Source organism: Amycolatopsis sp. NPDC005232, from assembly GCF_040607795.1.
Lineage (GTDB): Bacteria > Actinomycetota > Actinomycetes > Mycobacteriales > Pseudonocardiaceae > Amycolatopsis.
Genome location: NZ_JBEXHL010000049.1, coordinates 1 through 54,337 on the forward strand (window position 1 = coordinate 1; position 54,337 = coordinate 54,337).

A 54,337-nucleotide genomic window follows, 5' to 3' on the forward strand; every position below is an offset into this window, starting at 1 on the left:
CGGCCCCTGGGCCGCGCGAAAACCGGGAGGGAAGAAGCCGGCTTGAAGCGATCTCGCACGCCTCGGCGAAGCCGGGGCAGACAACACAGCGATCTCGCACGCCTCGGCAAAGCCGGGGCAGACAACAGGGGACAGTCATGAGCGAGCAGCGCAACACCGAACTCGGGGACTTCCTGCGCGCCCGCAGGGCGGCGCTGACGCCCGCGGACACCGGGGTCCCGACCTACGGCACCCCGCGGCGCGTCCCCGGGCTGCGGCGCGAAGAGGTCGCGCAGCTCGCCGGCGTGAGTGTGAACTACTACACCCGCATCGAGCAGGGCGAGAGCCACCAGATGTCCGACTCGGTGATGGAGGCCATCGCCAACGCGCTGCGCCTCGACGAGAGCGAGCGGATGCACCTGCTGCGCCTGGCCTGGCCCGCCCAGGTGATGCGGCGGGAGGCCGGCCCGGAAATGGTGCGTGACTCGGTTCTCGCGCTGGTCGAGAGCAACATCGACCAGGCGGCGATCATCGTCGGCCGGCGGACCGACCTGCTCGGCGGCAACCGGCTCGGCTTCGCGTTGCTCGGCATCGACCGCGACGCGCGGCCCAACCTGACCAAGCACATGTTCCTCGAGCCCGCGATGCGCGACCTCGTCGTCGACTGGGAGCGCCAGGCACACAACGCGGCCTCCTACCTGCGGATGACCACCGGCGAGCAGACCGACGACCCGAAGATGGCGGAGCTGATCGGCGATCTGAGCATCCAGAGCCCCGAGTTCGCGCGGATCTGGGCCGCGCACCCCGTGGCGCAGTGCCTGCACTCGGTGCGCGAGTACGACCACCCGCTCGTCGGGCGGCTCACCCTCAACGAGGAGAGCCTGCGGATGCCCGACGACTCCGGTCAGCGCATCATCTTCTCCGGTGCCGAGCCCGGCTCGCCGTCGGCCGAGCGCCTGAAGCTGCTCGACTCGCTGGTCTCTTGAAGCCTTACAGCTCGTCGAAGACCAGCACAGTGTGCGTCGAAAGCACGTCCTTCATCGCCTGAAGCCGTTCGAAGACCAGGTCGCGCAGGCTGTCGGCGTCGCTCGTGCGCACGAACAGGATGAGGTCGTTGTCCCCCGAGACGAGCCCGCCGTGCTCGATCTCGGGGATGCTCTTGAGCGCCGCGCTCACGGTGCGCCACGAGTTCTGCGTGACCTTGAGGTAGACGTACGCCGCGAGCCCCTGCCCCATCCGGCGCGGGTCGGTCACTGCGGCGTACCCGGTGATCACGCCTTCGCGGTGCAGCCGCTCCACCCGCGTGTAACAGCCCGCTCGCGAAATGTGCACGCGCTCGGCCAGCGCGCGCATCGACGCGCGCCCGTCGGCCTTCAGCTCGGCGATGAGTTTCAGGTCGACCTCGTCCAGGACCGCCGCCATTCGTCCACCCGGCTCGGACATCCCCGCACCTCTCGACGCCAATAATCCGGCCCATCGCGGCCGGATGAGCCATTGTTCCACACTTGTCGTCGATCCCTGGATCCCTGATCGGTACGGAGCGAAGATCGGCGTTAGACGTCTTCCCCTGTTCCCCGTCGATCGGAGCTGCCGGTGACCACCACGGAACTCACCGCCGCGTCGTTCTTCCTCCCGAGCGACGAGCCCCTGGGCCTCATCACCGCCGCCGGCGCACCCGTCGCCGACGCCGCTCTGGAGATGCCTGCCGACGACGTGCTGCTGCGCCTGCACCGCGCGATGGTGTCGGGCCGCCGCTTCGACGCGCAGGCCACCGCCCTGACCAAGCAGGGCCGCCTCGCCGTGTACCCGTCCGCGCGTGGCCAGGAGGCCGGCGAGATCGGGTCGATCCTCGCGCTGCGTCCGCAGGACTGGCTCTTCCCGACTTACCGCGACTCGATGGCCGTGGTCGCGCGCGGCGTCGACCCGGTCGAGGTCCTCACGCTGCTGCGCGGCGACTGGCACTGCGGCTATGACCCGTACCGCGCCAACGTCGCGCCCCAGTGCACGCCTTTGGCCACGAACACGCTGCACGCTGTCGGGTTCGCGCACGCCGCCAAGACCAAAGGCGAGGACACCGTCGCGCTCGTGCTGCTCGGCGACGGCGCCACCAGCGAAGGCGACACCCACGAGGCGCTGAACTTCGCGGCCGTGTGGCAGTCGCCGGTGGTGTTCCTGGTGCAGAACAACGGTTACGCCATCAGCGTCCCGCTCTCGAAGCAGACCGCGGCGCCTTCGCTCGCGCACAAGGGCGTGGGCTACGGCATGCCGTCGGTGCTGGTGGACGGCAACGACGCGGCCGCCGTGCACGCCGTGGTGGAGCAGGCCGTCGCGCGCGCCGCCGCGGGTGGCGGGCCGACGTTGATCGAGGCCCTCACCTACCGCATCGAGTCGCACACCAACGCCGACGACGCCACCCGCTACCGCGACCGCGCCGAGGTCGAGGCCTGGCTCACCCGCGACCCGATCGCGCGGCTCGAGCGTTACCTCACCGACCGTGGCCTGCTCGACGACGTGGCGCGCGAGGAAATCGCCGCACGCGCCGAGGCCGAAGCGGCGTCGTTGCGCGAGCGCATGAACGTGGACACGGTGCTCGACCCGGCGGACCTGTTCCGCCATGTGTACGCCGAGCCGACGGCCGCATTGCGCCGCCAGGCCGAAGACCTCACCGCCGAACTCTCCTTCGGAGCCGAAGAATGACCGCGACCCTGGAGTCCACTTCGGACACTGTTGCCGAACCGGACACCGTCACCATGGCGGGCGCGCTCAACCGCGCCCTGGCCGACGCGCTGGCCGAGGACGAGCGCGTGCTCGTGTTCGGGGAGGACGTCGGCACGCTCGGCGGCGTCTTCCGCGTCACCGACGGGCTCGCCGCCCGCTTCGGCGAGACGCGCGTGTTCGATACCCCGCTCGCCGAGTCGGGCATCGTCGGCACGGCCATCGGCATGGCGATGAACGGCCTGCGGCCCGTGGTGGAGATGCAGTTCGACGCGTTCGCCTATCCCGCGTTCGAGCAGATCACCAGCCACCTCGCCAAGCTGCGCAACCGCACGCGCGGCGCCGTCGAGCTGCCCATCGTGATCCGGATCCCCTACGGCGGCGGCATCGGCGGCGTCGAGCACCACTGCGACTCCTCCGAGGTCTACTACACGCACACGGCGGGCCTGCGCGTCGTCACGCCGGCTTCACCTGCCGACGCGTACGCGCTGCTGCGCCAGGCGATCGACAGCCCGGACCCGGTGATCTTCCTGGAGCCCAAGCGGCGGTACTGGGAGAAGGAGACCGTGCGGCTCGACCACCGATCGTCCACTCTGGACCGCGCGGTCGTCCGGCGCCCGGGCACCGACGTCACGCTGATCTCCTACGGCGGCGCTCTCGGTACCACGCTGGAAGCCGCCGCGGCGGCCGAGGAAGAGGGCTACAGCGCCGAGGTGATCGACCTGCGCAGCCTCGCGCCGTTCGACCTCGAAACGGTTGCCGCTTCGGTCCGGCGCACCGGGCGTGCGGTCGTGGTGCACGAGGCGAGCCGCTTCTGCGGTTACGGCGCCGAGGTCGCGGCCCAGCTTTCGGAGACGTGCTTCCACTACCTGGAGGCGCCCGTGCTGCGCGTCGGCGGGTTCGACATCCCTTACCCCGCCCCGAACCTGGAGAAGCACCACCTGCCCAACGTCGACCGAGTGCTCGACGCGATCGAGCGGCTGCAGTGGGACGACGCCGCCCCGCTCGCGGGCGGAGGTGCGTGATGGCCGTCTTCAAGCTGCCCGACCTGGGCGAGGGCCTGACCGACGCCGAGATCGTCGCGTGGCACGTGACGGTGGGCGACACCGTGACCGTCGACCAGACGGTGGTGGAGGTCGAGACGGCCAAGGCGAGTGTCGAGGTGCCGGTGCCGTTCGCGGGCCGCGTCGCGACGCTGCACGGCGCGGCCGGCGACGTGCTGACCGTCGGCAGTCCGCTGATCACGGTGGAGGAGGCGCCGGCGTTTCTCGAGCCTGGAGTGGTGACGCCTACGCCTGTTTCTTCGGAGGGCAGTGGCAATGTCCTGATCGGGTACGGCACCGGCACGGCTCAGGCGCGGCGGACCCGTCGCGCTCGGGGCACGCGTCGGCCGGCGGCGGCTGCTCCTGCGCCACGGCCGGTGAACGAACGCGTGCGCGTGGTGTCACCGCTGGTGCGGCAGCTCGCCAAGCAGTCCGGTGTGGACATTCACGCGCTTGCCGGTTCGGGTACCGACGGGATCATCAGCCGAGCCGACGTCGAGCGAGCAATCGCGGCGACCGTCGAGCCTGTTGTTCCTGCCGCCGCCGACGAACGCCGGATCCCGTTGCGCGGCATCCGCAAAACCGTCGCCGACAAGCTCACCCGCTCGCGCCGCGAAATCCCCGAAGCCACGGTGTGGGTCGACGTCGATGCTACGGCCCTGCTCGAAACCCGCGCCGCCCTCAACGCCGACGCCGCGGCCCCGAAGATCAGCCTGCTCGCGCTGCTGGCCAAGTTCACCGTCGAAGGCCTGCGTCGCTTCCCCGAGCTCAACGCGCACCTCGACGGCGACGAGATCGTGATCCCCTCGGCCGTGCACCTCGGGTTCGCCGCGCAGACCGACCGCGGCCTCGTGGTCCCCGTCGTGCCCGGCGCGCACGATCTGTCCGTGGAACAGCTCTCCGGCGCTCTCGCCGAGCGCACCGAGCGGGCCCGCTCCGGCTCGCTCGCCCCCGCCGAGCTCACGGGCGGCACGTTCACCATCAACAACTACGGCGTGTTCGGCGTCGACGGTTCCGCCGCCATCATCAACCACCCCGAGGTCGCGATCCTCGGGATCGGCCGGATCATCGACCGCCCGTGGATCGTCGACGGCCAGGTCGTGCCGCGCAAGATCACCGAGCTGACGCTGGCGTTCGACCACCGCGTCTGCGACGGCGGCACGGCGGGCGGGTTCCTGCGCTTCATCGCGGACTGCGTGGAGTCACCGCTGCGGCTCCTGCGCGGCTTGTAGCGTTCCTCAGGCGAACGTGATCTCACTGAGGTCGATCGACACCAGCAGCGGTTCCGGGACCGGCCTGCCGTCCTCCCCGACGGGGTGGACGCGGCGCTTGGTCGGGACCACGATGCCGTCGACCTCGCGGTGCTCCGAGGAGTAGTGCGCCGCGAGGCCGCCGGCGACCACCTCGGCGTCGTAGTCGTGGCGGCGGATGAGGCCGTCGGCGTCGAAGTAGAACGTCTGCACCTTGTTGTGTGTGGTGAGGTCGTCGGGGAACTCCACGCGCAGGCGGCGCCACGTCTCGCCGTCCTCCTGCCACGGCTCGAGCTCCTCGGTGCGGAAGCCGGGGCGCGTGAGCGTGAACGGCGTGGTCAGGTAGGTCCACATCGCGTAGCCCGCGAAGTACGCCGTCTGCAGCCGATCCCACTGCGACTCCAACGTGTGGCCGGCGAAGGACGCGCGGGTGTTATCGCGCTCCTCCACGTCTTCGCCGGCCTCGTTCTCGATCGCCACGTGCTCACCGCGGAACGCCGTGCGCAGTCCGGGCCCGCCGAACGGCGCGTGGCTGGCGAACTGCCGGTGCAGATCGACGCGGACGGTGATGTCGTCGAGCAGCCCGGCCTGCCCCTTCAGCGGGAACACGACCCCGCCGTTGCTCAGGTGCGCGGTCACGCTGTTGAGCTCGTTCCAGCGCTTCAGCCCACCGTGCGCCTCGACGGCGATGTCCAGCAAGTCACGCATTGTCCGTTCACTCCGATCCAGTCCTTGGATGGCGCGGCTCCTGCGCCACTCAATGAATATGACCGGTCGTCTTAGATCTTGTCAACCCCCTCTGAACTGGAAGGGGTCGCTCTTTGCTACCGGCGACCGGCGAAGAACTCCCGGCCCGCCGGCACCCACAACAGGACCACGGAGGCAATCTGCAGCACCCCGACCACCGGGATAACCGCGTGGAACATCTCCGAGGACGACCACGAGAACACGCTGAACACCAACCCCAGCGGCTGCGAGACGGTGACCAGCCGGCGCACCCACGGCCGCCCGCCACCCAACTTCCACGCCGGCACCAGGCACAACACCAGCAGCACCGCGTGGAACACCACCGCCGACCCGACCGCGATGTCGGCCGAGCGCGCCACCTCGGCCGCACCGAACTCCGGATGCGCGGCCACGATCTCGTTGCGCAGCACCGCTTCCCGCGCCCACATCACCAGCGGCACCACGACGTGGCCCACCGCCACGATGACCAGCAGCACCCGCGAAACCTGAACGACGGTCGGCACTCGGGCCGGAGCTATCGCAGTCATTCCTGCCCTTCGATCGGTTGCCGCTTCCTCCGCCACCGCGGCCCAGCCCCACGCTGAGCAGTCGACGCCGCATCACCTCGCGTCGCCCAGGCCTGGTTCAGCCGGGTGATCAACTCCCGCGCTTTGGCGACGTCTTCGTCCGACCAGTCCGAGATCACGTCGGCAAACACCGCCGCCCCGGCGGCGACCGTGGCCTCGGCGTCGGCGCGGCCGCTTTCGGTCTGCCGCACCAGGAACGTCCGCGAGTCCACCGGGTCCGGCTCCACCGCGATCTGCCCGGCTTCCTCCAGCGCGGCCAGGTGCCGGCTGGTCGCCGACGCCGTCAGCCCCAGTTCGGCCGCGATCGCGTTCGGCCGCACGGGCTGGCGCGCCGCAACGGTGCCCAGCACGCGCACCCGGGTCAGGTCGAGATGCCGCGAGATCCGGCGGTGCCCGGCGTCGATGAGCTCCATGACCGCGCGGGCCAGGTCAGCTCGTTCATTTCGTTGCGGCATGAAACGACCCTAGCACGCGTCACCGATACCGGGCACGAAAGAGCCCGAACCCGCTGGTCAGCGGGCCCGGGCCGGCAGCTATCGGAGGGTCACTCGACGCCGAGCATGACCTCCGTCGACTTCACCAGCGCGGTCACCGGCTTGCCGACCTCGAGCTCCAGCTCCTCGGCGGCGTCCTTGGTGATCGAGGCGGTGACGGACTGGCCGCCGTCGAGCTGGACCGTGACCACGGTCATGACCGCGCCGGGCTTCACGGCCGACACGGTGCCGACGAGCTGGTTGCGGGTTGACAGGCGCATGTGGACAGTCCTTTGTGCGGTGTGTGTAAGTGCGACAACGCCGCCACAGTAACCCGTTTCCACCGGCTACGTCGCCGCGCCGATCACCCGCCGAACCGACCTGCGGCACCACTCATCCCGTTGGCCCCGCAGTTGCACGCCCAGCGCCTCCGCCGAGAAGCACCCGCGCTCCCGGTGATTTTCACCGCCCGCGTGTCGCGCTAGGTTTACCGGCGTGGAACTGCGCACCCGGGACGCCCGCCGCCTGGCCATCAGCAGCCAGCACCTCGACGGACCGGGAGCACCCGGCGTCGGTGAGGTCCTGAACACGCTGCGGTGCCTGCAACTCGACCCGATCACCGTGGTCGCGCACAGCCACCACCTGGTGCTGCGCAGCCGGTTGCGCACCTACGACCCCGCGGAGCTCGACACCCTGCTCTGGGACGAGCGCCGGCTGTTCGAGTACTGGGCGCACGCCGCGTCGATCGTGCTCACCGAGGACTACCCGCTACACCAGGCGCTGATGCGCATCTACCCGGCCGGGAAGTCGGCGTACGGGCGCCGGGTCGCGGAGTTCCTCCACGGCAACGGCGCCTTGCGCGAGCACATCCTCGACCGGCTCCGCGACTCCGGCCCTCTGCCGGCCGGCGCGTTCGAGGACCGCTCGACCGTCGGGTGGGTCTCGGGCGGCTGGACGACCGGGCACAACGTGGAGCGAATGCTTGACGTCCTGTGGTTCCGCGGCGAGATCATGGTCGCGTCGCGAACCGGCGGGAAACGCCTGTGGGACTTGGCTTCGCGCTGCCTGCCCGCCGGCCTCGATCGCGCACCCCTGGCCGAGGCCGAGATCGTCACGCGCTCCGCGGAACACGCGTTGCGCGCCCTCGGCGTCGCGCGGCGAGCGGACATCGAGCAGCACTTCGTCCGCGACCGCTACCCCGGTCTGACGGAGGTGCTGGCGATACTCGTCGAGGCCGGCCGCGTGGTGCCCGTGGCTCTGGAGAAGGACCCCACGCCGTGGTATGTCCACGCCGACCGGCTGCCGCTGCTGGCAGCCATCACCGCCGGCGACTGGACGCCGCGCACCACGTTGCTCTCGCCGTTCGACAACCTCATCTGCGACCGCGCCCGCGCACAACGGTTGTGGGACTTCGAGTTCCGCACGGAAATGTACGTGCCGAAAGCCAAGCGCCGCTACGGCTACTACGTGCTGCCCATCCTCCACGGCGACCGTCTGATCGGCCGCGTCGCCCCGCGGGTGGATCGCCGACGCGGGGTGCTCGAGTTCGAAGGCGTCTACGCCGAACCCGGCGCGCCGGCCCGCGCGGGTACCGCCGTCCGGCGCGCGATCGCGGAGCTGGCCAGGTTCACCGGCGCCGAACGTGTCGAGTATTCCGGTCCTATACCAGAACCGTGGCGGGCTGCGCTCATCCGGAATTGACGTTTTCCTTGCGCGACTTGATCATGCGCAAAACACCCGGTCCGTCGTACGGTAAAGCTTAGCTTTGACAAGCATTACCGCGAGAAAGGACCACCCGCCATGTGGGCGCCCCTCACCGTTGCGCTGCTGATCGGCTTCTTCGGGAACCTGACGCTGGACCGGACGGGGGCCGCGATCGTGTTCCTCGTGCTCGCGGCGGCCACGATCGCCACCACGGTGGCGCTGCGCAGGAACAAGGCCGCCTGAGTCAGGCGCGAACAGGCTTTCCCGGCAACGCGTCGGGCACAATGGAGCCGGCGCGGACCACCGGGGTGCCGTTCACGAGCACGTGCTCGATCCCCACCGAGGGCCGCGTTCCGTCCACATAGGACGCCTGGTCGGCGATCCGCGCGGGGTCGAACACCACCACGTCGGCATCGCTGCCGGCGCGCAGGCGGCCCTTGCGCCGCAGGGCAGGCACGGCTTCGTCAAGGACCTGCGCGGGCAGCAGCGAGCAGCGCGCGACCGCTTCGGACAAGGTCAGCTTCCCGCTTTCGCGGTGGAGCCGGCGGATGGCGCGCGAGAAGGTGCCCGCGCCACGCGGGTGGCCGAGCGCACCCGCCGGCAGCGGCCACGTCAGGGGGTCCGGCCGCCCACCCGTCCAGGTCAGCGGCATGGCGTCGCTCGCGATGGCGGTGCCTTCGAAGAGCAGGGCGCGTTCCAGTGCCGGGTCGTCCTCGTCGAGGAAGTGCAGCAGCGCGAGCGCGCCCGGCGTGCTCGCACGGACCTCGGCGAGGCGCGCGGCGTCGGCGATGCGCTCCCCCGTGCCGACGAGCACGAGCGAGTCGGGCCGGATGCCTTGGCGCGCCAGGACTTCCGGGGCCAGGAACGCCGCGCCGATGGCCGTCGAGCCGGCGCCGTAAGGGTAGGCCTCGGTGGTCACCTCGGCGCCTTCCAGCCGGCAGCGCTCCACGAGCCCGAGCACGCGGTCGACCTGGCGCCCCGACGTGCTGTTCACGTGGCAGTAGTGCAGGTGCACGCCGGTCTGCCCCGCGACGCGCGAGATCTCCTCGGCGCCGTCGACGGGCACGTCCGGGTCGGCTTCCACGAGCGGGCGCGCGTGCGTGAACGCGGGCAGGCCGGCCTCGGCGGCCAGCTCCGCCACGGCGACGAACTCGGCCGGGTCGAGGTGCGGCGCGTAGCCGGCGAGCACGCCGATGCCCAGCGCGCCGTCGGCCAGGTCCCGGGACAGGTGCTCGAAGATCCGCGCACGCTCGGCCGCCGACGCCTCGGCGCGCCACGCGGGCACGCCCAGGTGCGTGAGCACCGTGTCGGGCGGGCCGTCGAGCGGCGCGCCCGCGAGCACGGCCATGCGCGCCAGCGCCCAAGACGTCGAGTAGCCGTAGTTGATCGGGCGGCCCTCCGCGGCGGCCCGCGCGTACGCCGCGCTGACCGGCGTGATGCCGGCCTCCAGCTCCAGCGCCGTGGTGACGCCGTCGAGCGCCTGCAGCCGTTGCTCGGGAATCGCCTGGCCGTGGCTGTGCAGATCGACGAACCCGGGCGCGACGACGAGGCCGGTCGCGTCGATCGTCTGCTCGCCGCGAAGCGGTGTTGCGGAGACCACACTTACGGTGCCGCCGGTGATCCCGACATCGGCCACCGCGTCGAAGCCGCTCTCCGGGTCGAGCACGCGTCCGCCGCTGATCACGAGCGGATAGCTGTCCTGTGAAGTGGTCACGATTCGCTCCTGGGAGTGGGCGACGGCACGCACAAGGTACTGCTGATTCACCCGGCCGTGGGAATGGCCCTCACCCGCGGTTTGTTGACACGTCCGCAGAGCCCAGACTAAATTGCGGACGCGTCATCAAACACCTCTGGATCAAGCCCTGACCAGTGCGACTGATCCGATGACCGTCCCTCGAACCAGGAAAGTCGGACATGACCAAGATTGCGATCATCCTCGGCAGCACCCGTCCGGGCCGCAACGGCGAAGCCGTGGCGAAGTGGGCCCTCGACATCGCGAAGCAGCGCGGCACCGCCGAGTACGAGCTCCTCGACCTCCTCGACTACGAGCTCCCGCACCTCGACGAGCCGCTGCCGCCGGCCATGGGCCAGTACGCGCAGGCGCACACCAAGCGCTGGGCCGAGAAGATCGCCGAGTTCGACGGCTTCGTCTTCGTGACCGCGGAGTACAACCACGCCATCCCGGGCCCGCTGAAGAACGCCATCGACTTCCTGGCTTCCGAGTGGAACAACAAGGCAGCCGGCTTCATCAGCTACGGGGCCAACCAGGGTGTTCGCGCGGTGGAGCAGCTGCGCCTCGTGCTGAGCAACCTGCAGGTCGCCCACGTGACGAGCCAGGTCGCGCTGTCGCTGTTCACCGACTTCGAGAACATGTCGACGTTCAAGCCGGCCGAGATGCACACCGGCTACCTCAACACCACGCTCGACCAGGTCGAGGCGTGGAGCAACGCGCTCGCCGGCCTTCGCAACGCCTGAGTCCCGTGTTTGACCTCCCCGCAGCCGGGTAGCCAGTGGGCAGCAGCCGACAAGGGAGGCGACACCATGACCGACAAGGCCGAGAACAAGGCGGAAGAGCTCAAGGGCCGAGCCAAGGAAGCCGTCGGCGACGCCACCGGCAACGAGCAGTGGCAGGCCGAAGGCAAGGCTGAGCAGGGCAAGAGCAACTTGAAGCAGGCCGCCGACAAGGTCAAGGACGCCGTGAAGGGCGTCAAGGACTGAGTTCGGGAAAGCCCAGGGTCACGTGGCCCTGGGCTTTTCTGTGCCCACCGTACTTGCGCATCACGCAGACTTTGCGTGATGCGCAAGTTCGCGCTAGCTTGGGGGCATGACCGAACGACCGAGCCTGCGTGAACGGCGCCGCCAGGAAACGCGCTCCGCGATCTCCTGGGCCGCGATCCGGCTCGCCGTCGAACGCGGTCTGGCGCACGTGACCATCGAGGACATCGCCACCGAGGCCGGCGTTTCGCCGCGCACCGTGAACAACTACTTCTCCAGCAAGGCCGAGGCCATCGCGGCCCGGCACCACGACCGCGCCCAGGGCATCGCCGACCTGCTGCGCGCGCGGCCGGCCGACGAACCGCTTTGGACCGCCATCACCGAAGCCGCGCTCGCCCGGTTCGAGGCCGACGGCGCCGACCGCGCCGAGCGCACTCCGGATCCACTGTGGACGCAGGGTGTGCAGCTGATGGTGGCAGAACCCGCGCTGCAGGGCGAGTTCCAGAAAGCCAATGCTGCGGCCGAGATCGCACTCGCGCAGGCGATCGCCGACCGAACCGGCACCGACGTCGACCACGACCTCTACCCCGTGCTCGTCGCCACCGCCGCGGGCGGCGCGATCCGCGCGGCGACGGTCCACTGGCTGCAAGCCGAACCACCCGTGTCCTTCGGCTCGGTGCTGCGCACCGCTTTGGGCGCGGTAACCGTCTCACTTCCTTGATCTCCCAGCTTTTCCGATCCGCCAAGGAGAAACCATGCCCGCGATCGACGTGGTGATCGCCGGCGGTGGGCCCAACGGGCTCATGCTGGCGTGCGAACTCAGCCTGGCCGGCGTCCGGCCGCTCGTACTGGAACGGCTCACGGAACGCGGTGAGGAGCAGCGTGCCAATGGGCTCGTCGGCCAGGTCGTGCGGCTGCTGCACCGCCGTGGCCTCTACGATCGGCTCACCGGCCAGGCCGAGCCGGCACCCGCGCCGCAGTACATGTTCGGCGCGTTCCCCCTCGACCTCGCGCGGTTGCCGGTCAATCCCGTTTACGTCCTGCCGATTCCCCAGCGCGAGCTGGAACGCGCACTCGAGGAGCGGGCGATCGAGCTGGGCGTGGAGATCCGTCGCGGGCACTCGGTGACCGGCTTCGAGCAGGACGACTCGGTGCGCGTCACCGTGACCGGACCCGCCGGCGAGTACACTGTGGACACTCGGTTCCTGGTTGGCGCCGACGGCGGACGCAGCACCGTCCGCAAGCTCGCCGGCATCGATTTCCCCGGTGTCACACGGGACAACGCCGTTTCGTACACTGCGCACGCAAGTGTGCCGGACTCGCTGCGCGACCCCGCGACCGGCGGCCTGCGCCTCGACGGCATCGGCGTCATCCCGCCGTTTCGTCACTTCCGCACGGAGACGGGCCTGTTCGTGTTCGCCCCGTTCCCGAACGCGGCGCCGCTGATCGCTTCGTCCGAACGCGACCGTCCCAAAACACCCGACGAAGTACCGCCGACGCTCGACGAGCTTCGCGCCAGCCTCCGCCGAGTCCTCGGCGTCGATCTGCCGATCGACACCCCGACGGGCCCCGGGCCGCACCAGCTGCGCCGGGTGTCGAGCGGCAACACGCGCCTGGCATCGACGTTCCGCGCCGGCCGCGTGCTCCTGGTCGGCGACTCCGCCCACGTGCACTCCGCGATCGGCGGGCCGGGCCTGAACCTGGGGCTGCAGGACGCCGTGAACCTGGCGTGGAAACTCGCCGCCGAGGTCCGCGGCTGGGCACCGGCCGGCCTCCTCGACACCTACGACGCCGAGCGCCGGCCGGTCAGCCGCCGCGTCGTGATGCAAACGCAGGCACAGGGCGCACTGACCGCGCCCGGCCCGGAGATCACGGCGCTGCGCGAGCTGTTCGACGAGCTCATCGACTACCAGGACGTGACCCAGCACCTCGCGGATCTGTTGTCCGGCGCGGACATCCGCTACGGCGACGACCCGCACCCGCTCGTCGGCCGCTGGGCACCGGACCTGCCTTCGGACGCCCTCGCCAAGGCGTACCTCGCGGCGCGGCCGGTGCTGGTCGACCTCACCGCGGACGCCTCGCTCGCCTCCGCCGTGGCCGATTTTCAGGACCGCGTCGACACGGTGTCCCTTACCGCCGCGTCGATCGAAGCGACCGCGTTGCTGATTCGCCCGGACGGCTACGTCGCTTGGGCCTCGTCCGATCCCGAACCCGACGTGGCCGGCCTGCAGAAGGCGTTGGCTCGCTGGTTCGGCGCCGTCACCGCAACCGCGTGACGGCCACGTCGACACAGGCCGACGCGGCCAGCCGGCCCTCGGGCGTCACCAGGTTGCGCGTGGCCACGGTGAACGCGGTGCGCAGGCCCTTCCGATGCGTGTCGTCGAGGGTGACCATCTGGTAGTAGCTGTCGTGGCAGGTCTGCCAGACCTCGTCGGGCGTGCCGCCGAAATCGACGACCATCCGGTCCCACGCGACGGGTTCGAAGCCGGCCGGGCCGAGCAGCTCGTCCAGACCTTCGCGCGTACGGGCCCGAGGATCGCCGGCCGCCGGCACCCGGCGTTCCTCCGGCACCACGGCGAACAGCGGCCGCGCGACCTTGAGGAAGATCTCCATCGCCTCCCGCCCGCCACCACCGACGCCGATCGCCAGCGTGCCGCCCGGGGCCAGCACCCGGGCGGCCTCGGCGACGACCTGCTCGACGTCGGCCATGAGCATCAACGCCATGAACGACACCACCGTGTCGAACTCGCCGTCCTCGAACGGCAGCTTTTGTGCCCGCCCTTCGCGCAGATCGGCTTCGGCCAGCTCGGGCCGACGCCCGGCCGATGCCAGCTGCCCGGGCGAAAGATCGACACCCGCCAGCTTCGGCACCCCGCGGCTGCCGAGTTCGGCGAGCAGCGCGCCGTCGCCGCAGCCGAGGTCGAGCACGGCCTTGGCTGCGGTGACGCGGTCGGCGAACACCTCGTACACGGTCCGCCCGTCGCCCGTCACGCGGCCGCGCCCGGCCAGCTCGGACGCGGCGTCCGGGCGGGCGTCGTGGTAGCTGCGCAGGAACTCCTCGGCGGACGTCATGGCGAGACGTTAGCGCGGATCGTCACTCCGCCAGTCGCGTTCGGGCGATGTTGAGCCGCACGGCCGCGGGCAGGATCCCGTCGTCGGTCATCAGCCCGCGCGTCGCCTCGGCGAACTCGGCGCGCAGCTCGGCGAGCTGCGCGTCGTCCAGCGTCGAGGCGGGGTAGAGCGTCTCGCAGCACGTGGCCCACACTCGTTCCGGCGGCGCGGCGAAATCGACCACGATCTGTTCCCACGCAACGGGTTCGAACCCGACCGGCGCGAGGAACTCGTCGAACCCCTCGGCGCTGCGTGTCCGCCGATCCCCGTCGATTCGCGGTTTGCGCTCTTCGGGCACCGCATCGAACCTCGGCTTGGCGAGCTCGAAGAACACCTCCGTGGCCCCGATGGCGCCATCCCCGCCCACCACCGCCGCGAACACCCCACGCGGCGCCAGCACCCGCGCCGCCTCCGCCACGACCTGCTCGAGGTCGGCCATGAGCATCAACGTCATGTGCGACACGACGGCGTCGAACGTTTTGTCCGCGAAAGGGAGTTCCTGTGCTCGCCCTTGCTTCAGCTGGGCTGCTCTGAGCTCCGGCCTTTGGGCGGCCAGCTCCAGCTCCCCCGCGGACAGATCGATGCCGGCCAGGTTTTCGGCTCCCTGCCTCGCGAACGTCGCCAGCAGCGCCCCGTCACCGCACCCGAGATCCACCACCCTGCGCGCATTCCCCACCCGCTCGGCGAACACGTCGTAACTCGTGCGCCCATCCCCGACCACCCGCCCGGCCTCGATCAGCACCGACTGCGAATCCGGCTTGCGGTCGTGGTACTCGCGCAGCCACAGCTCCCCCGGCGTCGTCATCCCCCGACGTTAGCGCGGAAGCTCTTGGCGCAGCCTCGTTTCGACGATCCGCATGTTCAGCCCTGCGCGCAATCGACCGTTCACGGCGAGGTCTCGGGTCTCCTCCCGGAAGTTCGATTCGAGCCGCTTCAGCTGCGTGGCGTCGAGGGTGTCGACCGGGTAGAACATCTCGCAGCAGCGCGCCCAGACGTCGGCTTCAGGCCCGCCGAAGTCGAGGTCGATCAGGTTCCACGAGACGGGCTCGAAGCCGGCCGCGCCGAGCAGCTCGTCGAGGCCTTCGCGCCGCCGCACGCGCGGATTGCCGCCGACGCGCGGCGTGCTGCACGGGCGCAGTTGTCAACCGACTGCGCCGACTTGTCCACAGCTCGCCGGCCGGCTGTCGCGGTTGTCCACAGATTCCGTTCTGGCCGTTTTCCGGGGCCTACCCCCGCACGCAACCCGGCCAGACCAGACACCACCCCTCACAACGAACGACCCCGCATCCTCCAACGAGTGTCCCCACCAGACGACCACAGCGGGATTTGATACATCTCTCCCCATGAACGACAACCAGGTGGTCCTGGGCATCGACATCGGCACAACCGCCGTGAAAGTCGCCGCGTTCGGCACAGACGGCCGGGCGCGCGCGGTGCACAGCGTGGCCTACCCGATCACCCGGCCGCGGCCCGGCTGGGCGGAGCAGGACCCCGAGGACTGGTGGCGCGGCTGCGTCACCGCGATCAGCGCCGTCCTCGCCGAAGTGCCCGACGTCGTCGTGCGCGGGGCGGGGATCGTGAGCCAGGTCAACACGCACCTGCTCGTAAAGCAAGACCTCACCCCGCTGACGCCCGCCGTGATCTGGCAGGACCAGCGGTGCGCCGACGTCGCGCGGGAGCTGGACGCGCGGTTCACCCCCGAGGACAAGCTGCGGATCTGGGGCGGGCCGGTGGCGCTGGACGCGTCGTTCGTCGGGGCGCGGGCGGCGTGGTTCGCGGAGCACGAACCGGACAAGTGGGCGCGGGCGCGGTGGATCCTGAGCCCCAAGGACTTCATCGGTGCGCGCCTCACCGGCCGGGTGGCCACGGACAAGCTGTCCGGCGTCCGGATCGCCGGCGCGCAGGGCTACCTGCCCGAGGCCGTCGCCCTCGTCGACGGGCTGGGCGAACGGCTGCCGGAGCTCCTCGAACCCGAAACGCCGCTGGGGCCGGCAAAACAACTCAACGGCGCGCCCGTCGTCGTGGGGACCATGGACGCGTTCGGCGCGGTTTTCGGAACGCGCACGACGGAGCCGGGCCGCGGCATGATCTCGTGCGGCACGTCGCTGGTCGTCGCGGGTGCGTCGCGTCGCCGCGCCACGCAGCAGGGCATCGTGACGTTCCCGCCGCGCGGCGACCTCTACGTCCACGCCGGTCCGACGCAGGCCGCGGGCGAGGCCGTCAGGTGGTGGGCCCAGGCGTCCGGCCAGACCGTGCCCGAGGTGTTCGAAACAGCGGCCGACGGTGCGGCCGGGATCGTGTTCACGCCGTACCTGCAGGGCGAACGCGCACCGCTGTGGGACGCCGACGTGCGGGGCAGCTTCCTCGGGCTGAGCTCGTCGGCGACGCGAGCGGACCTCTCGCGCGCGGTGCTGACGGGCGTCGCGTTCTCCGCGCGGCACGTGCTGGAGCACGTGGAGCAGGCGTGCGGCTTCCGGCTGCCGTCCCTCACGTTCTCCGGCGGCGGCGCGCGCAGCGACCTGTGGACGCAACTGCACGCCGACGTGCTCGGCCGCCCCATCGAACGCCTCCGTGTGCACGACAGCGCCGCGCTCGGGGCCGCGCTGCTGGGGGCCGTCGGAGTGGGACTGCAGCCGGACGTCGAGACGGCGGCCGCCGCGACCGTCGCCGTGGAGCGCGTGTTCGAGCCGCAGACGGACCTGACGCGGCTGTACGAGGCTTACCGCGCTTCGTACGAGGGGCTCGCGAAGGTGCATGAGCTGCTGCGGTGAACCAGCACGACGTCGGGTCCGTGTCCTCCGGCATGGACGAAGAAGATCCGGCCCCGGACTACGAGGTGCTCGCCGCGATCATCGGCTTCCCGCCCCGCGACCCTGATGTAATGGAGGAATGAGGACGATCCGCTACGGCGGCGAACCCAGCCAGTTCGTCGAGCTGCACGGCGACAACCCCGTGCGCGGCACGGCTTTCCTGCTCCACGGCGGCTGGTGGCGCGCCCAGCGCGACCTGCACCTGATGGACGCGCTCGCCGACGACCTCGTCGCCGCCGGCTGGCTCGTCGCGAACCTCGAGTACCGCCGCATCGACGGCGACACCGGCGGCTGGCCCCAGACCCTCGACGACGTCCTCGCCGCCATGGCCGCGGTGCCCGTTGCCGAGGACCTGCCGACGATCGCGGTCGGCCACTCCGCGGGCGGCCACCTCGCCCTCCTCGCCGGTGCGTCCGTGAAACCGTCCGCCGTCATCGGCCTCGCCCCCATCACCGACGTCCCCCGCAGCGCCGCCGAAGGCCTCGGCGAGGGCGCCGCCAGCCTGTTCCTGCCGTCCCCCGACCCAGCCGCCTCGCCCCTCACGTGCCTGCCGATCGGCGTGCCCCAGCTGATCCTCCACGGCGACGCCGACGTCCGTGTGCCCGTCGACCACAGCCGCGTTTACGTCGAAGCCGCCCGAAAAGCCGGCGACGACGTCACCTTCACCGAACTCCCCGGCGTGGACCACTTCCGCGTGATCGACCCCGCCGACGACCCCTGGCAGCACGCCCGCACCTGGCTCACCACCCGCTTCGACTGAGCGGCGGAAAATCGGTGGGCACGGCGACGCCCCACCGCTATCGTTCCGGGGACCGTGACTCGACACCGGGAGGTGAGACCCATGAACGCTGTTTCGATGTGGGTGCTCCCCTCGTCGTCACGGTCGGGCGACTGACGTAGGGGTTGCCGGGAGCGCCTTGATCAGGCACTCCCGAAAGGTGACCACCATGAACACTCTGCGATTCACCGCGGGCGAACCCGCGGTGGAGATCACCCACGTCGCACCGAGGCTGTGGCACGCGCTCGACGACGACCGGGTCACCGGCCGCGCCGAGGCCACCACCCGCCCCGACGGACGGGTCTTCCTCAGCGTCGACGCCTGGCACCGCTCGGTTTTCGACCAGCTCGTCCACACGATGCTCACGACCCTGCCGGAACCGCTCCACACGGTGGTCGACGAAACCGACCACGAACTGCTGGCCGCCTGGCGCCAGGCCGGCTTGACGATCCGGCGGCGCGAGTGGGAGTACGTCGTGCCCACCGATCCGCGCGTCACCGGGCCGGCGCTCCCACCACCGGGCGTCACCCTCGTGCCCGCCGGGACCGCCGAAGATGGCCTGCTACGCGAGGTGGACCGCGTCGTCCGAGCCGAGGTCGAAGCGCGCGTCGGCTGGCAGGAAATGCCGGCCGAGGTGCTGGTCCGGCCCGGCGACACCATCATCGACCCGGCGAAGTACACCGCTGCGGCCGAAGAAGGCAAGTACGTGGGGCTGGTCCGCGTGGTCCAGGTGACGCGTCTGCCCCGCATCGGGCTGGTCGCCGTCCGCGCCTCCCGACAGCGTCGCGGCATCGCCCGCGCGCTGGTGGTCCACTCGCTCGGCGTCCTGCACGAGGCGGGGATCGAACGGGCGTCGGCCGAGGTGAACGAGGCCAACGAAGCGGCGACGGCGTTGTTCGAGGGCCTCGGCGCCCGGCGGGCCAACAGCACCTTGGAGCTGGTGCGCCATGGCCGGTAAGGACGGGATCGAAGTCGAAGGAACCGTGGTGGAGTGCCTGCGCGACGCCCGGTTCAAGGTCGAGCTGTCGAACGGGCACCACGTACTCGCCCACATCAGCGGCAAGATCAGGAAGAACTTCATCAAGATCGTGCCGTACGACCGGGTCCTGGTGGAGCTGAGCCCGTACGACCTGAACCGGGGCCGGATCCTGTTCCGGTACCGGAACTAGGGCCGGGACGTTCCCGTCGGCGAGCTGGTGCACCTCGGTGCGCCGGCCGCCGCGGGACCGTCCGAAGTGGACTCCCTGCCCCGGTTTGCCCGAACACACCACCGACCGGGGCAGGAAGCGCCCGAAGGTCAGACGTTCGCTTCCACGAACTGGTGGCCCTCGGTATTCTCGACCACGATCGAAGCGACCTGAGAGGGGTCGACGAGGGCGGAACCGTTGAGGTCCGCACCGTCGTGGACAGCCTTCTGGGACACGAGCCAGCCACCGGCGATTTCGCGGTCGCCGTTCTTGCTGACCACGATCAGGCGACACTTCTCGCCCGCCGGAATGCCCGTCACGGCGGCCTCGACGCGAACCCAGCCGGCGGCCGGGACGATGCTCGCGGTGAGCCGCGTTTCGCCCTCGGTGCCGCTGAGGAACTTCGTGCCGGGCACGGTGCTCGACGCGGTCGTCGGCACAGGTGCGGGCGGCGGCGGAACGGCGACGGCCGGGCCCGCGGGCGAACCCGCCTTCCCCACCACGACACCGACGCCCATCGCGGCCGCGGCGACCACGACGGCGGCCGTCGCGGCCAGGAACCGGCCACGCCCGGCCGAGCTGCGCGCTTCCGAACGCACCTGGCGCAGCGTGCGCTGCAGCAGCAGGTCGCCGCCCTCGGGCGGGCCGTCGAGCAGTGCCTCGGGCGGCACTTCGCCCAGGAACTCCTGCATCTCGCGCAGCGACTCGACCTCCGCGCGGCAGTCCGCGCAGCCGGCGAGGTGCGTCTCGATCGTCTGCTTCTCCTCCGCGGAGACGTCACCGGCGACGTAGCCGGCGAGGTCCGCGTGGTCGGGGAAGTCGCTGAACCCACTCATCTACGCCGCCCCCACCCGCTGATCCGCGAACTTCTCGCGCAATGCCCGTAAACCGTAATACGAGCGGGATTTCACCGTGCCCGCCGGGATTCCCAGCTGCTCGGCGGCCTCGGTCACCGTACGGCCGTGCAGGTACATCTGTTCCAGGACTTCGCGGTGCTCGGGCGAGAGGCCCTCGAGCGCCGAAAGGACCACCATCGAGTCCACGACGTGGTCGGCGTGGTCGTGCTCTACCGGCACGGTCGTGGGCGACTCCGCGACCTCCGCCGGACGCGCGTCACGCGCGCGGACCTTGTCGATCACCAGGTTGCGGACGACGGTCAGCAGCCAGCCGCGCACGGAACCCTTGCCGTTGACGAGGCTGTCCGGGTTGCGCCAGGCGCGCACCAGGGCCTCCTGCACCACGTCCTCGGCGGCCGCGCGGTCGTTGAGGAGTCTCGTGGCGTAGGCGAGCATCGCCTTTCCGTGCTCCTCGAACAACGAGCGGACGAGCGCCTCGTCGGCCACCTGCTGGCGGTGACGAGTCCTCAACCCGGCCATTCCGGACCACCCTCCCCGAACCGGCAAGATCACCCTTGCCCTGCTGCGCAGAACTGTAGGACAGCACCCGAGGCCGTCCGCACGAGGTGCGCGATCGGCGACCACCACCCACAGTGGCCGCTTTGCACCCCGCGACAGTCAACCCTTCCCCTGAACGGACGATTGCCATCACCGGGGGCAACCGACACCTTCGGCCACGGACGGTGCCCGTTCGTCCCCCTTCGGACCCGGTTTCGGTGCGCTCACCGACCTCGCCACCACGTTCAGTGACGAAGGCGACCCGCTCGTCCGGCCAGGCCCCGGCCGTCGCACTCAGCCGATCGGACCACTCACCGGGACGAGCGTCACCGTGGCCGTTTTGCCGCCTTGACCGGCGACCGTGACGCGCAGTTTGTCGCCCGGGTGGTGGGTGTCCATGAGGGCGATCAGCGCCGTCGCCGAGGTGACCGGTTTGTCGTCGATGCCCACCACGAGCAGGTTGGCCTTCAGGCCCAGTTTGGCCGCCGGCCCGCCCGCGACCACGGATTTGATGAGCGCGCCGGTGCCGTTGCCGCCGTCGACCACGGTGAGGCCGACGAACGCGCTGGGTCCGATGTGGATGGTGTCGGACGCCTTGCCCTCAAGGATGCGCTTCGCGATGTCGGCGGCTGTCGTGATGGGGATCGCAAAGCCCTCGTGCGGGCGCAGGCCCTCGTCGAACACGTAGCCGGCGTTCGCGGCCGTGTCGACGCCGATCACGTGGCCCTGGGTGTCGACCAGCGGTCCGCCGGAGTCGCCCGACTGGATGTCGGCGTCGACCTGCAGCAGGCCGGTGAGCGTCTCAGTGGCGCCGGTGATCTCGTCCGCCGCCGTGACCTGCCGCCCGAGCGCCGTGACCTTGCCCGGCGACGCGCTCGGCGGCCCACCCAGGCCGCCCGCGTTGCCGATCGCCACCACTCCGTCGCCGATCTTCACCGCGCCGGACTCGCCCAGCGTCGCCGTGACCAGTCCGGACGCGTCTTTCAGCTTGAGCAGGGCGATGTCGTGGCTGCGGTCGTAACCCAGCACGGTGGCGTCGTAGCCGCGGCCGTTGCCGACGTCGGTCACGTGCATCGAGGTGGCGCCCTCGACCACGTGGTTGTTGGTGAGCACCAGGCCGTCGTCGCTCAGCACGATGCCCGTGCCCGCCGCGCCGCCGCCCTCGAGCCCCAGCTCCACGTCGATGTCCACCACAGCGGGGCTGACCTTCGCGACCACCGACGCGACGTCGAACGCCGGCTGCGCCCGCACCTGGGCCACCGGCGGCGCGGGCGGCGTCTTCGGCCCCCAGGCGTAGTGCCCGACAGCGACGCCGACAAGCGCCAGCAGCACCACCAGTCCGAGTGAGATCAGCACGGCGCGCAGGGGCCGCTTGCGCCTCGGCGGCTCCTGCGGGTTCGGCGGCGGCGCCGGGACCTGCGGGACTGCCTCTTGCTGCTGGTGGGCCCACGGCGCACCGAGGGGGGCGTCGGTGTTCTGGCTCATCTTCGGTTCCCTGCCGCTCGCATCGGACAGCACACGTGCATTGTTCACACCGCCTCGATCGGGGAACAGTACTGGCAGGCCCGCCGGGGCGTGGGTTACGTTCGAAGTGATCTTCCCAGCCTGCTCCTCTTACCAGGTCGGCACACGCCGGCGGCTGTGCACTGGGATCACCGCCTCCGGCGCCCGACCGCCCGGCCGTCGGGAGTGCGGTGCGCTCACCGCTCTCCCGACGGCCCCGGGTCGCCAAAGTCCTTTGTGGACACTTTCGCCGATCCGCTGAATCCGCGGTCTGGTGCCTACTCGGGTGCGGACGTACCGTCCGAAGCGAGACCTGAGGAGAGGTGGGCCATGCCCGAACACTTCAAGATGCTCATCGGCGGTCACGCCGTCGACGCGATCAGCGGCAAGACGTTCGAATCCCGCAACCCCTACACCGGCCAACCCTGGGCCGTGCTCCCCGACGGCGGGCCCGAGGACGTCGACGCCGCCGTGCGCGCGGCCCGCGCCGCCCTCGACGGCGAGTGGGGCTCCGCGACGGGCTTCACCCGGGCCGCGCTGCTGCGCCGGCTGGGTGACCTGATCGGCGAGAACGCCGAACGGCTGGCCCGCCTCGAGGTCAACGACTCCGGCAAGCTCCTGCGCGAGATGCTCGGCCAGCTCACCGCCCTGGGCGGCTGGTACCACTACTTCGCCGGCCTGGCGGACAAGATCGAGGGGCGGCAGATCCCGTCGCCCAACCCGAACTACCTCGTGTACACGAAGCGTGAGCCGGTGGGGGTGGTCGCGGCGATCACTCCGTGGAACTCGCCGTTGCTGTTGCTGACGTGGAAGCTGGCGCCGGCACTGGCCGCCGGCTGCACTGTGGTGGTGAAGCCTTCGGAGCACGCGCCGGCGTCGACGCTGGGGTTCGCCGCTTTGGTCACGGAGGCCGGTTTTCCACCCGGGGTGGTGAATGTTGTCACGGGCCTTTCGCGCGAGACAGGTGCCTCCCTGGCCGGCCACCCCGGCGTGAACAAGGTCGCGTTCACGGGATCGACGGCGACGGGCCGGGCGGTTGCCCGGGCGGCGGCCGAGAACCTGGTGAAGGTGACCTTGGAGCTGGGCGGGAAATCGCCTCAGGTCGTGTTCCCCGACGCGGACCTGGAGGCGGCCGCGAACGGGATCGTGGCCGGCGTTTTCGCGGCCACCGGGCAGACGTGCATGGCGGGCTCGCGGTTGATCGTGCACGCGGACGTCCACGACGAGCTGGTGCGGTTGGTGGCCCGGCGCGCCGCCGCGATCCGGCTGGGCGATCCGACGGCGGCTGAGACCGAGATGGGGCCGGTCGCCAATGAGCCGCAGTACGAGAAGGTGTTGTCGTACCTGGAAACCGCGCGAGCCGAGGGTGTGACGGTCGCGTACGGCGGTGTCGCGGATCCCGGCTTGGGCGGGTTGTTCGTGCAGCCGACAGTGCTGACCGGGGTCACACCGGAGTCGACCGTTTACCGGGAAGAGGTGTTCGGGCCAGTTTTGGCCGCGTTGACGTTCACGGATGAGGACGAAGCGGTGAAGCTGGCCAACGACACGCCCTACGGGTTGGCTGGGGCGGTGTGGACCAAGGACGTGCACCGGGCGCATCGGGTCGCAGAGCGGATCCGGGCCGGGACGGTGTGGGTGAACGCCTATCGGGTGGTGGCTCCGTCAGTTCCGTTCGGGGGCTTCAAGAACTCCGGGCTGGGGCGGGAGAACGGGGTGCACGCGGTGGACGAGTACCTGGAGGAGAAGGCGGTCTGGGTGGAGTTGACCGGAGGGACACGGGACCCGTTCACGCTGGGTTGAGTCCATTGTGGATTGCGCTTCGAAAAGCCGGTGCGCCGGAGACTCGGGCCTGGCAGGATCTTCACGGTGTCCGGGACGATTGCGTGCGACGAGTCCGGTTCCGAGGGCGTGAACCTCATCGGGGCGAACACGGACGTCTTCGCGCACGCCGGCGTGCGGGTGGGCGTCGGGGCGGCCGCGGACTGCGTCGGGGAGCTTCGCGAACGAATCGGGTCACCGGCACTGGAGTACAAGGCGAACCACCTGCTGCGGGCCAAGAACCGGGCGGCGCTGGTGTGGCTGCTGGGACCGTCGGGGCCGCTGGCGGGGCGGGCCGGGGTCGTTCTGGTGGACAAGGCGTTGTTCGTCACCGGGAAGGTGGTGGACCTCCTCGTCGACCGGGTGCCCTACCCCGACTGCCTCGCGCGCCGGCCGGACTCCCGAGCGCTGGTGCTGCACCACGACGGCCCGCGGCTTTTTGGGCCGCGCTGGAGTGATTTCCTGCAGTCGTTCACCGCTCTGCTGCGAACCTCACAGCGGCGCGGCCCTGGGCTGGCGCCTTCCGAGTTCTTCGCTCAGCATGACGTGCTGAGTTCGCTCGCCCAGGTGCCGCAGTGCAGCGCTCGTCCGCCCACTGCCCCTTCGCCGGCGCAGCAGTGCTTGTCGCCCCATCTCGAGCACCTGCAGATCGAGCCGTGGGAGCAGCCCGGATCGATCAGCATCGAGTACACGCAGATCGAGCTGTGGGAGCAGCGCGAGTCAAACCACCCGCGGATCGACCCACCGCCTGCCCGCGAGCACCTGACCGCGCTACGAGAACAGCTGCGCGCGGACCCCTCGCTGGTACCACCACTCGACCCACTGATGCCGGCCCTCGTCGACACGGTCACCCACTGGCGCCCCACCACCGTCATCCACGACGAACAGCCCTCACTCACCCCCGCGCGCCTCGCCACTCTCTTCGGCCCCACCCCCGACATCCACTTCGTCGACTCCCGCGCCGACCCGCGCGTCCAACTCGCCGACTTCCTGGCCGGCGTCACCCGCCGCCTGGCCGAAAACGCCCTCCACCACCGCGGGGACCCCGAGCTCACCGCCCTGCTGCACCCCTACCTGCTCCCGACCTCAATCTGGGCCGGCCCGCTGTGAAGGGCAACGCCGTGGAGACTTTCGGACACTTCGCGAAGATCAGTCGGCCGGCCCGCGAGCGAACATCACCCGCCGCTTCCGGCTCGGCGGCTCGGCGGCTCGGTCCCTATCACGACACCATCGACTACACAAAGTCACGCCTCTGCGCAACGCCCACTGGGACTCCGGCCAGCAACCCGAGCGCGTCACGAAGGGACCGTTCGCGACGGCCGACATCAGCCGCAAAACCACCCCGGCCACCTGCCAAGACCGGTCAGCAACCCGAGCCCGTCGTGACCGGTCCAGCCACCGCCCGGATCAGTCGCGAGGCGTGACGATGTGGACCGCGGCCTCTTCGGCGGACGCGGCGCCGCCGTCGATGCCGGCGTCGGAGGCGTAGAGCTCTTCGTCGGTGTCCGGGCCGAAGCCCGCGTCTTGGGCGACGAGGCGGCCCGCGCGGGCGTCGCCGACTTCGTCGTCGAGGAGTTCGCCGTCGGTGTCGGTGGTGTCGCCGAGGTCGTCGCCGTCGTCGGACGCCAGGTCCGGCAGCTCGCGCGCGAGGCGGCCCTCCCAGCTTTCGCCGGCGAGCTCCTCCGCGGCGGTCATGCCCCACTCGCGCACAGCCAGCGGCTTCTCGGGCGGCGAGTAGCCCTCGTCGTACGGGTCGCCGTCCTCGAGGGTGTCTTCGGGGTCGAGCACGCCGGTGTCGGCGTTGTCCTCGATGTCGTCGTCCACGAACGGCTCCTCTCTCCGTACCCTCCGCGTGCAGATTACGCACCGCTGCCAGTGTCCCTCGACCGGTGGGTCCCGGCGAAGATCGCTACTCTCGGGCGCGCCTACGGAGGTGGAAGGGTCAGTGACAGAGTGGAGCGGGCCGACGTTGCTGGCCCTGTTCGCCGGGTTCGGGCTGGCGTTCGTGCTGGTGGTGCCCTACGCCGTGCTCAGCTACCGCCGCCGCGGCGAGTTCGGCCCGGGTCGCGCGATCGCGGCGCTGGGATTCCTCGTCTACTGCTGCGCGCTGATCACGTACACACTCATGCCGACGCCCGTCGTCGACGCCGCCTTCTGCGCGAGCCACGAGTCGCTGCGCCACCCCGTCGTGAACCCACTGCAGTTCCTTTCGGACATGAAGCAGTTCCACACCGGCCTGCTCAGCAACCCGGCACTGCGGCAGGTCCTGTTCAACATCGCGCTGTTCGTGCCATGGGGCGTGTTCATGCGCCGCCTGTACCGGAAGGGCCCGGCCTTCGCGATCGCCACCGGGTTCCTCGTGTCGCTCTTCATCGAGACCACGCAGCTCACGGGCGTCTGGTCCCTCGTCGACTGCCCCTACCGCCTCTTCGACACGGGGGACCTCCTCTCCAACACCATCGGCGCCACGGTCGGCGCCCTGGCTGCTCCGGTGCTCGGCCGCCCCCACGAACGCCTCGACGCGAAGGCCCCGCGCCCCGTCCGCAGCGGGCGTCGCCTGTTCGGCATGCTGCTGGACCTCATCGCGGTGACGCTGCTCGGCGTGGCGCTGAACGTGGTCGTGGTCGCCATCCAGCTCCTGCGCGACCCGGACAGCCTTCGTGGTCCGGGCAATCCCGTCGTGAACGCGGTGCTCGGTGAGTGGTTGCCTGCGTTGGTCTTGCTGTTGGCGGTCCCCCTGGCAGGGAATGGCGCGACGCCTGGGCAGCGCGCGGTGCTCCTGACGGTGGTGAACGCTGCTGACGAGAAGCCTTCTGTGCTGCAGATGGTGCTGCGGTTCGTCTTCGGGTCGGGCGGGTATTTCGTCGCGCTGGGGGTCGCTACGGCCAGCGCGCAACCGTCGACGTCGACTGGCGTGTGGATCGTGGTCAGCGGCCTGTTCGCGATCTTCACGCGCGGGCATCGCGGGCTGACGGGGTTGTTGGCGAAGCTGCGGGTTGTGGATGCTCGGCGCGAGAGGGAACGGGAGCGGGTTTCGGCCTGACTCGCTCAGCCCGGCCTGCAGCTCCCAGCCCCTCGACCGGACCGAGCGGGTGGCAAACACCACCACGCCCGGCTCCACCGCGACTCGTGCCGCTCGCGGCCGTGCTGACACTCCACGCTTCATCCGTCTACATAGGACTCCTCAAGGCGGCGTCCGCCGCCCAGACAAGCCGGATCCGGGAGCTGTGAGCAGTCAGCCGGAGTACGCCTCCAGTTCCACAATCCGCGAATACGCATGATCATTCGAATCCAACGCCACGATCTGCACCCCATCGGCCTGCACTGCCGGGAACGTGGACGTCACCGAACCCGAAGTGTTGCCCCGCACCGAAGCCACCGTCACCCAGGCGCCGGCCACGTGGGCCTGGACGTCGAAGTCGCGGAGGCCGTACTTCGCGGCCGGGTACTTCGTGGAGTCCAGGGTGTCGGTGACGACACGGCCGACCGCAGCAGGAGCGGGCAGGGTCACGGCGTAGTTGTCCGGGAAGGCCGATTTCGTGCCGTCGTTCCAGCCCGTGGTGGTGGACCAGTGGTTGCCGTCCGCGTCTCCGTCGACGGCGCCGCACGGCGAGAAGCTGCCGTTGGTCGACGACGGGGTGGCTTGTTCGCCGAGGAGGAGGTTGTCGCCGGGGCCCTTGGGAGGTAAGGGAAGGACGTCGACCGGGACGGACAACCGGGCGCGGTCGGAAGACAAGCTCACCGTGTAGTGGCCGGGGTGAGCCGACCGCGGCACGGTGACGCCGACCCGAACCGAAACCGGTTGGCCGACCGGCAGCCAGGACGAGAAGACCCGCCGGTCGAGAACCAGAGGCCGCGGCGCGGAAAGCTCCATGTCCGCGTATACCGGGCCGCTTCCGTTGTTCGTCATGCCGACGGTGAGGGCGCTCGGCAGGCAAGGTAGGCCGACGACCTGGATCTGCCCAGGGGTGGCGGACAGCGCCAAAGCGGGCGCGGCCGGGCTGCTCTGGGCGGCGGTCGCCAGTGCCACGCCGAGCACGACAGCGCCGGCGGCCACCGCGAGGTGACGTCGCTGCATGGGAGAACTCCTGTCAGTGGACGTGGATGGCGGGGACGCGGTCTTCGACGGTGAGCTTGGCGCGCGTGGTGACCTTGCCGTCGCGGATGGAGACCTTGTCGACTACGCGGTAGTCGGCGGTCCACTCGCGCGGGGTGACTTCGCAGCGCACGTAGCCGCGCTGGAAGTTGCCGAACTTCACGTGCGGGTTCTCGTCGAGGATCGTCTGGCCCCCGGCGTCGAGGTCCATGCCGTCCTGGCCCGACGTGATCGACGTGCCGACGAACTCCGTCGCCACCACCGGCGAGCTCGGGTCCGCGTAGTCCGGTCGCAGCTCCGAAGCGACGCTGCGGTGCAGGTCGCCCGCGATGCTCACCAGGTTGCGCACCTTGCGGTCCTGCGCGCCGCCGAGGATGCGCTTGCGGGAGGCGACGTAGCCGTCCCACGTGTCCATCGGCACGAGCACGGGCGGGCCGGCGGCGGTGTCGAGCTGCGCGATCGCGGTCTGGTGCGCGAGCACCTCCCAGCGCGCGGAGTGCTGCGCCATGCCGTCGAGCAGCCACTTCTCCTGCGCGGCACCGGTGATCGTGCGGTTCGGGTCGAGCGAGTCCGGGTTCGGGGCTTTGGTGCCGTCGCCCGCGGCCTGGTCGTCGCGGTACTGGCGGGTGTCGAGCACGTTGAAGCGGATCAGGTCGCCGTACTGGAACCGGCGGTACATCTGGATGTCCGGACCGTTGGGCAGCTGCGTCGTGCGCACGGGCTGGTGCTCCCACCACGCGCGGAACGCGTTGGCGCGCCGTACGAGGAACTGCGCGACGGGGTCGTTGTTCTCGGAGATGTCGCCGGCCCAGTTGTTCTCGACCTCGTGGTCGTCGATCGTGACGATCCACGGCGCGGCGGCGTGCGCGGCCTGCAGGTCGGGGTCGGTCTTGTAGAGGGCGTAGCGGCCGCGGTAGTCGTCGAGCGTCGTGGTCTCGCGCTGGAAGTCCACGGCCATGTCCTGCTTGCGCAGCCCGCCGTCGGCACCCACGCCGTACTCGTAGATGTAGTCGCCGAGGTGGAACACGACGTCGTGGTCCTTCGACGCCATGTCGCGGTAGGCGGTGTAGAAGCCCTCGTACCAGGCCTGGCAGCTCGCGTACGCCAGCGAGACGGCGGGCACCGACTGGTGCGCGGTCGGCGACGTGCGGGTGCGGCCGACCGGGCTGGTGTGCCCGCCGACGTGGAAGCGGTAGAAGTAGTGCCGCCACGGCCGCAGCCCGCGGACGTCCACGTGCACGCTGTGCGACTCCTCGCGCCGGGCGAGCGAATTGCCGGAGCGAACGACGCGGCGGAACCGTTCGTCCTCGGCGACCTCCCAGCGCACCGACACCGGGCGGTCGTTCAAGCCGCCGAACGGTTCGAGCGGCTTCGGCGCCAGGCGTGTCCAGATCACGACCGCGTCGGGTAGCGGGTCGCCGGAGGCAATGCCGAGCGTGAACGGGTAGCCGGGCACTCGGTCGGTGTCCACGGTGGTGGCGCCGGAGGCGGTGATGCCGGGCAGCGTGCCGGCGAGCGCCAGAGCGGCGGCGGCTCCGGTGACGGTGAGGAACTTGCGTCGCGTCGGGTTTTCCACGTCGCTCCGATCCAGTGCGGTCCCGGCGGCGCTCGTGCCCGCGGGAGGGCGGACGGCCGCACGGTGCGGCACGTGAGTTGTGCTCACCGTCGGCGGCTTCCCCAGTTCGCTTCCTCGCCGGTGGAGCGGTTTTTGAAACGTATCAAGACGGGACGTTTCGCGCGTGGTTCGTCCCGCGCTGGGCACGTTATCCGGCTGTCGGCGCGCCGTGAACGATCACGGCGGTGAATTCGAGCTGAAGTCTGGGGAAGGTTGTCAGAGGTAGCGCTGAGTGACCATCGGAGACGACAAATAGCGCCACCGGAATTGTTGTCCGGTGACACTATTTGTGGTTCTGTCAGATCAGACGAACAACACGCAGCTGGCCTTGTTGTCGAAGTTGTTGTTCGAGAAGTCGGTGTCCACCGAGTTCTTCTTGGCCTCGTAGCCCTGGTTGCCGCCGCAGTTGCTGGAGTCGTAGAGTTTCACGACGTGGCTCGTGTTGTTCTTCATCGAGCTGGCACCGTTGGTGACGAATCCGTTGCCGCCCGCCCACGCGGTCTTGGACAGGTCGATCGCGCCCGCACGGTAGGAGAACTCGATGTGCTGGCCCTTGTAGTCGTCGTCCTCGAACAGGCAGAAGTGCCCGGAGGCGCAGGTTCCGGCCGCACTGGCGGACGGCGCCAGCGCGAGCATCGAGCCGGCGTCCACGAGCACGCCGAGGACCAGCGAAATGTGCTTCTTCATTCAATCGCCTTTCGATGGATAAACCCGGCCGACGGGCCGGATCCGAATAGGCGGGAACGTCCCCAGACGCGTATGGCGAACTTCCCCAGAACTCCCGCCAGTGCGAAAACTATAGCGATCATTGTTCGGAGCACACCGCCGAAGTGGTAACCGTCACCGACCAGTCGGTATGGTGTTTCGGTGATCGGGAAAAAGTGGCCCGCCGCCTTCGCTGAGTGTGACGCTCGGTGGGGTGGTGTCGCATTCCCGCCAGGTTTTGTCGGTGCCGCCGGGCAGACTGGCGGGCGTGTACGAGGACATCGAACGCTGCGTGCGCGCGGTGCAGTCGAAGGACGCCCGGTTCGACGGGTGGTTCTTCACCGCCGTCGTCACCACCGGTATCTACTGCCGGCCGAGCTGCCCGGTCGTGCCGCCGAAGGTCGAGAACATGCGCTTCTACGGCAGCGCGGCGGCGGCGCAGACGGCCGGGTTCCGCGCGTGCAAGCGCTGCCGGCCAGACGTCACGCCGGGATCGCCGCTGTGGAACGAGCGCGCCGACGTGGTCGCGCGCGCCATGCGGCTGATCGCCGACGGGGTGGTCGACCGCGAGGGCGTGGGCGGGCTCGCGGCGCGGCTCGGGTACAGCGTGCGGCAGGTCGAGCGGCAGGTGTACGCCGAGCTGGGCGCCGGCCCGCTGGCGCTCGCGCGAGCCCAGCGCGCCGAAACCGCGCGGCTGCTGGTCGAGACCACCGAGATGCCGATGGGCGACATCGCGCACGCCGCGGGGTTCTCGAGCATCCGGGCGTTCAACGACACCGTGCGCCAGGTCTTCGCCCTGACACCGAGCGAGCTGCGGTCGCGGGCGTCCGGCGCGCCGTCCTCGCCGGGGGCGCTGTCGTTGCGCCTGCCGTTCCGCGCGCCGCTGTGCCCGGACAACCTCTTCGGCCACTTGGCGGCCACCGCCGTGCCGGGCGTCGAGGAATGGCGCGACGGCGCGTACCGGCGCACCCTGCGCCTGCCGCACGGCCACGGCATCGTCTCGCTGGCGCCGACACCCGACCACATCGCGTGCCGCCTCGGCCTCACCGACCTGCGCGACCTGTCGGCCGCCATCAGCCGCTGCCGGCGCCTCCTGGACCTCGACGCGGATCCCATCGCGGTCGATGCCCAGCTCTCCTCGGATCCGGCGCTGGCCCCGTTGGTCGCGAAGAACCCCGGGCGCCGGGTGCCGCGTACGACGGATCCGGCGGAGTTCGCGATCCGGGCGGTGCTGGGGCAACAGGTGTCCACCGCCGCGGCCCGCACCCACGCCGCCCGCCTGGTCACGGCCCACGGCACGCCCGTCGACGACCGTGAGGGCGGCCTGGGTTTTCTCTTTCCCACTCCGGCCGATCTTGCGGATCTGGATCCTTCGTCGCTCGCGATGCCACAGTCTCGCCGTCGGACGCTGCTGAGCCTCATCGCCACCCTCGCCGCGGGCGACCTCGACCTTTCGCCGGGCGGAGACTGGGCTCGCGCCCGGGCCGAGCTGTCGGCGCTGCCGGGATTCGGGCCGTGGACCGTGGAGACCATCGCGATGCGGGCGCTGGGCGATCCGGATGCGTTTGTGCCAACGGACTTGGGGGTGAAGCTGGCGGCTGCGGCGCTGGATCTGCCGACGTCGCCTTCGGCGCTGACGCGGCATGCTTCCGTTTGGCAACCGTGGCGGGCCTACGCGGTGCAGTACCTCTGGGCGACGGGTGATCATCCGATCAACTACCTGCCGGCCTAGGGGTGCCTATTCCTGCGGGGCGAGGAAATCCAGGAGGGCCGTGGCGACGGCGTCGGGAGCTTCGAGCCAGGGGACGTGGCCGACGCCCGGCAGCGTCACGCGGGTCGCCGACGGGAGCGCGGCGTGCAGGGAGTCCACCGCCCAGCGGGGGCGGATGTCCTGGTCACCGTCGACGATGAGGGTGGGAGTAGGCAGGGCGCGGCAGGCCGCGATGAGCTCGGATTCTGTCGGGGAGTGGTGTTTTTCCTCGGTGTTGATGGCGGCGTTGCAGTCGTAGTTGATCGGGAACCAGGGCGTGGCCATCTGCTCGGCGTAGGTGAGGGCGCTCGAGGGATCGGGGAAGTCTGCGGACCATTGCAGGACGGCCAATTCTCGGTCCTCGGCCGGGGTTCGGGCGCGGGAGCTCAGGTCCCTGAGCCGTGAAAGGTCCTGGCCGAGACGGCTGGCGAGGTTGCGTTCATAGGACGGATGCCAGGCGCGACCGAGGCCGGTTCCGGACACGTAAACCAGCTTGGTGACTTGGGCCGGGTGGTCCAGGGCGTAGTGCAGTGCCAACGTCGCTCCCCAGGAATGGCCCAGAACGGCGGCGCGGGCCAGCCCGTAGTGGCGACGGACAGCGTCCAGGTCGGCGATCGTCTGCGCGAGCGAGTACGGCCCGCGGCGTTCCGAGCGGCCGCACCCGCGCTGGTCCCAGCGGATCACACGCAGGCGAGTGGCCAGCACGGCAGCGAGGTCGCCGAACATGTCCCACAGGCCGGGGCCGCCGTGGCACAGGATGAGCGGCTCGCCCTCGCCGACGGCAGTCGTCCAGAGGCGACAGCCGTCATCCGCCGAGATCAGGTCTCCAGGGTGATCCGTGGGATTCAGTCTCGCGGGATCCACCTGGTTCGCGCCCGGATACTCCACACCGGTCAGCGTCGCATCATCCACGTGATTCGGCGCCGGGCGAACCACGCCGCTCAGCTCCGCGTGGTCCACGCGATCCGAACCCGCACGATCCGCGCGACCCAGTCCCCCAAGATCCATGCGGTTCAGTATCGTCCCCAGCCGTGCGGAAACGGGTGGGGACAGGGCGCGGGTTACATGGCAGTCACCTCCACACAGCAGAAGCCCGTCACTTGAACAAGCCGTTCAAAGCGCCGAAATCCATCGCGGAGCCCAGTTCGTCGTAGGTGCCCGCGCCGAGCATTTCCTGGGCTGCGCGCAGCGCCACGGCGTAGGCGCCCTGGGCCAGGGCCGTGCCGACGGTGACGCGGCGGACGCCGGCGGACGCGAAGTCCGACGCCGAGGGTGCGCCCGGCCCGGCCATGGCGGCGACCGGGAGAGGGGAAGCGGCCGTCAGTTCGCGAAGCACCGCCAGGTCCACCAAGCCCGGCACGAAGATGCTGTCCACGCCGGCCTCGGCGTACGCGTGGGCGCGCGCCACAACGTCGTCGAAGCGGGACTCCGGCTTGCCGACGCCGAAGAGGTACACGTCCGTCCGGGCGTTGATCCACAGCTCAGGCAAGCCGGCCGACGCAGCGGCCGCACGGCCTGCCGCCAGGCGTGCGGCCTGGACCTCCGGAGAGAACAGCGAGAGTGTGCCCGCCCGGGAGTCCTCCAGGTTGACGCCGACCGCGCCGGCGGCGATGACCTCCTCGACGGTCGCGGCGACGTCCGCGGGATCGGGGCCGTAGCCGCCTTCGATGTCGGCGGTCACCGGTACCGAGACCGCCCCGACGATCTGCCGCACGGCAGCCGTCATCTCAGAGCGCGTCAAACCCTGGCCGTCACTGCGACCGAGCGCCCACGAGACCCCGCCGCTCGTGGTGGCGATGGCCTTCGCGCCGGCGTGCTGGATGACGGCCGCGCTGCCGGCGTCCCACGCGTTCGGCAGTACCAGCATCGGCTGGGCGTGCAGCTCTCTGAACGCCTTTGCCTTGTCCTGCAACGATTCCATGCGATTCCTCCCAGTCGAACCCGAACAAGGGAGGACGTTAGCAGCGGGCACCGACAAAAAACTCAGCTCAACGAGATCTCGCTCAGATCGATCGACACCATCACCGTCTCCTCCCGGTACGCGCGCCGCCGCGTCGGGAAGCTCAAGCCCGAGAACACGGCGTGGTCGTACACGTACTGCACCCCGGGAAATCCGCCCGCCACGTCGACGTTGTAGTCGTGCCGGCGCAGCAGGCCGTCCGGACCGAAGTAAAAGCGCTGCACCCGCGAGTGGCTCGCCACCGAGACCGGAAACGTCGCCTCCAGCACGTGCCACCGCTCACCGTCCACGACCACCGGCGCGGCCTCCACGACCGAAAACCCCTCACCCGCCAGGAGGAACGGTGTCGTCAGGTACGTCCACAACGCGTACCCGTTGAAGTACGCGCGGTGCAGCGGGTCCCATGGCGTCGTCAGCCCGTGCCCCGCGAACGACTCGCGCGGGTTGTCGCGCGAAGCAACGACAGTGCCGTCCAGCTTCTCGATCGCGATGCGCCCCGGCTCGAAGCGCGTGCGCTGGTCTGGCGCGCCGAACGGGTGCAACGAGCCCTCCTCGCGCACCAGCGACACCGTCATGCGCCGCGGGTTCGGGTCCTGTACGAGGCCCTTCATCGCCCAGAACTCGCCGCCGGTCACGATCGTCGCGGTCAGCGAGGTGAACTGGCGCCAGCGGTCGAGGCCGCCGTGGGCGTCGAGGACGTCGTCGAGCAGCGCCACTTCAGGCCGCCAGGTCGAGGACGACGCGGAAGCGCGCCTGGCCGGACAGCATGCGCTCATACGCCTTCGGGGCGTCGGTCCACGGGACGATCTCGTTCATCGGCCGCACGCCGCGGGCCTCGGCGAACGCGAGGCTGTCCTCGTTCTCGACGGCCGAACCGGTGAGGCTGCCGGACACCGTGCGCGTGCCGAAGATCAGGTCCGTGGTGCCGATCGACAGCGGGTCGGGCGCCGCGCCGACGACCACCAGCCGCCCGCGCGGCGCGAGCCCCGCGACCAGCGGCGACATGGACGTGCCACTCGAGGCCGTCGCGACGATCGCCGCCGCGCCGCCCAGCTTCTGCAGCTGCGCGCCGGCGTCGGCGGCGGTGCTGTCGACGTACTCGTCCGCACCGAGGCGCGTGGCGAGCTCGGCCTTGTCCGTGCCACGCGCGATCGCCGCGACGCGGTAGCCCAGCGCCTTCGCGTACTGCACACCGAGGTGGCCCAGCCCGCCGATGCCCTGCACCGCGACCAGCGAGCCGGGGCGCGCGTCGAGGTTGGTCAACGCGCTGTACGTGGTGATCCCCGCGCACAGCAACGGTGCGGCGTCCGAAGAGGACAGTCCACTCGGGACGCGGACGAGGCCGGTGGTGCGGGCGTAGGCATATTCGGCGTAACCGCCGTCGACGTGCGTGCCGGTCCACGGCTGGTCGGTGCAGTTGACGAAGTCGCCGCGCCGGCAGGACTCGCACTCGCCGCAGTGCCCGCCCAGGTAACCGATGCCCACGCGCTCACCCACGTGCCACGCCCGCACACCCTCACCGACGGCGTCGATCACCCCGACGATCTCGTGGCCGGGCACCCGCGGCACGTCAGGGTCGGCGCGCATCCCCTCGACCGCCAGCACGTCGGAGTGGCAGACACCGCAGTACTCCACTTTGACCCGCACCTGCCCGTGCGACGGAGCGACGAGCTCCCGGTCGCTGAGCGCGAACTGGCGGGTGCCGGTGACTTCCAGAGCTCGGTAAGTTGTCATAAACTGAATATGACCGGTCGTCTTAGACGCTGTCAAGGGCCGCGCCCGAATCGAGCACCGGCGTTTTTCAGGGCAGGTCGAAGCCCAGTTCCTTGGCGGCATCGACCGGCGTCGGCTGCGCCCACCGCTGCGCGACGGACTGGTGCGTCGAAAGCGAACGCAGCTCCGCACGGTCGAGATACAGCACGCCACCGAGGTGGTCGGTCTCGTGCTGGACGATGCGCGCCGGCCAGCCCGCGAACTCCTCGTCGACGGCCGCGCCCGTCTCGTCCTGCGCCTCAAGCCGGACGCGCAACGGCCGCGCGACCACGGCCTGCCAGCCGTTCACGCTCAGGCAGCCTTCGAAGAACGCGACCCGCTCCGAGCCCAGCGCCGTGTACCGCGGGTTCACCAGCACGCGAAACGGCAACGGCCCGATCCCCCGCACTGCCAGCACCTCGGGCGGCGTGTTCGGCCGCTCGTAGTCCTCGACCACCGCGAGCTGCACCGGGAGTCCGATCTGCGGCGCGGCCAGCCCGACGCCGGGCGCCGCGTGCATCGTCTCCTTCATGCCCTCGATCAGCCCGGCGAGCGCGGCGTCACCCAGCTGGCCTTCGTAGGGCGCCGCGGCCGTGCGCAGCACCGGGTGACCGGCCTGGACGATGGGCCACGGGAGCGGCTGGGCGAGCAGTTCGTCCACCAGGTCGGCGAGCACGCTGGGGGCACCTTCCTACAGCAGGGAGCCGAACACCACGTCGAAGAAGTCGTCCAGCGGGGCGACGCTCTTGGCCACCTTGGTACGGATGATCGCACCCTCCCACGCGTCGAGCACGAACCGCCCGAGCAGCTCCGGGTCCTTGTCGCCCTTGACCTCGCCGGCGGCCTGCGCCTGGCGGATGGAGTCGGTGATGCTGTCCGACCAGTGCGTGAGGCTCTCCCCGACCTGCTTGCGGATCACCGGACTGTGGTCGGCGCGCTCGGAACCCATGTTGCCGATGAGACAGCCGCGGGTGAACTCGTTGTCCACCAGCACGTCGCGCATCACGGTGAACCGCGCGCGCAACGTGTCGAGCGGGCCGAGATCGCCGTGGCCCTCGCGCCAGCCGGAGCTTTCGGCGTAGCGCGCGACGACCTCGGCGCCGAGGTCTTCCTTGCTCTTGAAGTGGTTGTAGAACGACCCCTTGGGCACGCCCGCCGCCCGGGTGATGGTGTCGACGGAACACGCGGCGAAGCCGTAGCGGTGGAACTCGGTGACCGCGGTGTCGACGATCACCTCACGAACGCTGGGACGTGGCATCTGTCGATTATATGACCGGTCGTCTCAGCTGTCGACCAAGCCGACCTGACCAGGGTCGAAGCCGGGATCCACTGCCGATCTCGCACCCACCTGATCGCTTCCGGCATGCTGGGCTCCGTGGCCTATGACGTGAACGCGACCCGCAAGCATTTCCCCGCCCTAGCCGAAGGGGCTGCGCACTTCGATGGGCCCGGGGGCTCACAGGTGCCGGACGTGGTGGGCGAAGCCGTGGCGGCCGTCCTCTGCTCCGCGATCGCCAACCGGGGAACCGTGACGCCGGCCGAGCGGCGTGCCGACGGGGTGGTGCGCGAGGCACGCCAGGCGGTGGCGGATCTGCTGGGTGCGAGGCCCGAGGGCGTGGTCTTCGGGCGCAGCATGACGCAGGTGACGTACGACTTCTCGCGCACGCTGGCCAAGACGTGGGAGGCCGGGGACGAGGTCGTGGTCACGCGGCTCGATCACGACGCCAACATCCGGCCGTGGGTGCAGGCGGCGGCCACACGTGGAGTCACCGTGCGGTGGGCCGACTTCGACCCGACGACGGGTGAGCTGCCGGTCGAGGCGGTCACGGCGCTGCTGACCGACAAGACGCGGCTGGTGGCCGTCACGGCGGCGTCCAACCTGCTCGGCACGCGGCCGGACGTCGCGGCGATCACGGCGAAGGTGCGCGAAGCCGGGGCGCTCAGGTACGTCGACGGAGTGCACCTCACACCGCACGCCACGGTTGACCTCAAAGCACTCGGCGCCGACTTCTACGCGTGCTCCGCGTACAAGTTCCTCGGCCCGCACCTCGGCCTGCTCGCGGCCGCGCCCGAGTTGCTGGAGACGCTGCGGCCGGACAAGCTCGTGCCGTCCAGCGACGCCGTGCCGGAGCGCTTCGAGCTGGGCACGCTCCCTTACGAGCTGCTCGCCGGCACGACCGCGGCCATCGACTTCCTCGCGAACCTGGTGCCGGCCGAAGGCACACGGCGCGAGCGGCTGGCCACGTCGCTGGCCGCGCTCGAGGTCCACGAGCAGGAGATGCTGCAGCGCCTCGACGACGGGCTCGCCGCGCTGCCTCAAGTGGTCCGCTATGGCTCCCCGAGCCGCGAGCGCACGCCGACCGTCTTGTTCTCCGTGAAGAACCACGAGCCCAAGGCCGTGTACGAACACCTCGCGAGCCACAACGTCAACGCGCCGGCCGCGAGCTTCTACGCCATCGAGTGCTCCCGCCACCTCGGCCTCGGTGACACGGGCGCGGTCCGCGCGGGCATCGCGCCGTACACGACCGCGGCCGAGGTCGACCGGCTGGTCAGCGCGGTAGCGGAGCTCTGACCGCCGTCCCGCGCACGTAGACCGCGCGGATGTCGTGGATGGCCGCCGGGTCGGTGAACGGGTTGCCGCCCACCGCGAGCACGTCGGCGTCGAAGCCCGGCGCCAGGCGGCCCTTGCGGTGGCCCGGCCCGCACACCCCGGCGGCTACGGACGTCGCGGCGCGGAAAGTGTCCACTGTGGACATCCCGGACAGCTCCAGCATGTGCGCGCACGAGTTGCGGGAACGGCCAGTACGGCGGATACCGGCAGTCACGCCACCCCAGGCCGCCGGCAGCCCGGCCCGGCGCACGACCTCGGCGACCAGCCGGCGCTTGCCCACGCCCGGCTCGCCGGCGAGCAACACGACGCGCCCGATGCCGTCCGCTGTGGCCCGGGCGTGCGCGTCGAGCACGGGACTCGCAGCGCCTCGGCGTGGAGACCGACCCCGGTCAGTTCGTGGTGGTGTACTCGGCCGAGCCCGGTTCGGCGTCGGAAGCCGCGTTGCGCAGCCTCGCCGAGATGGCGTTGACCGGCTGAGTTCCGTTGTGGAACTCTCGAGGGCATGAGTATCGACGTCGTGGCCGGCGAAGCCGTCACCACCGTGACGATCAACCGTCCGGACAAGCGCAACGCGCTGACCACGGCCCTGTACTCGGCCCTGGCCGAAGCGCTGGAGACCGCGGCCACGCCGATCGTCGTCCTCACCGGCGCCGGCGGCACGTTCACCGCGGGCAACGACCTGGGCGATTTCCTCGCGCACGACGAGGGCGGCGGGGACGACACACCCGTGCGGCGGTTCCAGGAGGCACTGCTCGCCACGCGCTCGGTGGTGGTCGCGGCCGTCGACGGCCCGGCCGTCGGCATCGGCGCGACGCTGCTGCTGCACTGCGACCTCGTGTACGCGACCGAGCGCAGCTACCTGCAGTTCCCGTTCACGTCGCTGGGCTTGGTGCCGGAGTACTTCAGCAGCTTCGTGCTGCCGCGCCTGCTCGGCCCGCAGCGCGCCGCCGAGCTGCTGCTCTTCGGCGACCGCGTGCCGGCCGCCGAGGCGCACCGGCTGGGGCTCGTCAACGAGGTGCTGGCCGACGCGGCGGCGCTGGAGGCCCGCGTCGCCGACCGGACGGCCACGCTGGCCGCGCAGCCGGCTTCATCGCTGGCGCTGACCCGCGAGCTGCTGCGCGATACCGAGAACACCAGCGTGCGCGGGCGGATGGACGTGGAGTCGCAGCACTTCGCGAAGCTGCTGCACGACCCGGCGACGGTCGCCAACCTGCGCGCGAAGCTCGGCCGCCGTTACCAATCCGACCAAAAGTAGGCGGGAATCCAGCAGGACGTGACCGCGTCCGGCAACCGTTCCCGCCGTGACTGTGGTCGGATTGGTAACCGACAGCGCATCAGGCGAGCTTGCGGCGGCGCTTGTCCACGGCGCCGTCGAGCAGCGGCCGCAGCTCCTCGACGATCGAGTCGAGCGGGGCGACGTCGTGCTCGGCGCGCGCGAGCACGATCGCGCCTTCGAGCGAGCTGATCATCAGCACGGCAAGCGAAGCCGCGCGCGTGGGAGATACGCCCATCTGCTCCAGTGCTTCCACGAGCGGTTTACGCCATTCGGCGAATGCGCCGGCCGTACTCTCCCGCAGCTTTTCGCTCATCGCGGCGGAATCGGCGACCGTGGCGACGATCGGGCAGCCGTTCCCGAATCCCTGATCAGCGAATTCGGCGCGCCACGGCGCGACCATCGCGGCGAAGAGGTTGCCCGGTGTCGCGTCTTCCAGCGATTCGGCGTTGCGACGCACGCGGCGCGCCGCGTACCGGCCGGCCCAGGCGACCGCTTCGGCGACGAGCTGCTCCTTACCCCCGGGGAAGTAATGCTGCAGCGACCCCCGCGGCGCGTTCGCGTGGGTCACCACGTCCCGCAGGCCCGTACCGCCGACGCCCTGCGTCCGCAGCAGCTGCGCGGCGCTGAACACCATCCGGTCCCGCGCCGGCCTCTCCGACTCCGCCACCGACAACCTCCTTCATGACGCTGGTCATGCTAGTCGGCACGACCCGTTCGAACTCCTTCTCGCCCCGCTCGAACGTCGCGACCGGGCGGAAGCCGTGTGCGCGCAGCAGGCCCTCGGCCGGCGCGTTGCCGACCTGGACGGTGGCGTGCAGCGTCCAGCCCGCCCAGCGGACGTCCTCGGTCAGGCTGCGCACGAGCGCGCTCGCGATGCCGCGGCGGTGCCAGGCGTCAGCCACGAGCACCGCGAGCTCGGCCCGGCACTCGCCTTCCGGCACGAGGTTGACCAAGCCGACCGCGGCGTCGTCGACCTTGGCGACGAAGGCCGCGCCGGCGAGCAGGAACGCGTGGTAGCGCACCAGGATCCAGCCGGGCGCCGGACGCACGGGCAACGTGAAGCGCCACGCGAGACTCTCCGGCGAGCACGCTCGCACCAGGCTCTCGACGGCACCGGCGGTCGCCGGCTCGACGGTCACTATGACAGCTGTCATGGCCCATGGGTAGCACGGTTTCCCTGATCGACTCACTATGACGGACGTCATAGTGAGTGCTCACGCTGCCGACACGGCCGGCCCCGACCGAGACCCACACCGCCCAGTCGAACGGTGGGACATGACCGGTTCCGGGTAATCCGATTTCACTTCCCGTGTGCGCCATCACCCAGTGCGCTGAAAAATGCCGGCAATTCATGCGTGGAACACAATCTGTCGCGCCATGAGCCTTATTGGGTGAAAACCGTTCCCGAAACCTTCCGACCTCGTGATTCTTCTCTATCTTCTAATCTAATCTTCTCGAAACAGTGCACGAAGGGGACGCGGTCATGACCCAGTCGATCGAAGCTCCGGCGAAGGAATTCTGCGTCGACTGGGAGATGGAGGGAAACGACGGCGGCCGTGTGAACGTCACGCTGTCGGGTCACGTGAGCCTGCTCGACGGCAGCCGCTTCTACAAGGTCGACGGCGTGCTCTACATCGCAGAAGGCGCCGAGTACTGCCGCGAGGTCGGCAACCCGCGCCTCTACGTCCGGCGCAACGGCGTGGAAGCCAGCGGCCGGCACTGGGGCTGGGAGACGATCAGCTCGCGCAAGACCGCCAACCGCCTCTGCACGATGGACGGGTACTTCGTGCGCACCGGTTACTGGGCCCCGTCCGACCGGTCGATCCAGCTGAGCATCGTGGCGGAGCACGGCATCACGCGACGCAAGTCATACAGCGGTACGGCGACCGTCCGACTCGTGGACTGACGCAGGTTTCCGGGCTCCGCATTCAACGCGTGGCGAGCATCGGGCAAGTCGATCACGACGTGAAGTGACGGCGTTCACCCACAAGTGGAGTGAAGACCTTGAGCGTGCTGAGGAACACACCGTTTTCCCAGGAAAATCAAAGAAAACGTTGTGCTGGACACAGCGCGCGCGGGTGTGTAAGAGGACCATGGAGCCCATGCGGAACAAGGCCCGGGCTGGCAGACCACCTCTTCTCTTCACCCGTTTCCTACGACGACTGGGATTCGCGCGGAATCCGCTCGTGCGGCGCTCCGACCGGATCGAGGGTCTCCTCGCCGGCCTGGCCGCGCTGATCGCGATCTTGGCGCTCCCGCTCGTGGTACTGCTCGGCGAGGCCGACGTCTCCCACGAGACCGCGGCGTCGGACGCGCAGCTGCACGCGCGCCACCAAGTCACCGCGACCGTGCTCGCGCCCGCGCCGAAGACGGCGTCGATGGGCGACAGCGCCCCGATCGCCCACAGCTCTCGCGTGAGCGCCAACTGGCAGCTGCCGAACGGCTCGCCGCAGACCGGCGTCGTGACAGTGCCCGCGGGCGCCGGCAACCCCGGTTCGCAGGCGCCGATCTGGCTGGACGACAACGGCAAGCAGACCACCGCCCCGCTCACCCACGCCGACGCGGTGACCAACGGCGTGCTCGTGGGCACCTTCACGTGGCTCTGCGCGATCGGCCTGCTGGCCGGCGCGTTCTGGATCGCCCGGCGCGTGCTCGACCACCGGCGCGCGATCCGCTGGGCCGACGAATGGGCACAGCTCGCCGGCCCGGAGGCAGTTCGCTGAAGCCGGCTGCCTCCGGGCCCGGCCGGCGGACCGGCGGAGCGACACCCCCAGCGCCGCCCCGCGGCAGTACAACGCCTACCGCTAAGCCTGTGTTGGCGAGTTAACTAACAGCTAACTCGCACTGCTCACAGTCTTGTGTAGGGGAGCCCTGATTGTCAACTGTCAGCTAATCTGGGATAGTCGACCTAGCTGAGAGCAATCAGTCGCTGACCGGAGGGGGCGGACATGTCCAGTGACTCGAGTGATGACACTCGGCCGACGTTGGCCTCCAGGCTCGACGATCTGTTCCGCACGGTGCGTCCGCAGGGCAAGCACTGGACGAACGCCGAGGTCGTGACCGAGCTCAAGCGCGTGTCGCCGGAGCTGAAGGTCGGCTCGGTGTACCTGTCACAGCTGCGGTCGGGCAAGCGCACCAACCCGTCGCAGGAGCTGCTGGCGGCGCTGGCGAAGTTCTTCGGGGTGTCCGTCGCGTACTTCTTCGACGAGAAGGTGGCAGGCGACGTGCTGAGCGAGCTGGCCGCCATCGAGGCGATGCGGCAGGCGGGCGTGCGCGCGGTCGCGATGCGCGCGGCGGGCATGCGCGAGGAGAACCTGCAGGCGATCACCACGATCATGGACCAGTACCGCCAGATGCAGGGCCTGCCGCCGGTCAGCGACGAAGCGGCGGGCTGAGCATGGCGGAGGAGCGTCGCGATCAGCTCAAGCGGATGCGCGAAGAGGGCGCCCGGCGGATCGCCGAGCTGGATCTGCCGAAGGGCTGCGACCTCCCGACTCTGTGCGAACGGCTGGGCACCATCCGCGAACGGCCGATCACGCTCGTGCCGATGCCCATGCCGGCCTCCCACCCGTGCGGCATGTGGGTCGCGGCGCAACAAGAAGACCTCATCTTCTTCGACGCCAACACCACCGGCGCACACCAGGAGCACATCATCTTGCACGAGCTCGGTCACATCATCTGCTGCCACCGCGGCTCGGGCCTGCTCGACGACGAGAGCGCCCGGTCCCTCTTCCCCAACCTCGACCCGGACATCGTCCGCGACATGCTGATGCGCGCCACCTACGACGACGCGCAGGAGCAGGAGGCGGAGATCATCGCGTACCTGCTGTCCGAGCGGATGGGCGTCGTGCCGGCTCCCGCCCCGGCCGCGAAGGTCCCGGCGGCGGAGGAGAAGCCGATCGACCGGATCGAGCGGATGCTGCTGTAGCAGCTCACTTCTCCCGCAGCCGCGCGAGTTCCGTGGCCACCGTTGTCGTCGTGTATTCCAGCTGCGCCGGCTCGTGGTCGCTGGTGAGGAAGAAGCGCAGGCGGGTCTGGGATTCGTCGACGGCCGGGTGGAGGATCGGGTCGACGATGATGCCGCGGTCGTAGAGGGCGCTGGCCAGGCGGAGCGTCGTGGTGGAGTCGCCGATGACGCAGGGGACGATGGGCGTCGCGGAGGCGGAGCCGGTGGGCAAGGCGGCGGCCTGGGCCAGCCTCAAGAAAGACGCGGAGTTTTCGCGCAGGCGAGCCAGCCGCGAGGGTTCTGCGCGCAGGACGCGCAGGGCCGCCAGGGAAGCGGCGGCGCTGGCGGGTGTGAGGCCGACGCTGTAGACGAAGCCCGGCAATGAATACCGCAGCCACTGGACCGTGCGCGACGAGCCGGCCAGGTAGCCGCCGCAGCCGGCCAGGGACTTGGACAGCGTGCCCATCCAGAGGTCGACCTCGGATCGTTCGACGCCGAAGTGTTCGCCGACGCCGGCGCCCGTGGCGCCGACCGTGCCGATGCTGTGGGCCTCGTCGACCATCAGCAGGGCGCCGTAGCGCTTCTTGACCTCGATCAGGCCCGGCAGGTCGGCGAGGTCGCCGTCCATGCTGTAGGCGCCCTCGACCGCGATGAGCACGCGGCGGAACCGAGCGCGCGTGCGGCGCAGGATGTCTTCGAGCTGCGCGACGTCGTTGTGCGGGAACGGGCGGCGCGTCGCTCCGGAGAGGGTGCAGCCTTGAAGGATGCTGTCGTGCGCGAGCGAGTCGTGCACGATGAGGTCGCCGGGGCCGACGAGGTGGCCGATGGCGCTGACATTGGTGGCGTGGCCGCTCACCAGCGCGAGGCAGTCGTCCGTGCCGAGGAACGTCGCCAGCTCCGTCTCCAGCTGACGCGTGAGGTCGCGGTCGCCCGCGAGGAGGCGGCTGCCGGACACCGAGGTGCCATAGCGTTCCACGGCGTCGTGCACCGCGGCCGTCACGGCCGGGTGGCCGGAGAGACCCAGGTAGTTGTAGCTGGAGAACGACAGGTACTGCCGGCCGCCGACGGTCGTCGTGCTGGTCAGGAGACCTTGGTGCTTGCGGAAGTACGGGTTCGGCACGCCGAGGTCCGCGAACTCCCGCAGCCGCGCGTCGATCGCCGCGGCCTCGGGGAAGTCGTCGATCGACGCCGTGGCGGGGTCGAACGCGACGGTCTCCGAAGCCAGTGGCACGGGCACCGGCACGGCGGGCGTGATGAGCCCCGCCACCGCACCGGCCGTGACACCACGCTCCTGCTCGATCTCGAAGCGCTGCCCGGGGAAGCGCTTGCGGAGGTTGGCTTCGAGCTCCGTGAGCATGAGGGAGTCGAACCCGAGATCGTCGATCAACGCGTGCCCGGCGCACAGGTCTCCGACCGGGAACGCACTCGTGCGCGCGACCTCCTCCAGCACCACGGCCAGCACGTCCCGCGATGACGGAAGTGCCTGTGACTCAACAGGTTCCGCGGACGAGACAGCACTCAGCGGCGGCAACGACTGCGCCTTCACCCGCTTCGCCTCGTCGACGACCCAGTGGTGACGCGGGCTGAGCGGGCTCGGCGGCAGCGTGCACGGCGGCGTCCGGCCGATCGCGGGCCGCAGCCCGGCGCCGGTCACCGCCCGCACGGCCAGCTCCAGCAGCGGCAGTTCCGGCGCAGGCACCTCGGCGCCCGGCGCCACGACCCCCGCGTACGTCGCCGGCGCCAGCTCCCCCGCCGTCCCGGATTCCAGTGCGACCGAAGCCGCCACCAGCTTCGACACCGCGTCGGCGGCATCGTCGGCCACCACGGCGATCCGTTCGGCGAACAACGCGCGACGCGCCAAAGTGGACGCCACTGCGGCCAGCGGCAGCGGATCGCGCGAGAGCACCTCCGCGACCTCACGCGCGTGCCGGGCCAACCCCGCCCGGTCGCGCGCGGTCAGCAGCAGCAACTGCGGACCACCAACGGAAACCGTTGGCACCGCTGGGGATTCCTCGAGCACCACGTGCACGTTCGTCCCACCGAAGCCGAACGCGCTCACCCCCGCGCGGCGCGGACCGTCGGCAGTCCACGGCGTCACCTCCCCGGCCACCCGCAGACCGGCCTCGTCGAGCGCCAGGTGCCCGGCCGGCTCGAAATCCGGCTGCGGCAGGATCTGTCCCTTGTGGACCGACAACACCGACTTGATCAGCCCGGCGATCCCCGCGGTCCCGAGCGAATGCCCCACCACGGACTTCGCGGCGCCGAGGTACGCGGGGGTGGTCGCGTCGCGACGCAGCTCGCCCAGCGCGTTGATCTCCACGTCGTCGCCCACCGACGTCGCCGTGCCGTGCGCTTCCAGGTACCCGACGGAGCCGGGCTCCACGTCGGCGTCGCGGTACGCGCGGCGCAGCGCCAGCAGCTGGCCCGACTCCTGCGGCATCATGCCGCCCTTGACCGTGCCGTCGTTGGACAGCCCGACGCCGCGGATCACCGCGTAGATCCGGTCGCCGGCGGCCTGCGCGTCGGCCAGCGGACGCAGCACGAGCACGCCGGCACCTTCACCCAGCACGAACCCGTCGGCCCGGCTGTCGAACGGCCGGCACTCGCCGGTGCGGGAAACCGCGCCGATGCGGCACAAACCCACCAGCAGGTCCGGCGTGAGCACCAGCTGCGCACCACCGGCCACGGCGATGCGGCAGCGGCCCGCCCGCAGCGCGAACACGGCGTTGGCCACCGCCGTGAGGCCGCCGGAGCAGGCGGCGTCGAGCGCGTAGCTCTCGCCGTGCAGGTCGAACACGGAGCTGATCGAGCTCGGGCCCATGTTGAGCAGCAGCCCGGCCATGGCCGTGGCGTGCAGACCACCGACGGCCGAGCCCGCCTCCGCCAGCTCGGCGCCCGCCGACCGGCCGAACTCGCCGCCCGCGAGCTGGCGCAGGCGAATGTGAAGCGTGCTCATCTCGCGGTAGCCGCTCTCGGACAGCGACATGATCACCGACGTGTCTTCGCGCTCGAAGCCGCCGGCCTCCCAGCCGGCGTCCTGCAGCGCTTCGCGCGTGAGGTCGACCAGCAGCCGGTGCTGCGGGTCGAGTGATTTCGCGCGGCGCGGCGGGATGCCGTAGTGCCCGGCGTCGAAGTCGCCGACGTCGTCGAGCAGCGCCATCTTGTCGGAGTACGCGGCCGAGGTGTCCCGGAAATCGTCGTTGTAGAAGGAGTCCCGGCGCCACCTCGAATCCGGGACGGTCCTGAACTGAGGTTTCGGCTCACTGAGCAGATCCCAGTACTCGTTCACGTTCCGAGCACCGGGAAAACGGCACCCGATGCCGACAATAGCGATGTCCGGTCGATTTCCGATTTCTTGCGCAGCAGATCCCCAAGACGCCATGACAGAACTTCCTCGCGCCGATCGCCCACCCAGTAGGTGAGAGATTGCCCCGTGGCGATCGGATTTTCAAGAGCGTCCCGGAATTCGTGCGAAAATCCCCGACCGCAGGTCAACCCACGGTAGCCGACCGATCACGCCACCAGCTCACCGTCGCCGCCGCCTGCTCGCCGAGCGGGGTGGCTTCCTCACCCGAGAATTCCGTGAACGCACGGGAATCCACCACGAACGGGCGGTCGAACTGGTAGCGAACCTCTTGCAGTTCCCGCAGCAAAGGCGAAAACGCGGCCGCCATCCGCAGCAACGGCGCCGGAAGCCGTTGTACGCCGACCGGCGGCACACTCGCTGCTTCGCACAGCACGCCGACCATCACGCGCGACGAACGCGCCGGCAGCGTCGGCACGTGCCACGCGCGACCCCACGCCTTTTCCTCCGCGGCAACGCGCACCAGCGTGCGCGCCACGTCGGGGATGTAGGTCCAGCTGTGCGGTGCGTCCGGGTCGCCCATCACCTGAACCTTGCGTCCCTTCAGCACCGCCGGGACCACTCGCGCGCCCAGGTGCCCGCCGTCGGTCACGCCGGGGCCGAAGAAGTCCGACGCCCGCACCTCGGCGGCGCGAATCCGGCCCTGCTCGTGCAGATCGTGCAGCTGCTTCCACAGCTGCACGCGCACGCGGCCCTTGGGGCCCGTCGCTTCGAGCGGCAGGTCCTCGGTGATCGGACCTTCGACGGGCCCGTAGCCGTACAGGTTCCCTAGCGCCACGAGGACGGCGCCGGTCGCCTCGGCCGCCGCGGCGGTCGCGTCGGCCAGCGGCGGCCAGTCGCGCGTCCACCGGTGATAAGGCGGGCTCGCGCACTGGTAAATCGCGTCAGCACCCTCGGCTGCGGCGGTCAGTGCGGCACTGTCAGTGGCGTCGAGCACCACGTGCTCGAGCCCCGGTTCCTCCGGTCGCGGCGACCTGCCGATCACCTTCACCCGCTCGCCCCGTTCGGCGAGCAGCCTCGCCGTCGCCGCCCCCGCCGGGCCGAACCCGATCACCGCGTGAAGACTCATGCGCCACACCATAGTCAGCCCGGTGAGCGGGATTGGCTTTTCAGGTATCCGTAACTTCGGGTTCACCGCGAACTTCTTCGGACAGTTGTCCGTAAACCTCTCGGATGCCTCACCGTGAACGGCCCGGAAATGGCCCGCGATTAATCGGATTCACAGGGACTTCTCAGTGGTCTTCACTCAAGTCTTCCCTGTGGCCGGAGCCGCTTTTCGGACCCTAGGCGGCCGACTGGCGTTGGTGTAGGGTCGCCGATCATGGACAGTTCCGACAAGGATGCCTATGTCTTCTGAAGATCTCACCCGGCTCGTCAAGGACACGGCTCGCCGTCAGCTCGCCGAGACCGGTGCGACCGGTCTGACGCTGCAGACGGTGGCCGTCGAAACCGGCGTGACCGTGGCCGAGGTGCAACCGTTTTTCGGAGATCGTGACGATCTCCTGACCGCATTGATCATCGACGCTTACAACGCCTCCGGCGAGGCCATGGAACAGGCCGATCCCGGCGAGCGGGAAACGGATCCCGGCGCGCGCCTGCTGGCCGTCACCCGCGCATTGCGCGAATGGTCGCTCGCGAACCCGGCCGAGTTCGCCTTGCTCTACGGCTCGCCCGTGCCCGGCTACGCGGCACCGGAGACCACCGTGGGCCCGGCTTCGCGCACGCCCGCGGCGCTCGCCGCGGTGCTGCGTTCCGCGCTGGCGGCGGGATCCCTCACGCCGCCGAGCCGGCCGCTGCCCGGTCCGACGCTCGTGACCGCCGAGGCCGTCGCGCTCTTCGGCGGACAGCCCGAGGCTCCGTACGGCGATCTGCTCGAACGCGGGATCGTGCTGTGGAGCAACCTGATCGGCCTGCTGGTGTTCCAGGTGTTCAGCCGTACGCACGACAGCGTTGCCGACCAGTCGGCCTTCTTCGACTACGCGGTGGCCGTGGCGGCGGAAGCCGTCGGCCTGGCCGTGCCGCTCGAAGACAGCCGGCGCGAGGCTGTGAACGCCTGAATCTCCAGTTACTGATCCGGCCAAAAGTAGGCCGACCCCCCACGCGGCGCGTAACCGTTGCTACGAAGCCATTCGGCCGTGACTGTGGTCGGATTAGTAACAATCGATACAGTACACAACTGGGGTGGTCTGGTGTGAACGCGCTGAAGATCGTGCTCTTCGCGTCGTCCGCGGTGTCGTCGTACGCCGCGTTCCTCTACAAGCTCGCGTCGATCCGGCGCGGCTGGGGTGACATCGGGTACGTGACGATGATGGTGACGCTGGTGCTGCAGTGCCTCACGTTCACGATGGGGGCGGTGTCGCTCAGCATCGTCACGTTCTTCGGCGTGCAGAACCTGGCCATCCTCGTGCTGCACCTCTCGGCGGTCGCCTACTGCATCAGCGCGCAGATCCTGCTGATGCAGTGGGCGAACCCGCTCTCGGAGGTGCGGCGGGCGATCCGGGCGTGGATCATCGCCGGCGTCGTGCTGTGCGTGGTGCTCACAGCGCTCTTCTTCATCGGCAACCGCCCCGGCACGCCGGCGTCGGCGTTCGGAACCGGCAGCAGCAATCCGGTCATCCTCGTCTACCTGCTGCTGTTCATCGTCTCGCAGGCCGTGCCGTGCGTGACGATCTACCGCCAGTGCATCCCGTACGCGCGAAGCACCACGAAACCGTGGCTGCGCCGCGCTTTGCGGATGCTCGCGGTCGGCGCGGTGGTGCTGTTCCTCTACTGCGCCGCGCGCACGGTGAACATCGTGAGCCCCATGTTCGGCCTGTCGGTCGGACCGTGGGCGATCGCGGCATCGCTGTTCAGCGCGCTCGGCATCGTGATCGTGTCGCTGGGGCTGACCATGCCGTCGTGGGGCGGGCACGTGTCGAACCTCCTTGCCTGGGGCCGGAACTACAGCTCCTACCGCGCGCTCTACCCGCTGTGGCACTCGCTGTACGAGTCGTCGCCGGGCATCGCGCTGGAGCCGCCGTCCGGCGCCGACCGCCAGTGGTCCGACCTGCACTACCGCCTGCACCGCCGCGTGATCGAGATCCGCGACGGCTGGCGAGCGCTGCGGCCGTACATGGACCGCGCCGAGTCCTCCCCGCCCGAAGCACCGGACCAGGCCCTGATCGAGGCCACGAAGATCAAGCACGCGCTGCGGGCGAAGAACTCCGGCGTCACCCCGGCACACAGCCAGGACAACGGCAGCTTCGGCGACCACGACGCCAAGACCTTCGCCGCGGAAGTCGAATGGCTCACGCAGGTTTCGGCCGCCTACGGCCGACTGGACTGAGCCACTGTCGTCCGAAGTGGACCGCGGCTCAGGCCTGGACCAGTTCGCTGCGGTCGTGCGGCAGGTCGGCCAGCAGCGCGTCGCCCTTCACCAGCCACGAGACGCCGAACGCGATCACCGCGAGGGATTCCAGCCACACCGTCGGGTGCAGTGAAGCCGTGGCCGCGTCGAAGAAGAGCCCGTTGATCACGATCAGCGCCAGCGCCGCCAGCATCACGCCGCCACACACGCGGTAGACGACGTTGCGCACGGCTTTGCGCGAGGTCGGCGACGTCTCGTCGGACTTGGTGAACAGGAAGAAGCAGAAGAACGCCAGCGTCAGGAAGAAGATCGCGGCGAACACGAGGTGCGCCACTCCCACAGCGCGCTCGGTGCCCGTCGGTGAGGCCGGGCTGGTCGGGAAGAGCGCGACGCCGATGGCCGCGACCGCCGCGACGTTGCCGGCGATGTCGTCGATCCGCCCGTAGCCCCGGTAGGAGACGAGGAAAACGCCGATGGCGCACATCGTGCCGACGAAGACGTCGCGCAGGTCGCTGTAGTAGTAGCCGCTCAGCGAACCCTGCAGGCCGCCGCCTTGCAGCAGCTCCTTGCCGATGATCACGACGAACGGCAGCGCGAGGCCGAGCACCCCGATTGCTCGGCGGAGGAAGAGGAACGAGCGCACGAGGGTGTTCACGGTTGCCTCCCCGGTGTGGTCCACACTTATTTTTACCGGGTCGGCCTGGTTTTCACAGGGTGACGGGAGTAGTTCCCAAAACGTTGTCGAGCTCGGCGAGCAGCCGGGCCTTCGAGCGGGCGCCGACGATGGTGTGCACCGGTTCGCCGCCGCGGAACAGAATCAGCGTGGGCAGCGACATGACCTGGTACTTCCGCGCCGTCTCGGGGTTGAGGTCGGTGTCGATCTGGCGCACCGTCAGGGAATCCGCGCGCATCGCCGCGATCTCGGCCAGCACCGGCGCGATCATCCGGCACGGCGGGCACCACTCGGCCCAGAAGTCGACGAGCACCGGCTTGTCGTGGTCGAGGACGTCGGCGGCGAAGGTCGCATCGGTGGTCATCGGATCTCCTCGGCGGTTGTTTCGAGGCGGCAGGGGTCGTGCCGGGCCGAAGCCTCGGCGAGCTTGTCCATCAACGCGGTCCGCACGGCGCCGAGGTCGGCCAGGCACTTCTCGACTTCCTCGAGCTTGCGCCGGTACACCTCGACCGAAGCCGGGCAGGCGTCGCCGGACTCGTGGCCGGTGCGCAGGCAGTCGACGAACGGGCGGGTGTCTTCGAGGGTGAATCCGACCGTGCGCAGCGTCTGGATCTCGCTGACCAGCCGTAGATCGTCCTCGTCGTACTCCCGGTACCCGTTCGCCGACCGCCCCGCCGGCAGCAGCCCCTGCGCCTCGTAGAAGCGCAACGCCCGTGGTGTCGTCCCCGCCCGCCGGGCGAGCTCGCCGATCCGCATGCGTCCGACGGTAGACCTTGACGTGCGCGTCAAGGCAACCTCTCAGCCCGCGACCTTGCCGGGGTATTCCTGGTACTGCACCGCGTTCGCCGCCCGGGTGCTCATGTAGTCGAACACCTTCCCGAACACCGGGCCGGTCAGCATGCGGTACATCCGGTTGCGGCTGCGCAGCTTCTTCTCGTTCTCCGGCACGAGGAACCCGCCCGAGCCGGCACCGTTCTTGTGGCCGATGTGCGCCGGCTTGCGCAGGCGCTGCTCGTACTTCTCGAACGCGGTCACGTGGTCGCCGTTCGCGGCCGCCAGCTCACCGGCGAGGATCTGCGCGCCCATCATCGCCAGGCCCGTGCCGGAGCCGCCCGGGCCCGCGCACCACGCGGCGTCGCCGAGCAGCACCACACGGCCCTTCGACCACTTGTCCATGCTGATCTGGCCGATGGTGTCGAAGTACAGGTCCGGCACGTCGTCGACCGCGCCCAGCAGCCGAGGCAGCTCCCAGCCCGCGCCGGCGAAGACGTCGGCCACGATCTCCTTCTGCCGCTCGAGGTCCGGGCGGCCGTAGCCGCGCGGGTCGCCGCGGAAGAACAGGCCGACGTTCACGGTCTCGGAGTCGCGTCCGCTGTAGACCATCGCGCCGCGGCCCGGCTCGCTGTAGATCAGGCCGCTGTGGTCCAGTCCGAGGTGGTTCCGCGCGGTGAAGCCGGCGACGTGGTAGCCGAGGTCCTTGCGGAAACGCGACTCCGCGCCGAACGCGGCGGTCCGCACTCCCGAATGCACGCCGTCGGCGCCGACCACCAGGTCGAACCGGCGGGGCGCGCCGTGGCGGAAGGTCACCTCGACGCCGTCGGCCGTCTCGGTCAGCGAGGTGACGCGGTCGCCGAAGACGTACTCGGTGTAGTCCACGGTGCGGTCGTAGAGGATGCGGGCGAGGTCGCCGCGCAGGATCTCGAGCTCGCCGCTGGCGAACGAGCTGGGCACGGTCACGATCGGCTTGCCCGCCGAGTTCAGCAGCAGCTGGTCGCCCATCGCGGTCTCGTACTTGCGCAGCTCCTCGGTGAGCCCCATCGCGTCGATCAGTTTCATCTGCTCGCCGCGGAAGTCCACGGCCTGGCCGCCGGGCCGCAGCGCCGGCGCCGCCTCGACGACGGTCACGGAGTAGCCGTGGTGGTGCAGCCAGAAAGCGGCCGACGGCCCTGCCACGCTGGCACCGGAAACGAGCACGGTCTTGGTCATCGCTGGAGTCCCTTCTCGGGGTTCGGCGTTTCGATGACGCAAGACTGCGGCCCGGCGCTGACCACGCCCGCACGGTGCGCTGACGGTGGTGGTGCGCGCTCGTCAGCAGGGGTCGAGGCGACCGTCAGCGCAAGCCGCGAACACCCGAAACCAGCAGGTCGACGCCTCGCTCGAAGTACGAGTCCTCGTCGCCGCACACGGCCAGCGCGTCAGCGGCGGCCGCGACGTTCGGGAAGCGCTCGGGCGGCAAAGCGGCCAGCGCGACCCGCTTGCGCTCCGCTGCTTCGTCGCGCGAAGACGCGGGGTGGACGTCGGTGGCGCCGGGCTCGGCCGTCACGAGGGTGACGCCGGCGCACAGCAGGTAGCCGCCGAGCTCCGCGGCTTCTTCGGCGGTGAAGCCGGCTTCGCGCAGCAGGCCGAGCACGTGGTCGGCCACGGTGAGGCCGGCGTCGGACTCGAGGATGCGCGGCGGGACGAGGCCGGCGACCGCGGGGTGGGGGCGCACGGCGGCCAGCACCGCCACGAGCGCGGCCTGCAGCCGCGCGTCCCAAGGACCGTCGGAGTCCGGCAGCGAGACGTCCGCCAGCAGGCGTTCGGCCAGGCCGGCCACCAGCTCGTGCTTGTCCTTGAAATGCCAGTACAGGGCCATCGGCGTGACGCCGTGGTCCTGCGCGAGGCGGCGGATCGTCAGCGCGTCGAGGCCTTCGCGATCAGCCAGCGCGAGGGCGCCGTCGACGATCGTTTCGCGGCTGAGCTTCTCGCGCGTTTTGGCCACGAATCCGACTTTACCTCGTACAGGGGCCGTCCTCGTCGTCCGCGTTGAGGCGCGAGACCATGCGGTCGAAGACGCGTTCCAGCACCTCGAGCTCGTCGGGTTTGACCTGCTCGAAGAAGTACCGCCGCACGGTCTCCACGTGCTCGGGCGCGGCCGCCTCGATCGCTTCGCGCCCGGCCGGCGTGAGGCGCACCATGGCGCCGCGCGCGTCGTCCGAGCAGTCTTCGCGCGTGACGAGGCCGCGTTTCTCCATCCGGCTCACGTGGTGCGACAGCCGGCTGCGGTCCCACCTGATCTGCATCCCGAGGTCGCGCATGCGCAGCACGTCGCCGGGCGCCTCGGACAGCGGCACCATCAGCGTGTAGTCCGGGCCCGACAGCCCGGCGTCGCGCACGAGCTGCCGGTCGATGGCACCGTTCAAGGACCGCTGGAGCAGGTGGAACAGCTTCCAGACGTGCAACTCGCGCTCGTCGAGCCAGCGTGCGTCCGTCATGAAGAGAGTCTACCCAATTTGTTGACGTATACTCTATTGTTTGCCCCGCCTCCGGCGGGGCGTGCGAGATCGCCTGGGAGCCGGCGTCTCGATCAGGCGGTCACGACCGTCATCGCGATCTCGACCGACTGGATGCCCTGCCGGTCGTCTTCGGGTTCCCGGGCTGCCACGTTCTGGACTATACGGCCGGTCCGGT

Annotated in this window: 60 protein-coding genes; 27 read left to right on the forward strand and 33 right to left on the reverse strand. The window is 70.1% G+C overall.

The window, feature by feature from the left end; translation table 11 throughout:
* The first annotated feature begins 137 nt into the window (after positions 1–137).
* Positions 138–965: a helix-turn-helix transcriptional regulator gene (locus ABZU76_RS46900; RefSeq protein ID WP_354883523.1), complete on the forward strand. Its 828-nt coding sequence runs from the start codon at positions 138–140 to the stop codon at positions 963–965.
* 4 nt (positions 966–969) lie between these two features.
* Here ABZU76_RS46900 and ABZU76_RS46905 read toward each other — a convergent pair whose 3' ends face one another.
* The gene (locus ABZU76_RS46905; RefSeq protein WP_354883526.1) at positions 970–1,422 is read right to left on the reverse strand and encodes an Lrp/AsnC family transcriptional regulator; all 453 of its coding nucleotides are present in this window, start codon (positions 1,420–1,422) and stop codon (positions 970–972) included.
* Positions 1,423–1,572: 150 nt separating this feature from the next.
* Between ABZU76_RS46905 and pdhA the strand changes: the two genes are divergently transcribed.
* From pdhA to ABZU76_RS46920, 3 genes are read left to right on the forward strand one after another with little or no spacing between them, the layout of a single operon-like run.
* Positions 1,573–2,676, forward strand: coding sequence for a pyruvate dehydrogenase (acetyl-transferring) E1 component subunit alpha (gene pdhA / locus ABZU76_RS46910; RefSeq protein ID WP_354883529.1), 1,104 nt, complete (start codon positions 1,573–1,575; stop codon positions 2,674–2,676).
* Positions 2,673–3,719 (forward strand): alpha-ketoacid dehydrogenase subunit beta, encoded by a 1,047-nt coding sequence (locus ABZU76_RS46915; RefSeq protein ID WP_354883532.1) that lies wholly within the window; start codon positions 2,673–2,675, stop codon positions 3,717–3,719. Before pdhA ends, ABZU76_RS46915 begins: the two co-directional genes overlap by 4 nt.
* Positions 3,719–4,969 carry a dihydrolipoamide acetyltransferase family protein gene (locus tag ABZU76_RS46920; protein ID WP_354883535.1) on the forward strand — a complete coding sequence of 417 codons (1,251 nt, stop codon included), beginning with the start codon at positions 3,719–3,721 and terminating at the stop codon, positions 4,967–4,969. Before ABZU76_RS46915 ends, ABZU76_RS46920 begins: the two co-directional genes overlap by 1 nt.
* Before the next feature lie 6 nt (positions 4,970–4,975).
* Here the strand turns inward: ABZU76_RS46920 and ABZU76_RS46925 are convergent, their stop codons facing one another.
* The 4 genes from ABZU76_RS46925 to ABZU76_RS46940 all read right to left on the reverse strand — a co-directional run bounded on the left by ABZU76_RS46925 (position 4,976) and on the right by ABZU76_RS46940 (position 7,054).
* Positions 4,976–5,695, reverse strand: a complete 720-nt coding sequence (locus tag ABZU76_RS46925) for a hypothetical protein (protein ID WP_354883538.1) — start codon at positions 5,693–5,695, stop codon at positions 4,976–4,978.
* A gap of 116 nt (positions 5,696–5,811) precedes the next feature.
* Complete coding sequence (locus tag ABZU76_RS46930; protein ID WP_354883541.1) at positions 5,812–6,237, reverse strand: hypothetical protein; 426 nt, start codon at positions 6,235–6,237, stop codon at positions 5,812–5,814.
* 20 nt (positions 6,238–6,257) lie between these two features.
* The gene (locus tag ABZU76_RS46935) at positions 6,258–6,755 is read right to left on the reverse strand and encodes a MarR family winged helix-turn-helix transcriptional regulator (protein WP_354883543.1); all 498 of its coding nucleotides are present in this window, start codon (positions 6,753–6,755) and stop codon (positions 6,258–6,260) included.
* An 89-nt stretch (positions 6,756–6,844) separates the two neighbouring features.
* Positions 6,845–7,054 (reverse strand): TOBE domain-containing protein, encoded by a 210-nt coding sequence (locus ABZU76_RS46940; protein ID WP_220243528.1) that lies wholly within the window; start codon positions 7,052–7,054, stop codon positions 6,845–6,847.
* A 214-nt stretch (positions 7,055–7,268) separates the two neighbouring features.
* On the opposite strand from ABZU76_RS46940, the gene ABZU76_RS46945 reads away from it, so the two are divergent.
* Positions 7,269–8,474 (forward strand): crosslink repair DNA glycosylase YcaQ family protein, encoded by a 1,206-nt coding sequence (locus ABZU76_RS46945; protein WP_354883547.1) that lies wholly within the window; start codon positions 7,269–7,271, stop codon positions 8,472–8,474.
* 99 nt (positions 8,475–8,573) lie between these two features.
* A complete protein-coding gene (locus ABZU76_RS46950; RefSeq protein WP_220243530.1) occupies positions 8,574–8,720 on the forward strand; it encodes a hypothetical protein in 147 nt (48 codons plus the stop codon).
* Position 8,721: 1 nt separating this feature from the next.
* Here the strand turns inward: ABZU76_RS46950 and ABZU76_RS46955 are convergent, their stop codons facing one another.
* Complete coding sequence (locus tag ABZU76_RS46955) at positions 8,722–10,224, reverse strand: amidohydrolase family protein (RefSeq protein ID WP_354883550.1); 1,503 nt, start codon at positions 10,222–10,224, stop codon at positions 8,722–8,724.
* A gap of 167 nt (positions 10,225–10,391) precedes the next feature.
* Here ABZU76_RS46955 and ABZU76_RS46960 point away from each other — a divergent pair, with 167 nt between their 5' ends.
* The 4 genes from ABZU76_RS46960 to ABZU76_RS46975 all read left to right on the forward strand — a co-directional run bounded on the left by ABZU76_RS46960 (position 10,392) and on the right by ABZU76_RS46975 (position 13,468).
* Positions 10,392–10,952, forward strand: coding sequence for an NAD(P)H-dependent oxidoreductase (locus tag ABZU76_RS46960; protein ID WP_354883553.1), 561 nt, complete (start codon positions 10,392–10,394; stop codon positions 10,950–10,952).
* A 66-nt stretch (positions 10,953–11,018) separates the two neighbouring features.
* The gene (locus ABZU76_RS46965) at positions 11,019–11,195 is read left to right on the forward strand and encodes a CsbD family protein (protein ID WP_220243533.1); all 177 of its coding nucleotides are present in this window, start codon (positions 11,019–11,021) and stop codon (positions 11,193–11,195) included.
* A 106-nt stretch (positions 11,196–11,301) separates the two neighbouring features.
* The gene (locus tag ABZU76_RS46970; RefSeq protein ID WP_354883556.1) at positions 11,302–11,913 is read left to right on the forward strand and encodes a TetR family transcriptional regulator; all 612 of its coding nucleotides are present in this window, start codon (positions 11,302–11,304) and stop codon (positions 11,911–11,913) included.
* A 34-nt stretch (positions 11,914–11,947) separates the two neighbouring features.
* Positions 11,948–13,468, forward strand: a complete 1,521-nt coding sequence (locus ABZU76_RS46975) for an FAD-dependent monooxygenase (RefSeq protein WP_354883559.1) — start codon at positions 11,948–11,950, stop codon at positions 13,466–13,468.
* Here ABZU76_RS46975 and ABZU76_RS46980 read toward each other — a convergent pair.
* The 3 genes from ABZU76_RS46980 to ABZU76_RS46990 are packed head-to-tail and all read right to left on the reverse strand — an operon-like array spanning position 13,452 to position 15,399.
* Positions 13,452–14,264: a class I SAM-dependent methyltransferase gene (locus ABZU76_RS46980; protein ID WP_354883562.1), complete on the reverse strand. Its 813-nt coding sequence runs from the start codon at positions 14,262–14,264 to the stop codon at positions 13,452–13,454. The two genes, ABZU76_RS46975 and ABZU76_RS46980, sit on opposite strands and share 17 nt — an antisense overlap.
* 22 nt (positions 14,265–14,286) lie before the next feature.
* Entirely contained in the window at positions 14,287–15,108 is an 822-nt protein-coding gene (locus tag ABZU76_RS46985) for a methyltransferase domain-containing protein (RefSeq protein WP_354883565.1), read from the reverse strand.
* Positions 15,109–15,117: 9 nt separating this feature from the next.
* A complete protein-coding gene (locus tag ABZU76_RS46990) occupies positions 15,118–15,399 on the reverse strand; it encodes a hypothetical protein (protein WP_354883568.1) in 282 nt (93 codons plus the stop codon).
* A gap of 247 nt (positions 15,400–15,646) precedes the next feature.
* Here ABZU76_RS46990 and ABZU76_RS46995 point away from each other — a divergent pair, with 247 nt between their 5' ends.
* From ABZU76_RS46995 to infA, 5 genes are all read left to right on the forward strand, one after another.
* Complete coding sequence (locus ABZU76_RS46995) at positions 15,647–17,074, forward strand: FGGY-family carbohydrate kinase (RefSeq protein WP_354883571.1); 1,428 nt, start codon at positions 15,647–15,649, stop codon at positions 17,072–17,074.
* Complete coding sequence (locus tag ABZU76_RS47000) at positions 17,071–17,196, forward strand: hypothetical protein (protein ID WP_354883574.1); 126 nt, start codon at positions 17,071–17,073, stop codon at positions 17,194–17,196. The genes ABZU76_RS46995 and ABZU76_RS47000 overlap by 4 nt, the downstream gene beginning before the upstream one ends.
* Entirely contained in the window at positions 17,193–17,873 is a 681-nt protein-coding gene (locus tag ABZU76_RS47005; RefSeq protein ID WP_354883577.1) for an alpha/beta hydrolase, read from the forward strand. Before ABZU76_RS47000 ends, ABZU76_RS47005 begins: the two co-directional genes overlap by 4 nt.
* Positions 17,874–18,060: 187 nt before the next feature.
* Complete coding sequence (locus tag ABZU76_RS47010) at positions 18,061–18,849, forward strand: GNAT family N-acetyltransferase (protein WP_354883580.1); 789 nt, start codon at positions 18,061–18,063, stop codon at positions 18,847–18,849.
* On the forward strand, positions 18,839–19,060 hold the full coding sequence (gene infA / locus ABZU76_RS47015) for a translation initiation factor IF-1 (RefSeq protein ID WP_354883583.1): 222 nt from the start codon (positions 18,839–18,841) through the stop codon (positions 19,058–19,060). Before ABZU76_RS47010 ends, infA begins: the two co-directional genes overlap by 11 nt.
* Positions 19,061–19,188: 128 nt before the next feature.
* Here the strand turns inward: infA and ABZU76_RS47020 are convergent, their stop codons facing one another.
* The 3 genes from ABZU76_RS47020 to ABZU76_RS47030 all read right to left on the reverse strand — a co-directional run bounded on the left by ABZU76_RS47020 (position 19,189) and on the right by ABZU76_RS47030 (position 21,957).
* Entirely contained in the window at positions 19,189–19,914 is a 726-nt protein-coding gene (locus tag ABZU76_RS47020; RefSeq protein WP_354883587.1) for a zf-HC2 domain-containing protein, read from the reverse strand.
* Entirely contained in the window at positions 19,915–20,454 is a 540-nt protein-coding gene (locus ABZU76_RS47025; protein WP_220243543.1) for a sigma-70 family RNA polymerase sigma factor, read from the reverse strand.
* A gap of 312 nt (positions 20,455–20,766) precedes the next feature.
* Entirely contained in the window at positions 20,767–21,957 is a 1,191-nt protein-coding gene (locus tag ABZU76_RS47030) for a trypsin-like peptidase domain-containing protein (protein ID WP_354883591.1), read from the reverse strand.
* A gap of 348 nt (positions 21,958–22,305) precedes the next feature.
* On the opposite strand from ABZU76_RS47030, the gene ABZU76_RS47035 reads away from it, so the two are divergent.
* Both ABZU76_RS47035 and ABZU76_RS47040 read left to right on the forward strand, forming a co-directional pair.
* Positions 22,306–23,775 (forward strand): aldehyde dehydrogenase, encoded by a 1,470-nt coding sequence (locus ABZU76_RS47035; RefSeq protein ID WP_354883593.1) that lies wholly within the window; start codon positions 22,306–22,308, stop codon positions 23,773–23,775.
* A gap of 66 nt (positions 23,776–23,841) precedes the next feature.
* On the forward strand, positions 23,842–24,903 hold the full coding sequence (locus ABZU76_RS47040; protein WP_354883596.1) for a DUF3800 domain-containing protein: 1,062 nt from the start codon (positions 23,842–23,844) through the stop codon (positions 24,901–24,903).
* Positions 24,904–25,200: 297 nt separating this feature from the next.
* On the opposite strand, the gene ABZU76_RS47045 is transcribed toward ABZU76_RS47040, so the two are convergent.
* Complete coding sequence (locus tag ABZU76_RS47045) at positions 25,201–25,617, reverse strand: DUF5709 domain-containing protein (RefSeq protein ID WP_220243547.1); 417 nt, start codon at positions 25,615–25,617, stop codon at positions 25,201–25,203.
* Positions 25,618–25,738: 121 nt separating this feature from the next.
* Between ABZU76_RS47045 and ABZU76_RS47050 the strand changes: the two genes are divergently transcribed.
* The gene (locus tag ABZU76_RS47050; RefSeq protein WP_354883599.1) at positions 25,739–26,836 is read left to right on the forward strand and encodes a VanZ family protein; all 1,098 of its coding nucleotides are present in this window, start codon (positions 25,739–25,741) and stop codon (positions 26,834–26,836) included.
* A 192-nt stretch (positions 26,837–27,028) separates the two neighbouring features.
* Here ABZU76_RS47050 and ABZU76_RS47055 read toward each other — a convergent pair whose 3' ends face one another.
* The 3 genes from ABZU76_RS47055 to ABZU76_RS47065 all read right to left on the reverse strand — a co-directional run bounded on the left by ABZU76_RS47055 (position 27,029) and on the right by ABZU76_RS47065 (position 30,191).
* On the reverse strand, positions 27,029–27,871 hold the full coding sequence (locus tag ABZU76_RS47055; RefSeq protein ID WP_354883602.1) for a hypothetical protein: 843 nt from the start codon (positions 27,869–27,871) through the stop codon (positions 27,029–27,031).
* 13 nt (positions 27,872–27,884) lie between these two features.
* Entirely contained in the window at positions 27,885–29,552 is a 1,668-nt protein-coding gene (locus tag ABZU76_RS47060) for an alkaline phosphatase D family protein (protein WP_354883605.1), read from the reverse strand.
* A 255-nt stretch (positions 29,553–29,807) separates the two neighbouring features.
* Positions 29,808–30,191, reverse strand: coding sequence for a peptidase inhibitor family I36 protein (locus tag ABZU76_RS47065; RefSeq protein WP_354883608.1), 384 nt, complete (start codon positions 30,189–30,191; stop codon positions 29,808–29,810).
* A gap of 286 nt (positions 30,192–30,477) precedes the next feature.
* On the opposite strand from ABZU76_RS47065, the gene ABZU76_RS47070 reads away from it, so the two are divergent.
* On the forward strand, positions 30,478–31,941 hold the full coding sequence (locus ABZU76_RS47070) for an AlkA N-terminal domain-containing protein (protein WP_354883610.1): 1,464 nt from the start codon (positions 30,478–30,480) through the stop codon (positions 31,939–31,941).
* A 6-nt stretch (positions 31,942–31,947) separates the two neighbouring features.
* On the opposite strand, the gene ABZU76_RS47075 is transcribed toward ABZU76_RS47070, so the two are convergent.
* The 6 genes from ABZU76_RS47075 to ABZU76_RS47100 form a co-directional block, all read right to left on the reverse strand.
* Positions 31,948–32,967: an alpha/beta hydrolase gene (locus ABZU76_RS47075; RefSeq protein ID WP_354883612.1), complete on the reverse strand. Its 1,020-nt coding sequence runs from the start codon at positions 32,965–32,967 to the stop codon at positions 31,948–31,950.
* 88 nt (positions 32,968–33,055) lie between these two features.
* Positions 33,056–33,880: an isocitrate lyase/phosphoenolpyruvate mutase family protein gene (locus ABZU76_RS47080; RefSeq protein ID WP_354883615.1), complete on the reverse strand. Its 825-nt coding sequence runs from the start codon at positions 33,878–33,880 to the stop codon at positions 33,056–33,058.
* Between the two features lie 62 nt (positions 33,881–33,942).
* On the reverse strand, positions 33,943–34,635 hold the full coding sequence (locus tag ABZU76_RS47085) for a hypothetical protein (protein ID WP_354883618.1): 693 nt from the start codon (positions 34,633–34,635) through the stop codon (positions 33,943–33,945).
* 1 nt (position 34,636) lies between these two features.
* Entirely contained in the window at positions 34,637–35,653 is a 1,017-nt protein-coding gene (locus ABZU76_RS47090; protein WP_354883620.1) for an alcohol dehydrogenase catalytic domain-containing protein, read from the reverse strand.
* Between the two features lie 67 nt (positions 35,654–35,720).
* Positions 35,721–36,347 carry a peptide deformylase gene (locus ABZU76_RS47095; protein ID WP_354883623.1) on the reverse strand — a complete coding sequence of 209 codons (627 nt, stop codon included), beginning with the start codon at positions 36,345–36,347 and terminating at the stop codon, positions 35,721–35,723.
* 15 nt (positions 36,348–36,362) lie between these two features.
* Positions 36,363–36,929 (reverse strand): TetR family transcriptional regulator C-terminal domain-containing protein, encoded by a 567-nt coding sequence (locus tag ABZU76_RS47100; RefSeq protein ID WP_354883626.1) that lies wholly within the window; start codon positions 36,927–36,929, stop codon positions 36,363–36,365.
* 117 nt (positions 36,930–37,046) lie between these two features.
* Between ABZU76_RS47100 and ABZU76_RS47105 the strand changes: the two genes are divergently transcribed.
* Positions 37,047–38,243: a cysteine desulfurase-like protein gene (locus ABZU76_RS47105; protein WP_354883629.1), complete on the forward strand. Its 1,197-nt coding sequence runs from the start codon at positions 37,047–37,049 to the stop codon at positions 38,241–38,243.
* Here ABZU76_RS47105 and ABZU76_RS47110 read toward each other — a convergent pair.
* Positions 38,221–38,634, reverse strand: a complete 414-nt coding sequence (locus tag ABZU76_RS47110) for an amidohydrolase family protein (protein WP_354883632.1) — start codon at positions 38,632–38,634, stop codon at positions 38,221–38,223. The genes ABZU76_RS47105 and ABZU76_RS47110 overlap by 23 nt on opposite strands.
* 150 nt (positions 38,635–38,784) lie before the next feature.
* On the opposite strand from ABZU76_RS47110, the gene ABZU76_RS47115 reads away from it, so the two are divergent.
* Positions 38,785–39,537, forward strand: coding sequence for an enoyl-CoA hydratase-related protein (locus tag ABZU76_RS47115; protein ID WP_354883634.1), 753 nt, complete (start codon positions 38,785–38,787; stop codon positions 39,535–39,537).
* Between the two features lie 79 nt (positions 39,538–39,616).
* Here the strand turns inward: ABZU76_RS47115 and ABZU76_RS47120 are convergent, their stop codons facing one another.
* Together ABZU76_RS47120 and ABZU76_RS47125 are read right to left on the reverse strand one after the other, a co-directional pair.
* Positions 39,617–40,129, reverse strand: a complete 513-nt coding sequence (locus tag ABZU76_RS47120) for a TetR/AcrR family transcriptional regulator (RefSeq protein WP_354883637.1) — start codon at positions 40,127–40,129, stop codon at positions 39,617–39,619.
* Positions 40,071–40,712 (reverse strand): GNAT family N-acetyltransferase, encoded by a 642-nt coding sequence (locus ABZU76_RS47125; RefSeq protein ID WP_354883640.1) that lies wholly within the window; start codon positions 40,710–40,712, stop codon positions 40,071–40,073. The genes ABZU76_RS47120 and ABZU76_RS47125 overlap by 59 nt, the downstream gene beginning before the upstream one ends.
* A gap of 329 nt (positions 40,713–41,041) precedes the next feature.
* Here ABZU76_RS47125 and ABZU76_RS47130 point away from each other — a divergent pair, with 329 nt between their 5' ends.
* From ABZU76_RS47130 to ABZU76_RS47145, 4 genes are all read left to right on the forward strand, one after another.
* A complete protein-coding gene (locus ABZU76_RS47130) occupies positions 41,042–41,464 on the forward strand; it encodes a hypothetical protein (RefSeq protein WP_220243567.1) in 423 nt (140 codons plus the stop codon).
* A gap of 280 nt (positions 41,465–41,744) precedes the next feature.
* Positions 41,745–42,281: a hypothetical protein gene (locus tag ABZU76_RS47135; RefSeq protein WP_354883643.1), complete on the forward strand. Its 537-nt coding sequence runs from the start codon at positions 41,745–41,747 to the stop codon at positions 42,279–42,281.
* Between the two features lie 225 nt (positions 42,282–42,506).
* Entirely contained in the window at positions 42,507–42,953 is a 447-nt protein-coding gene (locus ABZU76_RS47140) for a helix-turn-helix domain-containing protein (protein WP_220243569.1), read from the forward strand.
* 2 nt (positions 42,954–42,955) lie between these two features.
* Positions 42,956–43,486 (forward strand): toxin, encoded by a 531-nt coding sequence (locus ABZU76_RS47145; protein ID WP_220243570.1) that lies wholly within the window; start codon positions 42,956–42,958, stop codon positions 43,484–43,486.
* A 4-nt stretch (positions 43,487–43,490) separates the two neighbouring features.
* On the opposite strand, the gene ABZU76_RS47150 is transcribed toward ABZU76_RS47145, so the two are convergent.
* Positions 43,491–46,886, reverse strand: a complete 3,396-nt coding sequence (locus ABZU76_RS47150) for an aminotransferase class I/II-fold pyridoxal phosphate-dependent enzyme (protein ID WP_354883647.1) — start codon at positions 46,884–46,886, stop codon at positions 43,491–43,493.
* A gap of 109 nt (positions 46,887–46,995) precedes the next feature.
* The gene (locus ABZU76_RS47155; protein WP_354883650.1) at positions 46,996–47,937 is read right to left on the reverse strand and encodes an NAD-dependent epimerase/dehydratase family protein; all 942 of its coding nucleotides are present in this window, start codon (positions 47,935–47,937) and stop codon (positions 46,996–46,998) included.
* 277 nt (positions 47,938–48,214) lie between these two features.
* Between ABZU76_RS47155 and ABZU76_RS47160 the strand changes: the two genes are divergently transcribed.
* Positions 48,215–48,925: a TetR-like C-terminal domain-containing protein gene (locus tag ABZU76_RS47160; RefSeq protein WP_354883653.1), complete on the forward strand. Its 711-nt coding sequence runs from the start codon at positions 48,215–48,217 to the stop codon at positions 48,923–48,925.
* A gap of 134 nt (positions 48,926–49,059) precedes the next feature.
* Positions 49,060–50,193 (forward strand): MAB_1171c family putative transporter, encoded by a 1,134-nt coding sequence (locus ABZU76_RS47165; RefSeq protein ID WP_354883656.1) that lies wholly within the window; start codon positions 49,060–49,062, stop codon positions 50,191–50,193.
* A gap of 28 nt (positions 50,194–50,221) precedes the next feature.
* Here the strand turns inward: ABZU76_RS47165 and ABZU76_RS47170 are convergent, their stop codons facing one another.
* The 6 genes from ABZU76_RS47170 to ABZU76_RS47195 form a co-directional block, all read right to left on the reverse strand.
* The gene (locus tag ABZU76_RS47170; protein WP_354883659.1) at positions 50,222–50,869 is read right to left on the reverse strand and encodes a DUF998 domain-containing protein; all 648 of its coding nucleotides are present in this window, start codon (positions 50,867–50,869) and stop codon (positions 50,222–50,224) included.
* A 52-nt stretch (positions 50,870–50,921) separates the two neighbouring features.
* Positions 50,922–51,251 carry a thioredoxin gene (gene trxA / locus ABZU76_RS47175; protein ID WP_354883662.1) on the reverse strand — a complete coding sequence of 110 codons (330 nt, stop codon included), beginning with the start codon at positions 51,249–51,251 and terminating at the stop codon, positions 50,922–50,924.
* Entirely contained in the window at positions 51,248–51,643 is a 396-nt protein-coding gene (locus ABZU76_RS47180; RefSeq protein ID WP_354883664.1) for a MerR family transcriptional regulator, read from the reverse strand. The genes trxA and ABZU76_RS47180 overlap by 4 nt, the downstream gene beginning before the upstream one ends.
* Before the next feature lie 42 nt (positions 51,644–51,685).
* The gene (locus ABZU76_RS47185; RefSeq protein ID WP_354883667.1) at positions 51,686–52,873 is read right to left on the reverse strand and encodes an FAD-dependent monooxygenase; all 1,188 of its coding nucleotides are present in this window, start codon (positions 52,871–52,873) and stop codon (positions 51,686–51,688) included.
* 124 nt (positions 52,874–52,997) lie between these two features.
* Positions 52,998–53,648: a TetR/AcrR family transcriptional regulator C-terminal domain-containing protein gene (locus ABZU76_RS47190; RefSeq protein ID WP_354883670.1), complete on the reverse strand. Its 651-nt coding sequence runs from the start codon at positions 53,646–53,648 to the stop codon at positions 52,998–53,000.
* 10 nt (positions 53,649–53,658) lie between these two features.
* Complete coding sequence (locus ABZU76_RS47195; protein ID WP_220243580.1) at positions 53,659–54,141, reverse strand: MarR family winged helix-turn-helix transcriptional regulator; 483 nt, start codon at positions 54,139–54,141, stop codon at positions 53,659–53,661.
* Between the last annotated feature and the right edge of the window lie 196 nt (positions 54,142–54,337).

What these genes read in the sequence shown, in the direction of transcription:
- ABZU76_RS46900 (WP_354883523.1), top strand. Translation starts at nt 138, where the DNA reads ATGAGCGAGCAGCGCAACACCGAACTCGGGGACTTCCTGCGCGCCCGC.
- ABZU76_RS46905 (WP_354883526.1), bottom strand. Translation starts at nt 1,422, where the DNA reads ATGTCCGAGCCGGGTGGACGAATGGCGGCGGTCCTGGACGAGGTCGAC.
- ABZU76_RS46915 (WP_354883532.1), top strand. Translation starts at nt 2,673, where the DNA reads ATGACCGCGACCCTGGAGTCCACTTCGGACACTGTTGCCGAACCGGAC.
- ABZU76_RS46920 (WP_354883535.1), top strand. Translation starts at nt 3,719, where the DNA reads ATGGCCGTCTTCAAGCTGCCCGACCTGGGCGAGGGCCTGACCGACGCC.
- ABZU76_RS46925 (WP_354883538.1), bottom strand. Translation starts at nt 5,695, where the DNA reads ATGCGTGACTTGCTGGACATCGCCGTCGAGGCGCACGGTGGGCTGAAG.
- ABZU76_RS46935 (WP_354883543.1), bottom strand. Translation starts at nt 6,755, where the DNA reads ATGCCGCAACGAAATGAACGAGCTGACCTGGCCCGCGCGGTCATGGAG.
- ABZU76_RS46940 (WP_220243528.1), bottom strand. Translation starts at nt 7,054, where the DNA reads ATGCGCCTGTCAACCCGCAACCAGCTCGTCGGCACCGTGTCGGCCGTG.
- ABZU76_RS46950 (WP_220243530.1), top strand. Translation starts at nt 8,574, where the DNA reads ATGTGGGCGCCCCTCACCGTTGCGCTGCTGATCGGCTTCTTCGGGAAC.
- ABZU76_RS46960 (WP_354883553.1), top strand. Translation starts at nt 10,392, where the DNA reads ATGACCAAGATTGCGATCATCCTCGGCAGCACCCGTCCGGGCCGCAAC.
- ABZU76_RS46965 (WP_220243533.1), top strand. Translation starts at nt 11,019, where the DNA reads ATGACCGACAAGGCCGAGAACAAGGCGGAAGAGCTCAAGGGCCGAGCC.
- ABZU76_RS46970 (WP_354883556.1), top strand. Translation starts at nt 11,302, where the DNA reads ATGACCGAACGACCGAGCCTGCGTGAACGGCGCCGCCAGGAAACGCGC.
- ABZU76_RS46975 (WP_354883559.1), top strand. Translation starts at nt 11,948, where the DNA reads ATGCCCGCGATCGACGTGGTGATCGCCGGCGGTGGGCCCAACGGGCTC.
- ABZU76_RS46980 (WP_354883562.1), bottom strand. Translation starts at nt 14,264, where the DNA reads ATGACGTCCGCCGAGGAGTTCCTGCGCAGCTACCACGACGCCCGCCCG.
- ABZU76_RS46985 (WP_354883565.1), bottom strand. Translation starts at nt 15,108, where the DNA reads ATGACGACGCCGGGGGAGCTGTGGCTGCGCGAGTACCACGACCGCAAG.
- ABZU76_RS46995 (WP_354883571.1), top strand. Translation starts at nt 15,647, where the DNA reads ATGAACGACAACCAGGTGGTCCTGGGCATCGACATCGGCACAACCGCC.
- ABZU76_RS47005 (WP_354883577.1), top strand. Translation starts at nt 17,193, where the DNA reads ATGAGGACGATCCGCTACGGCGGCGAACCCAGCCAGTTCGTCGAGCTG.
- ABZU76_RS47010 (WP_354883580.1), top strand. Translation starts at nt 18,061, where the DNA reads ATGAACACTCTGCGATTCACCGCGGGCGAACCCGCGGTGGAGATCACC.
- infA (WP_354883583.1), top strand. Translation starts at nt 18,839, where the DNA reads ATGGCCGGTAAGGACGGGATCGAAGTCGAAGGAACCGTGGTGGAGTGC.
- ABZU76_RS47020 (WP_354883587.1), bottom strand. Translation starts at nt 19,914, where the DNA reads ATGAGTGGGTTCAGCGACTTCCCCGACCACGCGGACCTCGCCGGCTAC.
- ABZU76_RS47025 (WP_220243543.1), bottom strand. Translation starts at nt 20,454, where the DNA reads ATGGCCGGGTTGAGGACTCGTCACCGCCAGCAGGTGGCCGACGAGGCG.
- ABZU76_RS47030 (WP_354883591.1), bottom strand. Translation starts at nt 21,957, where the DNA reads ATGAGCCAGAACACCGACGCCCCCCTCGGTGCGCCGTGGGCCCACCAG.
- ABZU76_RS47035 (WP_354883593.1), top strand. Translation starts at nt 22,306, where the DNA reads ATGCCCGAACACTTCAAGATGCTCATCGGCGGTCACGCCGTCGACGCG.
- ABZU76_RS47055 (WP_354883602.1), bottom strand. Translation starts at nt 27,871, where the DNA reads ATGCAGCGACGTCACCTCGCGGTGGCCGCCGGCGCTGTCGTGCTCGGC.
- ABZU76_RS47065 (WP_354883608.1), bottom strand. Translation starts at nt 30,191, where the DNA reads ATGAAGAAGCACATTTCGCTGGTCCTCGGCGTGCTCGTGGACGCCGGC.
- ABZU76_RS47075 (WP_354883612.1), bottom strand. Translation starts at nt 32,967, where the DNA reads ATGGATCTTGGGGGACTGGGTCGCGCGGATCGTGCGGGTTCGGATCGC.
- ABZU76_RS47080 (WP_354883615.1), bottom strand. Translation starts at nt 33,880, where the DNA reads ATGGAATCGTTGCAGGACAAGGCAAAGGCGTTCAGAGAGCTGCACGCC.
- ABZU76_RS47090 (WP_354883620.1), bottom strand. Translation starts at nt 35,653, where the DNA reads ATGACAACTTACCGAGCTCTGGAAGTCACCGGCACCCGCCAGTTCGCG.
- ABZU76_RS47100 (WP_354883626.1), bottom strand. Translation starts at nt 36,929, where the DNA reads ATGCCACGTCCCAGCGTTCGTGAGGTGATCGTCGACACCGCGGTCACC.
- ABZU76_RS47115 (WP_354883634.1), top strand. Translation starts at nt 38,785, where the DNA reads ATGAGTATCGACGTCGTGGCCGGCGAAGCCGTCACCACCGTGACGATC.
- ABZU76_RS47125 (WP_354883640.1), bottom strand. Translation starts at nt 40,712, where the DNA reads ATGACAGCTGTCATAGTGACCGTCGAGCCGGCGACCGCCGGTGCCGTC.
- ABZU76_RS47130 (WP_220243567.1), top strand. Translation starts at nt 41,042, where the DNA reads ATGACCCAGTCGATCGAAGCTCCGGCGAAGGAATTCTGCGTCGACTGG.
- ABZU76_RS47140 (WP_220243569.1), top strand. Translation starts at nt 42,507, where the DNA reads ATGTCCAGTGACTCGAGTGATGACACTCGGCCGACGTTGGCCTCCAGG.
- ABZU76_RS47145 (WP_220243570.1), top strand. Translation starts at nt 42,956, where the DNA reads ATGGCGGAGGAGCGTCGCGATCAGCTCAAGCGGATGCGCGAAGAGGGC.
- ABZU76_RS47150 (WP_354883647.1), bottom strand. Translation starts at nt 46,886, where the DNA reads ATGGCGTCTTGGGGATCTGCTGCGCAAGAAATCGGAAATCGACCGGAC.
- ABZU76_RS47155 (WP_354883650.1), bottom strand. Translation starts at nt 47,937, where the DNA reads ATGAGTCTTCACGCGGTGATCGGGTTCGGCCCGGCGGGGGCGGCGACG.
- ABZU76_RS47160 (WP_354883653.1), top strand. Translation starts at nt 48,215, where the DNA reads ATGTCTTCTGAAGATCTCACCCGGCTCGTCAAGGACACGGCTCGCCGT.
- trxA (WP_354883662.1), bottom strand. Translation starts at nt 51,251, where the DNA reads ATGACCACCGATGCGACCTTCGCCGCCGACGTCCTCGACCACGACAAG.
- ABZU76_RS47180 (WP_354883664.1), bottom strand. Translation starts at nt 51,643, where the DNA reads ATGCGGATCGGCGAGCTCGCCCGGCGGGCGGGGACGACACCACGGGCG.
- ABZU76_RS47185 (WP_354883667.1), bottom strand. Translation starts at nt 52,873, where the DNA reads ATGACCAAGACCGTGCTCGTTTCCGGTGCCAGCGTGGCAGGGCCGTCG.
- ABZU76_RS47195 (WP_220243580.1), bottom strand. Translation starts at nt 54,141, where the DNA reads ATGACGGACGCACGCTGGCTCGACGAGCGCGAGTTGCACGTCTGGAAG.